52 protein-coding genes, 2 tRNA genes and 1 other RNA gene (1 of these 55 running past the window's edge) are annotated in these 56453 nt (G+C 66.3%); 31 read left to right on the top strand and 24 right to left on the bottom strand.

The features are described 5' to 3' along the window. The 5 genes from VD964_RS06245 to VD964_RS06225 form a co-directional block, all read left to right on the top strand. Window positions 1–1068 carry the 3' portion of a protein phosphatase CheZ gene (locus VD964_RS06245; protein WP_324866668.1) on the top strand. Its footprint begins 96 nt before the window's first position, so 1068 of the gene's 1164 nt are visible here — the last part of the coding sequence; its start codon lies beyond the left edge, outside the window; it ends in the stop codon at window positions 1066–1068. A 211-nt stretch (window positions 1069–1279) separates the two neighbouring features. After that, entirely contained in the window at window positions 1280–2005 is a 726-nt protein-coding gene (locus tag VD964_RS06240; RefSeq protein ID WP_324866666.1) for a protein phosphatase CheZ, read from the top strand. A gap of 153 nt (window positions 2006–2158) precedes the next feature. Then, entirely contained in the window at window positions 2159–2974 is an 816-nt protein-coding gene (locus tag VD964_RS06235) for an outer membrane protein assembly factor BamD (RefSeq protein WP_310112830.1), read from the top strand. A gap of 8 nt (window positions 2975–2982) precedes the next feature. Next, entirely contained in the window at window positions 2983–4674 is a 1692-nt protein-coding gene (recN, locus tag VD964_RS06230; RefSeq protein ID WP_324866663.1) for a DNA repair protein RecN, read from the top strand. A 385-nt stretch (window positions 4675–5059) separates the two neighbouring features. Continuing rightward, window positions 5060–7609 (top strand): HWE histidine kinase domain-containing protein, encoded by a 2550-nt coding sequence (locus VD964_RS06225; protein ID WP_324866661.1) that lies wholly within the window; start codon window positions 5060–5062, stop codon window positions 7607–7609. A gap of 144 nt (window positions 7610–7753) precedes the next feature. On the opposite strand, the gene VD964_RS06220 is transcribed toward VD964_RS06225, so the two are convergent. The 3 genes from VD964_RS06220 to VD964_RS06210 all read right to left on the bottom strand — a co-directional run bounded on the left by VD964_RS06220 (window position 7754) and on the right by VD964_RS06210 (window position 10323). Beyond that, entirely contained in the window at window positions 7754–8518 is a 765-nt protein-coding gene (locus VD964_RS06220; protein ID WP_324866659.1) for an RNA methyltransferase, read from the bottom strand. Between the two features lie 78 nt (window positions 8519–8596). Continuing rightward, window positions 8597–9142, bottom strand: coding sequence for a GNAT family N-acetyltransferase (locus VD964_RS06215; RefSeq protein ID WP_324866657.1), 546 nt, complete (start codon window positions 9140–9142; stop codon window positions 8597–8599). A 14-nt stretch (window positions 9143–9156) separates the two neighbouring features. After that, on the bottom strand, window positions 9157–10323 hold the full coding sequence (locus VD964_RS06210; RefSeq protein WP_324866655.1) for a murein transglycosylase A: 1167 nt from the start codon (window positions 10321–10323) through the stop codon (window positions 9157–9159). A 355-nt stretch (window positions 10324–10678) separates the two neighbouring features. Here VD964_RS06210 and VD964_RS06205 point away from each other — a divergent pair, with 355 nt between their 5' ends. From VD964_RS06205 to VD964_RS06190, 4 genes are all read left to right on the top strand, one after another. Next, window positions 10679–12076 carry an RsmB/NOP family class I SAM-dependent RNA methyltransferase gene (locus tag VD964_RS06205; RefSeq protein WP_324866653.1) on the top strand — a complete coding sequence of 466 codons (1398 nt, stop codon included), beginning with the start codon at window positions 10679–10681 and terminating at the stop codon, window positions 12074–12076. 290 nt (window positions 12077–12366) lie between these two features. Further along, complete coding sequence (locus VD964_RS06200; RefSeq protein WP_324866651.1) at window positions 12367–13875, top strand: leucyl aminopeptidase; 1509 nt, start codon at window positions 12367–12369, stop codon at window positions 13873–13875. A 32-nt stretch (window positions 13876–13907) separates the two neighbouring features. Beyond that, window positions 13908–14357, top strand: a complete 450-nt coding sequence (locus tag VD964_RS06195) for a DNA polymerase III subunit chi (RefSeq protein ID WP_324866649.1) — start codon at window positions 13908–13910, stop codon at window positions 14355–14357. Window positions 14358–14463: 106 nt separating this feature from the next. Continuing rightward, a complete protein-coding gene (locus VD964_RS06190; RefSeq protein ID WP_324866647.1) occupies window positions 14464–15681 on the top strand; it encodes an ATP-binding protein in 1218 nt (405 codons plus the stop codon). A 135-nt stretch (window positions 15682–15816) separates the two neighbouring features. On the opposite strand, the gene VD964_RS06185 is transcribed toward VD964_RS06190, so the two are convergent. Together VD964_RS06185 and VD964_RS06180 are read right to left on the bottom strand one after the other, a co-directional pair. Further along, window positions 15817–16584: a class II glutamine amidotransferase gene (locus tag VD964_RS06185; protein ID WP_324866645.1), complete on the bottom strand. Its 768-nt coding sequence runs from the start codon at window positions 16582–16584 to the stop codon at window positions 15817–15819. A 149-nt stretch (window positions 16585–16733) separates the two neighbouring features. Then, window positions 16734–17789: a DUF2125 domain-containing protein gene (locus VD964_RS06180; protein ID WP_324866643.1), complete on the bottom strand. Its 1056-nt coding sequence runs from the start codon at window positions 17787–17789 to the stop codon at window positions 16734–16736. A gap of 102 nt (window positions 17790–17891) precedes the next feature. Between VD964_RS06180 and VD964_RS06175 the strand changes: the two genes are divergently transcribed. The 3 genes from VD964_RS06175 to VD964_RS06165 all read left to right on the top strand — a co-directional run bounded on the left by VD964_RS06175 (window position 17892) and on the right by VD964_RS06165 (window position 22364). Next, window positions 17892–18497, top strand: coding sequence for a gamma-glutamylcyclotransferase (locus VD964_RS06175; RefSeq protein ID WP_324866641.1), 606 nt, complete (start codon window positions 17892–17894; stop codon window positions 18495–18497). Between the two features lie 181 nt (window positions 18498–18678). Then, entirely contained in the window at window positions 18679–20358 is a 1680-nt protein-coding gene (locus tag VD964_RS06170) for a methyl-accepting chemotaxis protein (protein WP_324866639.1), read from the top strand. Between the two features lie 44 nt (window positions 20359–20402). After that, entirely contained in the window at window positions 20403–22364 is a 1962-nt protein-coding gene (locus tag VD964_RS06165; RefSeq protein ID WP_324866637.1) for a M1 family metallopeptidase, read from the top strand. Window positions 22365–22564: 200 nt separating this feature from the next. On the opposite strand, the gene VD964_RS06160 is transcribed toward VD964_RS06165, so the two are convergent. The 7 genes from VD964_RS06160 to rpsU all read right to left on the bottom strand — a co-directional run bounded on the left by VD964_RS06160 (window position 22565) and on the right by rpsU (window position 30561). Then, window positions 22565–23776: a GTP-binding protein gene (locus VD964_RS06160; protein WP_324866635.1), complete on the bottom strand. Its 1212-nt coding sequence runs from the start codon at window positions 23774–23776 to the stop codon at window positions 22565–22567. Continuing rightward, window positions 23746–24216 (bottom strand): Fur family transcriptional regulator, encoded by a 471-nt coding sequence (locus tag VD964_RS06155; protein WP_324866633.1) that lies wholly within the window; start codon window positions 24214–24216, stop codon window positions 23746–23748. Before VD964_RS06155 ends, VD964_RS06160 begins: the two co-directional genes overlap by 31 nt. A gap of 293 nt (window positions 24217–24509) precedes the next feature. Beyond that, the gene (locus tag VD964_RS06150) at window positions 24510–25982 is read right to left on the bottom strand and encodes a deoxyribodipyrimidine photo-lyase (protein ID WP_324866631.1); all 1473 of its coding nucleotides are present in this window, start codon (window positions 25980–25982) and stop codon (window positions 24510–24512) included. A gap of 67 nt (window positions 25983–26049) precedes the next feature. After that, complete coding sequence (pdeM, locus tag VD964_RS06145; RefSeq protein WP_324866629.1) at window positions 26050–26757, bottom strand: ligase-associated DNA damage response endonuclease PdeM; 708 nt, start codon at window positions 26755–26757, stop codon at window positions 26050–26052. After that, window positions 26757–29258, bottom strand: a complete 2502-nt coding sequence (locus VD964_RS06140; protein ID WP_324866627.1) for a ligase-associated DNA damage response DEXH box helicase — start codon at window positions 29256–29258, stop codon at window positions 26757–26759. The genes pdeM and VD964_RS06140 overlap by 1 nt, the downstream gene beginning before the upstream one ends. A gap of 60 nt (window positions 29259–29318) precedes the next feature. Beyond that, window positions 29319–30152, bottom strand: a complete 834-nt coding sequence (panB, locus tag VD964_RS06135; protein WP_324866625.1) for a 3-methyl-2-oxobutanoate hydroxymethyltransferase — start codon at window positions 30150–30152, stop codon at window positions 29319–29321. Between the two features lie 205 nt (window positions 30153–30357). Further along, on the bottom strand, window positions 30358–30561 hold the full coding sequence (rpsU, locus tag VD964_RS06130) for a 30S ribosomal protein S21 (protein ID WP_012974546.1): 204 nt from the start codon (window positions 30559–30561) through the stop codon (window positions 30358–30360). Window positions 30562–30765: 204 nt separating this feature from the next. Here rpsU and def point away from each other — a divergent pair, with 204 nt between their 5' ends. Next, window positions 30766–31317 (top strand): peptide deformylase, encoded by a 552-nt coding sequence (gene def, locus VD964_RS06125; protein WP_324866617.1) that lies wholly within the window; start codon window positions 30766–30768, stop codon window positions 31315–31317. A 24-nt stretch (window positions 31318–31341) separates the two neighbouring features. Next, window positions 31342–32037: a COQ9 family protein gene (locus VD964_RS06120; protein WP_324866615.1), complete on the top strand. Its 696-nt coding sequence runs from the start codon at window positions 31342–31344 to the stop codon at window positions 32035–32037. Window positions 32038–32167: 130 nt separating this feature from the next. Here the strand turns inward: VD964_RS06120 and VD964_RS06115 are convergent, their stop codons facing one another. From VD964_RS06115 to ssrA, 3 genes are all read right to left on the bottom strand, one after another. After that, entirely contained in the window at window positions 32168–32551 is a 384-nt protein-coding gene (locus VD964_RS06115; protein WP_324866613.1) for a TfoX/Sxy family protein, read from the bottom strand. Window positions 32552–32564: 13 nt separating this feature from the next. Continuing rightward, window positions 32565–33062: an SspB family protein gene (locus VD964_RS06110; protein ID WP_324866611.1), complete on the bottom strand. Its 498-nt coding sequence runs from the start codon at window positions 33060–33062 to the stop codon at window positions 32565–32567. A gap of 78 nt (window positions 33063–33140) precedes the next feature. Next, window positions 33141–33501: a transfer-messenger RNA gene (gene ssrA, locus VD964_RS06105) on the bottom strand. Between the two features lie 114 nt (window positions 33502–33615). Between ssrA and thyX the strand changes: the two genes are divergently transcribed. Beyond that, window positions 33616–34557, top strand: a complete 942-nt coding sequence (gene thyX, locus VD964_RS06100) for an FAD-dependent thymidylate synthase (protein ID WP_324866609.1) — start codon at window positions 33616–33618, stop codon at window positions 34555–34557. Window positions 34558–34573: 16 nt separating this feature from the next. Further along, the gene (locus VD964_RS06095) at window positions 34574–35008 is read left to right on the top strand and encodes a tetratricopeptide repeat protein (RefSeq protein WP_310112897.1); all 435 of its coding nucleotides are present in this window, start codon (window positions 34574–34576) and stop codon (window positions 35006–35008) included. Between the two features lie 19 nt (window positions 35009–35027). Here VD964_RS06095 and ruvX read toward each other — a convergent pair whose 3' ends face one another. Next, window positions 35028–35573, bottom strand: coding sequence for a Holliday junction resolvase RuvX (gene ruvX / locus VD964_RS06090; RefSeq protein WP_414637101.1), 546 nt, complete (start codon window positions 35571–35573; stop codon window positions 35028–35030). Between the two features lie 73 nt (window positions 35574–35646). Here ruvX and VD964_RS06085 point away from each other — a divergent pair, with 73 nt between their 5' ends. The 4 genes from VD964_RS06085 (at window position 35647) to gatA (ending at window position 38446) form a co-directional block, all read left to right on the top strand. Then, complete coding sequence (locus tag VD964_RS06085; protein ID WP_324866606.1) at window positions 35647–36189, top strand: GNAT family N-acetyltransferase; 543 nt, start codon at window positions 35647–35649, stop codon at window positions 36187–36189. An 83-nt stretch (window positions 36190–36272) separates the two neighbouring features. Then, window positions 36273–36590 carry a hypothetical protein gene (locus tag VD964_RS06080; RefSeq protein WP_324866604.1) on the top strand — a complete coding sequence of 106 codons (318 nt, stop codon included), beginning with the start codon at window positions 36273–36275 and terminating at the stop codon, window positions 36588–36590. Window positions 36591–36677: 87 nt separating this feature from the next. Then, entirely contained in the window at window positions 36678–36965 is a 288-nt protein-coding gene (gene gatC, locus VD964_RS06075; RefSeq protein WP_014248134.1) for an Asp-tRNA(Asn)/Glu-tRNA(Gln) amidotransferase subunit GatC, read from the top strand. After that, window positions 36965–38446, top strand: coding sequence for an Asp-tRNA(Asn)/Glu-tRNA(Gln) amidotransferase subunit GatA (gene gatA, locus VD964_RS06070; RefSeq protein WP_324866601.1), 1482 nt, complete (start codon window positions 36965–36967; stop codon window positions 38444–38446). Before gatC ends, gatA begins: the two co-directional genes overlap by 1 nt. A 189-nt stretch (window positions 38447–38635) precedes the next feature. Here gatA and VD964_RS06065 read toward each other — a convergent pair whose 3' ends face one another. Beyond that, a complete protein-coding gene (locus tag VD964_RS06065) occupies window positions 38636–38836 on the bottom strand; it encodes a hypothetical protein (protein ID WP_324866599.1) in 201 nt (66 codons plus the stop codon). 74 nt (window positions 38837–38910) lie between these two features. After that, the gene (locus VD964_RS06060; RefSeq protein WP_324866597.1) at window positions 38911–39105 is read right to left on the bottom strand and encodes a hypothetical protein; all 195 of its coding nucleotides are present in this window, start codon (window positions 39103–39105) and stop codon (window positions 38911–38913) included. A 175-nt stretch (window positions 39106–39280) separates the two neighbouring features. On the opposite strand from VD964_RS06060, the gene VD964_RS06055 reads away from it, so the two are divergent. The 3 genes from VD964_RS06055 (at window position 39281) to VD964_RS29865 (ending at window position 42189) form a co-directional block, all read left to right on the top strand. Then, on the top strand, window positions 39281–39574 hold the full coding sequence (locus tag VD964_RS06055) for a hypothetical protein (RefSeq protein WP_324866595.1): 294 nt from the start codon (window positions 39281–39283) through the stop codon (window positions 39572–39574). A 198-nt stretch (window positions 39575–39772) separates the two neighbouring features. Then, window positions 39773–41380 carry a site-specific integrase gene (locus VD964_RS06050; RefSeq protein WP_324866593.1) on the top strand — a complete coding sequence of 536 codons (1608 nt, stop codon included), beginning with the start codon at window positions 39773–39775 and terminating at the stop codon, window positions 41378–41380. A gap of 206 nt (window positions 41381–41586) precedes the next feature. After that, window positions 41587–42189, top strand: a complete 603-nt coding sequence (locus VD964_RS29865; protein ID WP_414637100.1) for a GIY-YIG nuclease family protein — start codon at window positions 41587–41589, stop codon at window positions 42187–42189. Between the two features lie 56 nt (window positions 42190–42245). Here the strand turns inward: VD964_RS29865 and VD964_RS06045 are convergent, their stop codons facing one another. Further along, window positions 42246–42812: a recombinase family protein gene (locus tag VD964_RS06045; RefSeq protein ID WP_324866591.1), complete on the bottom strand. Its 567-nt coding sequence runs from the start codon at window positions 42810–42812 to the stop codon at window positions 42246–42248. Between the two features lie 249 nt (window positions 42813–43061). Here VD964_RS06045 and VD964_RS06040 point away from each other — a divergent pair, with 249 nt between their 5' ends. Both VD964_RS06040 and VD964_RS06035 read left to right on the top strand, forming a co-directional pair. Then, window positions 43062–44087 carry a hypothetical protein gene (locus VD964_RS06040; RefSeq protein ID WP_324866589.1) on the top strand — a complete coding sequence of 342 codons (1026 nt, stop codon included), beginning with the start codon at window positions 43062–43064 and terminating at the stop codon, window positions 44085–44087. A 7-nt stretch (window positions 44088–44094) separates the two neighbouring features. Further along, window positions 44095–44568 carry a hypothetical protein gene (locus VD964_RS06035; RefSeq protein WP_324866587.1) on the top strand — a complete coding sequence of 158 codons (474 nt, stop codon included), beginning with the start codon at window positions 44095–44097 and terminating at the stop codon, window positions 44566–44568. Window positions 44569–44639: 71 nt separating this feature from the next. Here the strand turns inward: VD964_RS06035 and VD964_RS29860 are convergent, their stop codons facing one another. The 5 genes from VD964_RS29860 to VD964_RS06015 form a co-directional block, all read right to left on the bottom strand. Beyond that, window positions 44640–44846 (bottom strand): helix-turn-helix transcriptional regulator, encoded by a 207-nt coding sequence (locus VD964_RS29860; protein WP_414637099.1) that lies wholly within the window; start codon window positions 44844–44846, stop codon window positions 44640–44642. 25 nt (window positions 44847–44871) lie between these two features. Beyond that, window positions 44872–46692 (bottom strand): hypothetical protein, encoded by a 1821-nt coding sequence (locus tag VD964_RS06030; protein WP_324866585.1) that lies wholly within the window; start codon window positions 46690–46692, stop codon window positions 44872–44874. Between the two features lie 121 nt (window positions 46693–46813). Next, window positions 46814–47482: a DUF3102 domain-containing protein gene (locus VD964_RS06025; protein WP_324866583.1), complete on the bottom strand. Its 669-nt coding sequence runs from the start codon at window positions 47480–47482 to the stop codon at window positions 46814–46816. A gap of 588 nt (window positions 47483–48070) precedes the next feature. After that, the gene (gene glnA / locus VD964_RS06020; RefSeq protein WP_324866581.1) at window positions 48071–49480 is read right to left on the bottom strand and encodes a type I glutamate--ammonia ligase; all 1410 of its coding nucleotides are present in this window, start codon (window positions 49478–49480) and stop codon (window positions 48071–48073) included. Between the two features lie 294 nt (window positions 49481–49774). After that, window positions 49775–50113, bottom strand: a complete 339-nt coding sequence (locus tag VD964_RS06015; protein WP_012974531.1) for a P-II family nitrogen regulator — start codon at window positions 50111–50113, stop codon at window positions 49775–49777. Window positions 50114–50481: 368 nt separating this feature from the next. Between VD964_RS06015 and VD964_RS06010 the strand changes: the two genes are divergently transcribed. The 6 genes from VD964_RS06010 (at window position 50482) to clpP (ending at window position 56220) form a co-directional block, all read left to right on the top strand. After that, window positions 50482–50557, top strand: a tRNA-His gene (locus VD964_RS06010). Between the two features lie 177 nt (window positions 50558–50734). Beyond that, a complete protein-coding gene (locus tag VD964_RS06005) occupies window positions 50735–52198 on the top strand; it encodes an NAD(P)H-hydrate dehydratase (protein ID WP_324866577.1) in 1464 nt (487 codons plus the stop codon). A 102-nt stretch (window positions 52199–52300) separates the two neighbouring features. Further along, window positions 52301–53830 carry a malonyl-CoA decarboxylase gene (locus VD964_RS06000; RefSeq protein WP_324866575.1) on the top strand — a complete coding sequence of 510 codons (1530 nt, stop codon included), beginning with the start codon at window positions 52301–52303 and terminating at the stop codon, window positions 53828–53830. Between the two features lie 137 nt (window positions 53831–53967). Beyond that, window positions 53968–54052: transfer RNA gene (locus tag VD964_RS05995), tRNA-Leu, on the top strand. Window positions 54053–54143: 91 nt separating this feature from the next. Further along, on the top strand, window positions 54144–55475 hold the full coding sequence (gene tig, locus VD964_RS05990) for a trigger factor (RefSeq protein ID WP_324866573.1): 1332 nt from the start codon (window positions 54144–54146) through the stop codon (window positions 55473–55475). 112 nt (window positions 55476–55587) lie between these two features. Then, entirely contained in the window at window positions 55588–56220 is a 633-nt protein-coding gene (gene clpP / locus VD964_RS05985; protein WP_324866571.1) for an ATP-dependent Clp endopeptidase proteolytic subunit ClpP, read from the top strand. The last annotated feature ends 233 nt before the right edge of the window (window positions 56221–56453 follow it).

Raw genomic sequence — 56453 nt, 5'->3', positions numbered from 1 at the left:
CACCGGCGGTCCCTCGGGGCCGCGACGGAGGAAGTGCGCGCCATGCTCCAGGAGTTCCGCGACTCCTGGAACCGGCAGAACGAAGCGGTGGAGGCCGGCAAGCATGTCGGCGTCCTGCGCCGCGAGCTGATGGAAATGGCGGCGTCGATCGAACAGGCGCGGCGGGAGGTTGCGGCACTGCGGCCCCCCGACGGGTCGGGCGACAAGATCCTCTCCGCCACGAACGAACTCGATGCCATCGTCATCTCGACCGAACGCGCGTCCTTCGAAATCCTGAATGCGGCCGAACGGCTGATGGATTTGGCGGGCAAGCTGCGCGCGAGCGGGGCCGATCCGACGATGTGCGGCGAGATCGACACGCAGGTGAACGACATCTTCACCGCCTGTTCGTTCCAGGATCTGACCGGCCAGCGCACCAGCAAGGTGGTCAACGCGCTCCGCTACATCGAGCAGCGCGTCATGGCCATGATCAGCATCTGGGGCGAGGATGGGCTGGCCGGCATCGTCGTCAAGGAAGAGCAGACCGACAGCCGGCCGGACGCGCATCTGCTGAACGGTCCGCAGTTGGACGGCCACGGCGTCAGCCAGGCCGATGTCGACAGCATGTTCGACAGCCCGGTTGCCGCTCCGGCGCCCGCACCCGCGCCACCTCCGCCCCCGCCGCCGGCCCCGGCGAAGGCGAGCCAGGCCGACATCGACAGCATGTTCGACGCCCCGGCGCCTGCCGCCGCACCGGTACAGTCGAGCCAGGCGGACATCGACAGCATGTTCGACGCCCCGGCACCCGCCGCCGCGCCGGTAAAGGCGAGCCAGGCGGACATCGACAGCATGTTCGACGCCCCGGCGCCTGCCGCGGCACCGGTACAGGCGAGTCAGGCCGATATCGACAGCATGTTCGACAGCCCGGCTCCGGCGCCCGCCCCGGCGAAGAAGCCGGTGCCGAAGCCGCCCGGCGCGGCGCCGAAGGCCAAGGCCGCTTCCAAGCCTGCCGCACCGCCCCCGCCGCCCGCGGCGGCGGAGCCACCGGTGCCGCTCGATCAGGCTGCCATCGACGCTCTCTTCGGATAGGGCGGGGAAGCCGCGCCGGCATGTCCGGCCGATCTCTCCCCCCGTAGGTTTCCCCCGATTGACCCGCCCGGCAGGCCGATGGCCCCATGCGGCGCGGTCGACGGCTCAAGAACGCAGACCCGGTACGCAACCAGACATTCCACCACCCCATACATTCACCACCCAGGCCATAGGCGGCCGTTTCCGAGAGGCGGGACCGAGGATGAAGCAGATGACCAAGCCCTTCATGGCCGAGCTTCAGAAAGCCCGCAAGTCCGGGCACCCGTTCCAGGCCCTGATCGAAGACGGTGCCGCCGCAGCGGCGCTTCCGGTGCCGGCCCAGGTGGTCCAGGCCGACAACACCGAGGTGCTGCGCGCCATCGGCGACCTGGGCGCCAAGCTGGACCGCTTCCTGACCATGGACGCGGCGCAGATCGACCAGATCCAGGTCGAGATCGCCGACATCTCCGGCCGCATCAAGGCGACCAAGGTGGAGATGGCGGCCATCCGCCACCCGCTGGCCGGCGACGACAAGTTCCAGCAGGCCAGCCAGGAGCTGAGCGCCGTCGTCGCCGCGACGGAGGCCGCGACCAACACCATCATGGCCTGCGCCGAAGAGTTGGAAGAGGTGGTGTCGGAACTGAAGTCGTCCCTGCCGGAGGGCTATCACAACGACCGCGTCAACGACATGGTCGACGTCATCGTCCGCATCTACGAGGCCTGCAACTTCCAGGATCTGACCGGCCAGCGCATCACCAAGGTCGTCCGCGCCATGTCCTTCATCGAGGAGCGCGTCGACGCCATGATGGGCCTGTGGAACAAGCGCGAGTTCGAAGCGATGCCGCTGCCGCCGTCCGTCACCAAGAAGGACGAGAACCTCGACCTGCACGGCCCGGCCGAAGCCACCCCCGACAGCGGCAACATCAGTCAGGCCGACATCGACGCGCTGTTCGGGTAAGAAAATCAAAGCCCTTCTCCCACAAGGGGAGAGGGGCTTCTCAATATTTCGGCCCTCAAATCCGATTGCCCGGCCCACCCCCGCGTTACCGCTTGCGGCGCCCTCACCCCGGCGTGCTATACAGGGGCAACTTCGAAAGCGCCCAAGACGACGATGCTTCCTCGCCCGTACCGCCTGCCGCTGACGGCCATCCTTCTGTCCGCCGCCCTGACCGCCTGCTCCTCCACCAAGGAGGACGCGTATGTCGAACGTCCGGCCGACCAGCTTCTGTCGGAAGCCGACGCGGCGATGCGCGAGGAGGCCTTCAAGAAGGCCGCAAGGCTCTACGACGAGGTGGAGCGGCAGCATCCCTATTCGGATTCGGCCAGCAAGGCGCAGCTTCTTGCCGCCTATGCCCACTATCAGGATCTGAAGTACGACGACGCCATCCTGGCGCTCGACCGCTTCATCCAGCTTCATCCGGGCAGCCCGGATGTCGACTACGCCTATTACATGCGGGCGCTGTGCTATTACGAGCAGATCACCGACGTGCGCCGCGACCAGCGGATGACCCGGCAGGCGCTCGACGCCCTGTCGGAGGTGGTGCGCCGTTTCCCGGACAGCAAATACGCCCGCGACGCGAAGCTGAAGATCGACCTGACCAACGACCACCTTGCCGGCAAGGAAATGGAGGTCGGTCGCTTCTACCTGCGTCAGCATCAGTACACCGCCGCGATCAACCGCTTCCGCGTCGTCGTTGAAAACTACCAGACCACGTCCCATGTGGCGGAGGCGCTGCACCGGCTGGTGGAGTGCTATCTGGCGCTGGGCGTGACCGACGAGGCGAAGGCCGCCGCGGCCGTGCTTGGCCACAACTTCCCCGGCAGCGAATGGTACACGGACAGCTACGCACTGCTGGTGGACGCCAATCTGCGTCCCGAGCGAAACGAGAAGTCGTGGATCAGCAAAGCCTGGAACTCCCTGTTCTAGGACGCTCCATGCTCGTGTCGCTGACGATCCGGGACGTCGTCCTGATCGAGCGGCTGAGCCTGTCCTTCCGCAAGGGCCTGTGCGCCCTGACCGGCGAGACCGGCGCCGGCAAGTCGATCCTGCTCGACGCGCTGGGGCTTGCCCTCGGCGCTCGCGCGGATTCCGGGTTGGTGCGCCATGGCGCCGATCAGGCCACCGTCACCGCGGAATTCGAGCTGTCGGGCGACCACCCGGCCTTCGCCATCCTGAAGGAACAGGGGCTCGACGCCGATTCCGGTGACTCTGCCTCCGGTTACGGCTCGCTGGTGATCCGCCGCACCGTCAACACCGACGGCCGCAGCCGCGCCTGGGTCAACGACCAGCCGGTTGGCGTCGGACTGCTGAAGTCGCTTGGCGCCGAACTGGTCGAGGTCCATGGCCAGTTCGACACCCACGGCCTGCTGAACCCGCAGACCCACCGCGGCGTGCTGGACGCCTATGCCGGCCTGTCGGCGCAGGCGGCGCAGGTCGCCGCTGCCCACCGCGCCTGGAGGCAGGTCGAGGACGCGCGCCATTCCGCCGCCGCCGACATCGCCCGCGCCCGTTCCGAAGAGGAATATCTCCGCCACGCCGTGGCCGAGCTGGATGCGCTCTCCCCCAAGCCCGGCGAGGAGGAGGAGCTGTCGGAGACCCGCGCGGTGCTGATGCACCGGGAAAAGCTGGTCGACGGCATGAACGCCGCCTATGCGGAGCTTTCGGGCGACCGTGGCGTCGAACGGGCTCTGGCTTCGGCCATCCGCACGCTGAGCCGCATCGCCGACCGGGCCGGCGGCACGCTGGACCCGGTGATCGCCGCGCTCGATCGTGCCGCGACCGAGGCGGGGGAGGCCATCGCCGCCCTGCAGACCGCCTCCAGCAGTGTCGACATGGACCCGCGGGCGCTGGAAAAGCTGGAGGAGCGGCTGTTCGCGCTCCGCGCCGCCGCCCGCAAGCATGGCGTGGATGTCGACGCCCTGGCCGCCTTGCGCGAGGAGATGGCCGGACGCCTGCTGCTGATTGAGGATCAGGGCGACCTGCTGGCCAAGCTGGCGAAGGAGGCCGAGCAGGCCCGCGCCGCCTTCCACAAGGCCGCCGAGGCGCTGAGCGCCGCCCGCCGCGGGGCCGCCAGCCGGCTGGACGTCGCGGTCGCCGGCGAACTGGCGCCGCTGAAGATGGAAAAGGCCAAGTTCCGCACGCTGGTCGAGCCGCTCGACGAGTCGGAATGGAACGCGTCGGGCATCGACCGCATCGCCTTCCAGGTCGCGACCAACCCCGGCTCCCCGCCGGGTGCGCTGAACAAGATCGCGTCGGGCGGCGAACTGGCCCGCTTCATGCTGGCGCTGAAGGTGGTGCTGGCCCAGACCTCCACCGTCGGCACGCTGGTGTTCGACGAGGTGGATACCGGCATCGGCGGCGCCGTCGCCGCGGCGGTGGGCGAGCGGCTGGAAACGCTGGGCCATGGCTTGCAAGTTCTGGTCGTCACCCACAGCCCTCAGGTCGCGGCGCGCGGCGCCGTCCACCTGAAGGTCCAGAAGTCGCAGAAGGGCGAGCAGGTCACCACCGGCGTCGCCGAACTGGATGGCGACGAGCGGCGCGAGGAGATCGCCCGCATGCTGTCCGGCGCCACGGTCACCGCCGAAGCCCGTGCGGCGGCCGACAGCCTGATCGCCGGCCGCGGCTGATCCTCATTTTTCCAGCCGAAGCTTCCGCAAGCCGGGAATCCGCCGTCAGGCCTGGACTCCCGGCGCGCTTGCTTGCGCATCCTCCCCGTCATGCCGGCGAACCGTTGCGCGGCTCACGATCCGGAGTTGTGCGAGCGTGACGAGATATCTGAATCGTTCCTCGAAAAAATGACTATTCACTGGGCAGAAACAGACGCAGAACTCTTCAAAAATTATCCTATGTTAAGTTAATGCGCCTTAATAAGAACATAGGAATAGCCATTTTGGAGCGTTGCGGCGCTCCATTGTCCTGTCTAAATTGTTGTACACATCCCTTGGCAGGGCGTGACAAGCGCCACTGGTCTAGCTTCCGCTTGAGGTTGCGTTTGTCCGAAGTCTTTGCTCGATGAGCAGCCCTGTTCCTTCGGGGTCTGTCGACCTCACCGATTGCGACCGGGAACCCATCCACCAGCTGGGTCTGATCCAGCCGACCGGTTTCCTGATCGCCGTCACGGCCGATTGGATCGTCGTGCACGCGTCGGCCAACACCGCGCGCTGGCTGGGGGTGGTGGCCGAGGATCTGCTCGGCACGCCGCTGTCGCGCGTGATCAACGCGGACGCGCTGCACACCATCCGCGGGAGGTTGCAAGTCGCCCACATCAACGGCAGCGTCGAACGCGCCTTCGGTATCCAGCTTTCGGAAACCGCCCCGGTCTGCGACGTCGCCGTCCATCTCTCCGGTTCTTCCATCGTGATTGAGGCGGAACCCAGCGAGGGCGAGGGACCGCAGGATTCCGGGTCGCTGCTGCGCTCCATGATCGGGCGGGTCCAGAACACCCGCGGCTTCGACGCCTTCTGCCGCGAGGCGGCGCGCCAGATGCGGGCGCTGACCGGTTTCGACCGGGTAATGGTCTACCGTTTCGATGCCGACGGCGCGGGCGAGGTGATCGCGGAGTCGGCGGTGCACGGCATCGGCAGCTTCCTCGGCCAGCGCTATCCGGCCTCCGACATCCCGCAGCAGGCCCGGCGGCTGTACGAGCGCAGTTGGCTGCGCTGCATCGCCGACGTGAACGCGCCGCCGGTGCCGGTGATCCCGGCGCTCGACCCCACCGGCCAGCCGCTGGACCTGTCGCTCAGCCTGCTGCGCAGCGTCTCGCTGATCCATGTCGAATATCTGCGCAACATGGGGGTCGGGGCCTCGCTGTCGGTGTCGATCCTGCGGCACGGCAAGCTGTGGGGCCTGTTCGCCTGCCACCATCGGCAGGCCCGCTCGCTGTCCTTCGAACGGCGCACCACCGCCGAACTGTTCGGGCAGATGGTCTCGCTCCTGCTTGAAGGCCGGGAGCGCGAGCAGGAGGACCAGCGCGAGGCGCAGGTGCGCCGTGCCCATGTCCGCATCATGTCGATGCTGGCCGACAGCGAATCGCCGCTGGATAGCCTTGTCACCTTCGCCACCGAACTGCGCACGCTGATCCACTGCGACGGCTTCGCCTGCTGCATCGACGGCCAGCTGCAGATGGAAGGCGAGACGCCGACGCGGGAGGAGACGCAGGGCGTCATGCGCTTCCTGCACCGGACCCCGCCCAGCAAGGTGTATTTCACCGACCAGCTGGGGACGGTCCATCCGCCGGCCCGCGACTTCACCGAACGCGCCTGCGGTCTGCTCGCCATCCCGGTGTCGCGCACGCCGCGCGACTATCTGGTCTTCTTCCGCAAGGAACTGGTCCGCACCATCACCTGGGGCGGCGACCCGTCCAAGCCGGCGCAGTATGGCCCCAACGGTCCGCGCCTGACCCCACGCAAGAGCTTCGAGGCCTGGAAGGAGACCGTGCGCGGCCGGTCGCAGCCCTGGAGCGACCTGGACCAGCGCAGCGCCGAATCGCTGCGGGTGACTCTGCTGGAAGTGGTTCTGCGGTTGGCCGACGTGGCCGGCCGCACGCGCAAGGAGGCGACCGAGCGGCAGGAACTGCTGATCGCCGAACTGAACCACCGCGTCCGCAACATCCTCAGCCTTGTCCGCGCGCTGGTGCGCCAGAGCGAGAGCGGGGCGGAAACGGTGCAGCAGTTCGCCGCCATCGTCGCCGGTCGCATCGAGGCGCTGGCCCGCGCCCATGACCAGATCACCGCCGACAATTGGGGGCCGGCTGCGCTGCGCTCGCTGATCGCCGCGGAGATCGGTGCCTACCTGTCGACCAAGAGCGAGCGGGTGCGGCTGACCGGTCCCGACGTTCTGCTGGCGCCCCAGGCATTTTCCGTCTTCGCGCTGGTGGTGCATGAACTGACGACCAATTCCGCCAAATACGGCGCGCTCAGCGACGGCGGCGGCTGGGTCGAGGCCGACTGGTCGATCGACCAGGGCGGGCGGCTGCTGATCGACTGGCAGGAGAACGGCGGTCCGCCGGTCCGCGCACCGACCCGCACCGGTTTCGGCACCACGGTGATCGAGCGCTCCGTCCCCCACGACCTGCAGGGCGAGGCCGAGGTGACCTACGTGCTGTCCGGCCTGCGGGCGCGCTTCATGATCCCGGCCCAGTATGTGACCGTCGCCGACAGCCTGCCGGACGGCGGCCGGAACGGCCTGCCGGTGCCGGCGGCGGATTTCTCCATCGACGGTCCGGTGCTGCTGCTGGAAGACAACATGATCATCGCCATGGCGACGGAGGACGTGCTGCTGAGTTTCGGTGCCAGCCGCGTCAACACCGCCGCCGGCGTCCGCCATGCCCTGCGCCTGCTCGACGACGATCCGCCGGTGGTCGGGGTGCTTGACATCAACCTCGGCAACGAGACCTCGGTGGCTGTGGCCGACCGGCTGCGGGAATTGGGCATCCCCTTCGTGTTTGCGACCGGATATGGCGAGTCCGCCGCGGTGCCGGAGCGGTTTGCGGATGTGCCGGTGCTCAAGAAGCCCTATGGGTCGGATCAGGTGGTGCAGGTGCTGGCGTCGGTGATGGGGTAGGGGAGAGGTAGGATAGGCGTCGGCTGACGAATGCCCCCTCCCTAACCCTCCCCCTCTTCGAGGGAGAGGGAACTCCGCCGCCCTTGCACTTAGCTCCCTCTCCCGCGGAACGCGGGGGAGGGTTGGGGAGGGGGCATTCGAAGCCTACCCCTTAACGGCCGCATACCGCGCGAACAGCGCCACGCTGACCGCCACGGTGGCGTTCAGCGACTCCACCGCGCCCGTCGTCGGCACCGACAGCCGCGTCGCCGGGCAGTCCGCCGGCACGCCCTGGCCTTCCTCGCCCAGGATCAGCCTCATGTCCGCCGGCCAGTCGAAGCGGGTCAAATCCTCGCCGCCGCCGTCCAGCGCATAGAGCGGCCCCGCCGCCTCGTTGACCGCGCTCCAGCGCGGGCCGCGCAGCAGGGTCAGCGCGAACTGCGCGTTGGACGCCGCGCGCAGGCATTTGGGGTGGAAGGGATGGGCCGCGCCCTCCAGCAGCACGATCCGGGACACGCCGAAGGAGACTGCGCTGCGCAGCAGCGCGCCCAGGTTGCTTGGATCGCCCAGCGCGCACAGAAGCTCCAAGCCCTGCGGCGGCTGCGACAGGTCGATGGCCGGCATCTTCGGCACCGCGCCGACCAGCAGCGGGAATCCGGTGCCCGACACGTCCAGCGTCCGGAACAGGGATGGTGCGAGTTGCACAGGCTCCACCCCCGGCGGCAGGCGCCAGGACGATATCTGCGCCGGGTCGGTGAACAGGATGCGCTCGAACCGCTCGGGATGCTGGCGCAGCGCCTCCGGCACCGTCTTCAGCCCGGCCAGCAGGAACTTGCTGTTCTTCTTCAGCCCGCGGCTTTCCAGCGCCGATTCCCACAGCTTGAACTGCGGGTTCTGCGGGCTTTCGATCAGCAGGGGCGGGCGGGTCATGGCAACGGACTTTCCGGCAGGGATATGCCCCTGCCTAGCACAGCCGTGCCCCCAAAGTCAGGAGCCGAAGTCAGGTCTTCAGGTTCCGGCCCATGACCGGCCCAGGAACAGCAGCGGCCCGCGCTGGCAGGCGTCGGTGAAGCCGGCGCGCCGGTAGAACCCCACATTGCGGGCGAAGACGGCGGTGACCAGATGCACGCCGGGCAGGCCGTCGGCCCGGCAATCCTCGGCGAAGCGGTCGACCAGCCGGCGCCCCAGCCCGTGCTCCCGCCATCCCGGTCGGACATTCACATGGAAATGGGCGGGGTAGGCGGCGAAATGGTCGGAAAAGACCTCGTATTTCGGAATGCGGCGGGCAAGTTCGGGCGTGCCCGCACTGTCCTTGCAGCCGGTGAGGTAGCCCACCACCAGCCCGTCCGCCGTCACGGCCATCCAGATGTCCCGCGGCGCATTATCCACGTACCAGCCGGTCCAGGTGGCGAGGAAGGCGGCGCGCTCGGCATCCGACGCGAACTCCGTCCGGGTGGTGGAGGCGAAGAAGATCTCCTCCAGCGCCGCCAGCGCCCCATCCCGGTCGGGCAGGGCGGTCAGCCGTTCCAGCCGGATGTCGCCACCCACCGTCATCGCTTCCGCCGTCCTCACTTCCGCTGGGCGGTCTCGACCGACAGGTTGCGCGGCGCCAGCATGGTGTAGCGGCCGCGCGCCTTCATCACGCCGGCCCCTTCCTCCGCCTGGGCCCCGTGGCCCCAGAACAGGTCGCCGCGCACCGGACCCTTGATGGCGCCGCCGGTGTCCTGCGCCATCACCAGCCGGTTGATGGCACCGCCCGGCACCGGGGCATCGCGCACCTCAAGCCAAAGCGGCACGCCCAGCGGGATATGCTCGGCATCCACCGCAAGGCTGCGGCCGGGCGTCAGCTCCATGTTGCGGGCGCCGCGGGCGCCGACCTCGGACTTCACCTTGAAGAAGACGTAGGAGGGGTTGAGGTTCATCACCCGCTGTGCCTCGGCCGGATGGTCCTTCAGCCAACGGCGGATCGTCTGCAAGGACATCTGTTCCGGCGTGGCGTCGCCGCGGTCGATGATATGGCGGCCGATCGGGTAATAGCTGTGACCGTTCTGGCCGCCATAATGGATGCCGACCACCGACCCGTCGGCCATGATCGCCCGGCCGGAGCCCTGGATTTCCAGGAAGAAGGCGTCGACCGGGTCGTCCACCCACATCAGCTCCAGCCCCTTCCCCTTCAGCGCCCCGGCTTCGATCCGGGCACGGGTGGGCAGGCCCTTCTTGCCGCGCGGCGGCATGCGATAGAGCGGGACGTTGTAGCGCTCGGTGCGCGTCCAACTGCCGCGAAGCTCGATCTCGTAATAGCCGGTGAACAGGCCGTCCTCGCCGTTGGCGACATCGCGCGGGGCGAAGAAGGCCTCGAAGAAGCGGCGGGCTGCCTCGCTGTCGCCGGGGGGCAAATCGCGGGCGGCGGCGCAGATGGCGCGCCAGTCGTCGGTGGTGCCGGCGGCGCGCAACTGCCCCAGCGGCTTGCCCGGCGGCTGGTTCTTCACCCAGCCGCAGGTGCGCTGGACCGCGGGAACCGCCTGAGCATGGTCGTCGTCGATCCAGCCGGCGAGATGGCGGAAATCGGGCGCCACCTGATCCAGCGTCGGGCGCTGTGCCGTCGGGCGCTGGCCCTCGACCATCGGAGTGGTGCCGGCGCAGGCCGCCAGCGTCGCCAGAAGGCCCGCGACCAGCGACAGCCTTCCGGCCCGCTTCAAGACACGCGCACACGCCACCCCAGCCGCAGCCGCCATCGCGCAACTCCGCCGTAAAAATCCGTCATGTCGGTCGAAGACCTCGCCGCCTGCCGGCCAAGGGCCGGTCCGGTCACGCGAAGGTCACATCACCCGATCGTTTGTGCCGGTGGTTACCCCGAGTCGTCAATCCCCAACCTGCACTTTCGGATAGGTCGCGGCCGGTTGTCACGGGGAGCGGCATCCCCGAGTCGCGGTCTGGGCAGCCGCGCGGCGGCGAAGCGTGACAGCGCGCGGCAAACGCGGTATCGACAGCCCATACGCGAAGGACCGCCCGAAATCCGGATCATCGACCCGGAACATGCCGGCCCCGGTCCTGTTCGCCGCCATGAGACACCCCAAGGGACCAGACGCCATGACACCCGCCGCCCGCCTCCAGGCGGTCATCGATCTGCTGACCGAGATCGACGAGACCCCTCGCCCCGCCGACGCGGTGATGAGCGCCTATTTCCGCAACCGCCGTTACATCGGGTCGAAGGACCGCACCGCCGTCGCCCAGATGGCCTACGCGATCCTGCGTCGCCATGCGCGGCTCGGCTGGTGGATCGAGCGCGGCGGCTACGAGCGTCCTACCCCGCGCGCCCGCGTGCTGGCCTATCTGCTGCTGGAAGAGAACCGCAACGCCGGCGTGGTGCTGGAGATGTTCAGCGGCGGCAAGTTCGCCCCCGCCCGCCTGACCGACGACGAACTGGCGATGGTCGGCAAGCTGGAAAGCCACACGATGGACCACCCCGACATGCCGGAAACGGTGCGGGTGGAGTGTCCGGAGTGGGCGGAAGCGGCGATGCGCGCCTCGCTCGGCGACCGGTTCGGGGTGGAGATGGAGAAGCTGCTGGAGGCGGCGCCGCTCGACCTCCGCATCAACCCGCTGAAGGCGAACCAGCAGAGCGCGATCAAGGCGCTGGCCAAGGCGCAGATCACGGCGGAGACCACCCACTGGTCCCCGTTGGGCCTGCGGGTGAAGGGCAGGCCGCCGCTGGGCAGCGTCGATGCCTTCAAGGACGGTCTGGTCGAGATCCAGGACGAAGGCTCGCAGCTGGTGGCGCTGGCCGTTGCGCCGAAGCCCGGCCATCAGGTGGTCGATTTCTGCGCCGGGGCCGGCGGCAAGACGCTGGCCATCGCCGCGCTGATGAAGAACAAGGGCCGCGTCGTCGCCTGCGACGTGCTGGACAAGCGCCTGAAGCGCGCCGCCGAGCGGTTCCGCCGCGCCGGCCTGCACAACATCGAAGCGCATCCGCTGACCAGCGAGCGCGACCCCTGGGTGAAGCGCCACAAGCGCAAGTTCGACCGCGTGCTGGTCGACGCTCCCTGCTCCGGCACCGGCACCTGGCGCCGCAACCCGGATGCCCGCTGGCGCCAGTTGGGGCCGGGGCTGGAGCAGCTGCTGCCGCTGCAGGCCAACATCCTGGACAGCGCCGCGCGTCTGGTGAAGCCGGGCGGGCGGCTGATCTATGCCACCTGCTCCATGCTGCATGACGAGAACGAGGCGCAGGTCGAAGCCTTCCTGCAGACCCACCACGACTTCATCGTCAAGCCGGTCGCCGAGGTGTGGGCGGAGGAAGAGGCCGGCGCCCCGCCGGTCGAGGGTCCGTACCTGCGTCTGACGCCCGCCCGCCACGACACCGACGGCTTCTTCGCCGCCGTGCTGGAACGCCGCGCGGAAGAGAGCGTGTCGGAGGAGAGCGTGTCCGACGTCGGTCTGGAGCAGGGCGAGGTCGATCCGGTCGAACTGGGCAAGGCGATCGATGCGTGAGTGATTGGGGGGAGCAGTCGGCTTCGATTGCCCCCTCCCTAACCCTCCCCCGCCCTCGGTCGGCCGAAGGCCGATCCGATCGCGGGAGAGGGGACTGCCGCAGCATCGCGAATCCACCCTCTCCCGCGAAGCGGGGGAGGGAGGGACCCGCGAAGCGGGAGGGAGGGGGCATCTCGTCGCCAACTCCCCCCGCCCTTGACAGCCGGGGTGGCGCGCTCCTTATCGGTGGGGTAGGCTTTCCGCCGCTGAATTCGTCCGGGCATATCCGCCCCACCTCCCAAGAGGACCAGATGAAGTTCTCCTTCGCCAAGCCGTCCCTGCCTGCTGCCGGCGTGCTCGCCGTGACCGTCGCCGCCGATCGCGGCCTCGGCCCGATCGGGCGCGAGCTCGATCAGAAGACCGGCGGGGCGCTGGCCCGCGCCATGGCCGCCGCCCGCTTCAACGGCAAGAAGGACGAGACGCTGACGCTCCTCGCCCCGGCCGGGACCGAGTTGGATCGCATCCTGCTGGTCGGCCTCGGCAAGGGTGCCGATCTGAGCGACCTGATCCTGCAGTCCGCCGGCGGCGCCATCGCCGTGGCGCTGGACAAGGCCACCGAGGAGGCGGCGCTGCTGGTCGAGCTGCCGGACGGCGCCACGCAATCGCCCGCCGCCGCGGCGGCCGAGATCGCCTTCGGTGCGCAGCTGCGTTCTTACAAGTTCGACAAGTACCGGACCAACGACCGGAAGGCCGACAAGAAGGAGCCGAAGCCCAGCCTGCGCAAGCTGACGCTGCTGGTCGAGGACGAGGGTGCGGCCAAGGCCGCCTTCAAGAAGCTGGACACGCTGGCCGACGCCATCCGCTTCACCCGCGATCTGGTGTCGGAGCCGGCCAACGTCATCTATCCGGAAAGCCTCGCCGAGAAGACCCGCGAACTGGAGCAGTTCGGCGTCGAGGTCGAGATCCTCGACCAGAAGCGGCTGCGCAAGATCGGCATGGGCGCGCTGCTGGGCGTGGCGCAAGGCAGCGCCTTCGAGCCGCGCGTGGTCGTCATGCGCTGGAACGGCAATCCGGAGGCCGACGACAAGCGTCCGGTCGCCTTCATCGGCAAGGGCGTGACCTTCGACAGCGGCGGCATCTCGATCAAGGGTGCGGCCGGCATGGAAGACATGAAGTGGGACATGGGCGGCTCCGCCACCGTGATCGGCACCATGTACGCGCTGGCCGCCCGCAAGGCGAAGGTCAATGCCATCGGCATCGTCGGTCTTGTTGAGAACATGCCGTCGGGCACGGCGCAGCGTCCGGGCGACATCGTCACCTCGCTGTCGGGCCAGACCATCGAGGTCATCAACACCGACGCCGAAGGCCGTCTGGTGCTGGCCGACTGTCTGTGGTACGCGCAGGACGTCTACAAGCCCAAGCTGATGATCGATCTCGCCACCCTGACCGGCGCCGTCATCGTGGCGCTGGGCCACGAGCATGCCGGCCTGTTCGCCAACGACGACGACCTCGCCATGAACCTGACGGCCGCCGGCCTGAAGGTAGGCCAGCCGGTGTGGCGCATGCCGCTGGGCGATGGCTACGACAAGGAGATCGAATCGCCGGCCGCCGACATGAAGAACACCGGGTCGGGCGGCGGCGCCGGCAGCATCGTCGGGGCGCAGTTCCTGAAGCGCTTCGTCAACGACGTGCCGTGGGCACACATCGACATCGCCGGTGTCGCTTGGGCGAAGAAGGACAGCGCCACGGTGCCGAAGGGCGCCTCCGCCTTCGGCGTGCGCCTGCTCGACCGCTTCGTGGCGGACTTCCACGAGGCTTGATGGCAGAGGCTTGATGTGTGCGTGAAGGAGCCATGACCGAAGTCCGCTTCTACCACCTGCAACGGCGCACGATGGAACAGGCGCTGCCCAAGATCCTGGAAAAGGTTCTTGAGCGGAACTGGCGCGCCGTCGTGCTCGCCGGTTCGCCGGAGCGGGTGGACATGCTGAACCAGCATCTGTGGACCTACGATCCCGGCTCCTTCCTGCCGCACGGGGCGGCGCGCGACGGCTTCGCCGAAAAGCAGCCGGTGTGGCTGACCGATGCCGACGAGAACCCGAACGGCGCCACCGTGCTGGTCACGGTGGACGGCTGTGTCAGCGACCGGATGGACAGCTTCGAGCTTGTCTGCGACCTGTTCGACGGCAACGACGACGAGGCGGTGCTTGCCGCCCGCCAGCGCTGGAAGGCCTGCAAGGCGGCCGGCCACGCCCTGACCTATTGGCAGCAGAACGAGCGCGGCGGCTGGGAAAAGCGCGCCTGAGCAGGCCGATCCCGCAGGCCGCCTTTCCTGATCATTTCGATTGCATTTGATCCGTTCAGAGGCAAATCTAACTGCCCGTGTGGATGGTCAAAGGTACAAGCTCCCAATGAACAGGAGCCAGTTCGACCCGGCGCTCGCCCAGCAGGTCAGGGACGCCAGCATCCTGATCGTGGACGACAACCAGTCCAACGTCGACCTGCTGCGCGAAATCCTGAGCCATGACGGCTACACCCGCGTTCTCGGCGAGACCGATCCGCGCAAGGTGCCGGACCTCTGCACGGTCGAGCCGTTCGACCTGCTGCTGATCGACATCCGCATGCCGCACATGAGCGGCTTCGAACTGATGGAGCGGCTGAAGCCGGTCTTCGGCGACGATTACGTGCCGGTGCTGGTGCTGACCGCCCAGACCGACCAGGAAACCCGGCGCAAGTCGCTGGAATTGGGTGCCAACGATTTCCTGACCAAGCCCTTCATCGCCTGGGAACTGCTGCACCGCGTCCGCAACATGGTGGAGATCCGCAAGCTCTACCGGCGCGCCGCGGAGCAGAACCGCGAACTCGAACGCCGGGTGTCGGAGCGCACGGCCGAACTGTCGGACGCGCTGGAGGCGGCGCGCAAGGCGGATCGCGCCAAGCTGGATTTCCTGGCGGTGGTGAGCCACGAGCTGCGCACGCCGCTGAACTCCATCATCGGCTTCGCCGACGTGCTGGCGGGGGAGGGGATGGGCAAGCTGGGCCACCCCGACTATCTGGAATATGTGAAGCTGATCGAGGACAGCGGCCGGTCGCTGCTGACCATGGTCAACAACATCCTGGACTACACGCGGGGCTCGACCGGCTCGATCGAAATCCAGGAGAGCGACGTCGACATCCCCCAACTGCTGTCAGGTTGCGCCGACCTGCTGTCGCCGAAGGCTTCGGCCAAGCGGCTGGCGGTGACGGTGCAGCCCTGCCCGGCCTTCCGCATGCGGATCGACCGCCGCCGGCTGCGCGAGATGGTGCTGAACCTGCTGGACAATGCGGTGAAGTTCACCCAGTCCGGCGGCCATGTGGCGCTGGCGGTGGAGGACCGCGACAATTTCGTCGGGCTGACCGTGCGCGACGACGGTCCGGGCATTCCGGCCGAGTTGATGGGCCGCATCTTCAACCCCTTCACCCAGGCCGAACGCTCGCTGGTCCGCCAGCATGAGGGGGTGGGGCTGGGCCTGCCCATCGTCCGCCGCTTCGCCGAACTGCATGGCGGCGGCGTGGAGGTGGACAGCGCACCGGGCCGGGGGACGGCGGTGACGATCCTGCTGCCGAAGGAGCGCTTGCTGGGGGGATGAGGGGTGTAGGAGCCTGCCCCCTCCCTAACCCTCCCCCGCTCTCGCGGGAGAGGGGACTGCTGCTGAACTCCCGCAAAGCTCCTGCCCCCTCTCCCACCGAAGGTGGGGGAGGGATGGGGAGGGGGCATCACCCCCTCAATGAAAGGTGAACATCTCCGGCGCCGCGCCGATGCGCGCGACCAGCCCGCCGCCGGGCGGCACCGGGCGCCACTGGTCGCGCTGGGAATCAACCGGCTCCGACACCACGATCAGGCCGTTGTCGCCGCGCCGCCAGTAGAGGCTGGGCGGCTTGTCGTCCGACGCCCAGCGCACGGCCCACACCCGGTCGCCGTCGGTCCATGTCGCGGTGAATCGCAGGGGAGACGTGATGCCCAGCGCCAGCATCTCGTCGCGGATGGCGTGCAGGACGCGCTGGAAGGCGCCGACCGAATCCCGCTCCAATCCCTGGCCGAGCGCGGCGAGGAAGATCGCCTCGCTGTCGGTGGTGCCGGTGCGGGCGCCGTACAGCTCGTCCGGGATCATCGCCTCCACCTTGCGGCGCAGGCGGGGCCAGTCGCCGACCTGCCCATTGTGCATGAACAGGAAACGCCCGGCCTTGAAAGGATGGCAGTTGGCCCGGCTGACCGCGGTGCCGGTGGCCGCACGGACATGGGCGAAGAACAGGTGGGAGCGGACATGGCTGCAGATCGACTGCAGGTTCTCGTCCGACCAGGCCGGGCGGATCTCGCAGTAACGGCCGGGCTCGGTCCGCTCGCTGTACCAGCCGACACCGAAGCCGTCACCGTTGGTCTCGGTCTTCGCCTCCGCGGCGTGCATCGACTGTTCGATCAGGGAATGGCAGGGCGTGCAGACCAGCGTTTCCAGGAACACAGGTTCGCCGCAATAGGCAAGGAACCGACACATCGACCGACGCACCATGGCAGCCGCGACAGGAGCTGCGTCAATTTGACCCGATGCGGGGTGTGAAACAAGGGGGCGGAGTCACGGAACCGTCATGCCGCCCGCCGGGTGTTGCATTTCCGCCGGTTCGGCGCGGGCGTGCCCCGCTTTTGTCACCACACGACCCTGGGCAGGGCCGCGACGCGCAACGGGCCGACGAACAGGGCGCGGTCCTGCACGGTGACGGGAGCGGTGACCACCGGCTCGCCGTTCGGGCCGGTCGGGCGGGCCAGCATGGTCAGGACGGTGCGGGCGATGGCGGCCTCGTTCGGGCGCATCATCGGCTTCACCGCGTCGAGGATGGCGGGGGCGCCGCGGATCTCGGCGGTCAGCGCCGCCTGCGGCTGCAACTGCGCGTCCAGCGCCAGCGTGCCCGACAGCACCGCACCCAGCGGTCCCCAGTCCAGCGCCAGCCGGTCCACCTCCACCGTGCCACCGTCGCGGCTCCAGGCCGACAGGCTCGCTGGTTCGGGGCGGGGCGGGGTGCCCATGACGCGCAGGGTCAACTCCGTCCGCTTCACCTCGCGGCCCAGCGTCGGCACCATGCCGTCGGGCAGGGTGAGGCCGTCGGCGGACAGGGTCAGGGTCAGGCCGGCGGTCGTGCGTTCAGCCGGCGGCTGGTCCGGCTGGGCGGCGCCGACGTCCAATGCCGCGACCGGCACGGCCTGTCCGGCGACCTGCGCGGTCAGGCCGGTGAAGCGCAGGGCCAGACGCTCCAGCGTGCCCGACATCCGCATGGTCAGGTCGCCGCTGCCGCCCTGCGGGGCCAGGATGTCGATCGGCGGCTGGCCGGGCTGCACCACCGACAGGCGCTGTTCGCCGGAGAAGGTCAGGGCGATCCGGGTGGGGTTCCAGGGAGCCGCCTCCGCCACCAGGCGCGCGCCCTGCCATTCGGCGCCGCGGGTGGCCAGATGCGGCTTGTCCAACTCCGCCCGCAGGGCGAAGGGGAAGCCGGCGACGGTCAGGCCGCCATGCTCCACCACCGCCCCGCTGTCGCGCTGTGCGGCGACCCAATCCTCCAGGCCGCCGCGCACGGCACGAGCCGCCTGCCACCACCACAGGGTATAGACGACGGCCGGCAGCAGCAGGACCATCAGCACGAGGATCGAAGCGATCCTGCGCCCGGTCAGCAGGCGGCGCGGCGCGGAAGTGGTGGGGGTGGGTCGCATCGGTGGCATGTCCGTTCCATCTCCGTACCCTTATAGCGACCCCGGAAGGCGCATGCTAGGTTTGGGCATCGCCGATTCGCTTCCGGACACGCTTCATTCTCCATGGCTCCCGATCAGCAGCTTCCGCGTCCCGCCTGGTCCGCCGACATCGCGGTCGAATCCGGCAGCGACCTCTGGGTGTTCGGCTATGGCTCCCTGATGTGGAATCCCGGCTTTCCCTTTGCCGAGCGGCATGCGGCGACGCTGCCGGGCTATCACCGCAGCTTCTGCGTCGCCTCCCACCGCTACCGGGGCACGCCGGAGCGGCCGGGTCTGGTGCTGGGGCTCGACCGTGGCGGCTCCTGCCGCGGCATCGTCTTCCGGGTGGCGGCGGCGGACGTGCCCGCGGCGCTCGACTATCTGTGGGAGCGGGAGATGGACAACCGCGTCTATCTGCCGAAGATGCTGCAGGTGCGCCTGCGCGGTGGCCGCTCGGCCGAGGGGCTGGAGACTGTGCGCGCCTGCTGCTTCGTCGTCGACCGCAGCCATCCCCAATATTGCCGGGGCATGGACGAGGCTGCGGTTGTTTGTCGCATCGCGGACTGCTGCGGCCAGCGCGGACCGAACATCGATTACCTCGCGAACACAGTCCGACATCTGGACGAACTGGGGATCCGCGATGAAAGGTTGTCAAAGTTGTATGATTTGGTGAGGCACTATCCGGGTTGACCTATGCCTGGGCGCAAGCGCATCGAGTCTTTGCGGCAAATGTGATCATTTTCGCCAGTCTTGATGTCGACTTGTAACGCAGCACTGAACTTTGTCCGCCGATTGTGTCCAAATTGTACGGTTTTGACTCTGACCGACCGGATCCATAGACTTCGAATTGTCTATCCGGGAGGTCGTTTGAATGCAAAACATCACCATAAGAAAAAAGTTCCTCATCATATCCGCAGTCATGCTCTGCGCGATCATTGGTGTCGCAACGATCCTTCTGTCGTCTCTTCGCGATACCCAAGAGGAATCAAGCCGGGAAAGGGTTCAATCCATCGTCGAGGTGGCGATCGGTACAATCAAAGACTTCGAGACGCGCGCGGCCAAGGGGGAGATGACGCTGGATGCCGCCCGCCTGGCGGCGAGGAATGCGATCCGCGCGATGCGGTATGATGGAGACGAATATCTGTTCGTCACAGACTTGGACTCGCGGATCGAAGTCCACGGCGGGAAGCCGCAGATCGAAGGGCAGAATCTTGGAGGATTCAAGGACCCGAACGGCGTTCCCTTTGCGCAGCTTCTGGTGGAGGCGGCCCGCAAGGGCGGCGGCTATGTCTCCTATTCCTGGCCGAAGGCCGGCCAGACGGTGCCCAGCCCGAAGATCGCCTATGCGCAGATGACGCCGGGCTGGAAGTGGGTGGTCGGGACCGGCGTCTATATCGACGACATCGAGGCCGATTTCCGCCGCCACGCCATCGAGGCCGCTCTGCTCGGCGGCGTGCTGGGTGTCGGTGCGCTGCTGCTGTCGCTGTGGATCGCCCGGTCGATCACGCAGCCGCTGTCGCGGCTGACCGCGGCGATGCGCCGGCTCGCCAACGACGATCTGGATGTGGAGGTCACCGACGGCGGCCGGCGCGACGAGATCGGGCAGATCGCGGTGACGGTCGGCATCTTCAAGGAGCGCGGGCTGGAGAACCGCCGGCTGCGCGCCGAGCAGGAGGAAATGCGCGTGAAGGCGGAGGCGGAACGGGTCGCCCTGCTGTCCAGGCTGGCCGACGGTTTCGAACGGTCGATCGGCGAGGTGGTGCGGCAGGTGACGGCGTCGGCCGGGACCATGCGCCAGACCGCCCAGGCGCTGACGTCCAGCACCGCCACCGCGGCGACTCGCAGCACAGCCGCCGCCCAGGCCGCGGAAGAGGCGGCGGTCAGCGTCAACACCGTCGCCGGTGCGACCGAGGAACTGTCCAGTTCGATCGGCGAGATCGGCCGGCAGGTCAGCGCCTCCAACGACGTGGCGAACCAAGCGGTGTCGGAGGCGACCAAGACCAACGAGGTGATGAACGGCCTCGTCCGTGCCGCCAACGAGGTGGGAGAGGTGGTGAACCTCATCAACTCCATCGCCGGGCAGACCAACCTGCTGGCGCTGAACGCCACCATCGAGGCGGCGCGGGCCGGCGAGCATGGCAAGGGCTTCGCCGTCGTGGCGAGCGAGGTGAAGGGGCTGGCCAACCAGACCGCCCGCGCCACCGAGGACATCCAGCGGAAGATCGCGGAAATCCAGCAGGCCACCAACGTGGCGGTGGTGGCGATCCGCGACATCGGTCATGTGATCGGCGAGATGACCAGCATCTCCAGCGCCATCGCCGCGGCGGTGGAACAGCAGGGGGCGGCGACGCGCGACATCTCCGCCAACGTCCATCAGGCGGCCCAGGGTGCGCAGGCGGTTTCCGTCAACGTCGCCGGCGCCAGCGAGGCGACCACCGATGCCGGCGCCAAGGCCAACGAGATGCTGGGCGAATCCGGCCGCCTGACCGGCGTCGCCGACCGTCTGCGCGGAGAGGTCGACGGCTTCCTGGCCAGCATCCGCGCCGCGTAAGGCAGCGCTGGCGCAGCGGTCGTCCACGGCCCATCTTGAGGGGCATGACGACCCTGCGTATCCGGGCCCCAGTTCTTGGGACCCTGGCGGGCGCGGCGCTGGCCCTGGGCGTGGTCGCCCCGGCCGGCGCCGCACCGCTTCACCACGACATCGACCTGACGCTCGACCCCGCCGCCGGCCGGCTGGAGGTGGTGGACCGGCTGAGCCTGCCGGCCGGGGCGCAGTCGCTGCAGCTCGACCCCGCCCTGACCCTGCATGAGGTGCGGGTTGGTGATCGCGCAGTTCCGGCCGACCGGCGCGGCGACCGGCTGCGGCTGGTCGTGCCGGAGGGAGGAGGGCCGGTGACCATCCGCTTTGGCGGGCGGCTGCCGGGCTTCACCGCGGGGACCGGGGTGGCGCTGGACGGGGAGGGCGCCTTCCTGCCCGGGCAGGGCGGTTGGCTGCCGGACCCGGCCGCCGATGGCGACGAGCCGCCCAGCTGGCGGCTGTCGGTGCGGGTGCCGGCGCCCTATGTCGCCGTCGCCACCGGACGGCTGGTGGAGGAGGGGCGCGACGCCGCCGGCTACCGCGCCGTGTTCGAGGAAACCCGCAGCGTCGAGGAGCCGTCCGTCTTCGCGGGTCCCTGGACGGTGGAGGAGCGGATGGCCGGGGCGCTGCGCCTGCGGCTCTACCGCCATCCGGAGCAGACCGGGCTTGCCGACGGCTATCTCGCCCTGTCGGAGCAGGCGATCGCCGCCGGCGCCGCCCGCATCGGCGCCTATCCCTTCGACGGATTCAGCATCGTGTCCGTTCCGCCGCCGGTGGGATTGGGCTTTCCGGGGCTGACCGCCATCGGCCGGTCCGTCCTGCCGCTGCCCTTCATCCGCAGCCAGTCGCTGACCCACGAGATCATGCACAACTGGTGGGGCAACGGCGTGCGCGTCGGCGCCGGCGGCAATTGGGCGGAGGGGCTGACCACCTATATGGCCGACTACGCCGCCGCGCGCGACCGCGGCGCCGACGCAGCCCGGGCGATGCGGCTGGACTGGCTGCGCGACTACGCCGCCCTGCCGGCCGAACGCGACCGTCCGCTGACGGAGTTCCTTTCGAAGACGCATGACGCGTCACAGATCGTCGGTTACGGCAAGGCGGCGATGCTGTTCCACATGCTGGAGGCGGAGATCGGCCGCGATGCCTTCGACGCCGGCATACGGCGCTTCTGGAGCGACCATGTCTTCCGCGATGCCGGCTGGCCCGACCTGCGCCGCGCCTTCGAGGCGGCATCCGGCCGCGACCTCGGCGGGCCGTTCGCCCAATGGCTGGAGCGTCGCGGCGCGCCGCTGCTGGTTCTGGCGGATGCCCGTGCCGATGGCGACGGGGTGCTGCTGACCCTGCGGCAGGAGGCCGACAGGCCCTATGCCCTGACCGTGCCGGTGCGGGTGGAGACGGCGGCGGGGGTGGAGGACCGCAAGGTCCGCTTCGATGCGAAGGAGGCGACGCTGCGCGTGCCGGCCGGCGCCGCGGTGCGGGCGGTGTCCGTCGATCCCGATTTCGATCTGTTCCGCCGGCTGGCTCCAGGCGAGGCGCCGCCGATCCTGCGCGACGTCACCCTGCGCCCCGGCGCCGAGCGGGTGATCGCCGCCGACGGCGACGCGGCGGAGGCTGCGCGGGCGTTGGCTGGCCGGCTGATGGACGGCGCGGGAAGGCAGGGCGGGAGTGGGGACACGCCGATGCTGCTGATCGGGACCGACGCGGCGGTTGCGCGGGAACTGGAGCGGCGCGGATTGGGGCCGGTGCCGGCGGAACTGGCCGGGCGGGGCAGCGCGCGGGCGTGGGTGTCGCGCGCGGCGGACGGGCGGACTGCGCTGGTGGTGTCGGGCGCCGATGCCGCGGCGCTGCAGGCGCTGGTCCGGCCGCTGCCGCATTACGGACGGCAGAGCTGGCTGGTGTTCGACGGGGCGAAGGCGACGGACCGCGGGGTTTGGTCGGTCGGCGACAGTCCGTTGCGGCGGGTGGTGGGGCGGTGAGGTGTCGGCTTTGAATGCCCCCACCCTAACCCTCCCCCTCTTCGAGGGAGAGGGGACTGCCGCCGAAATCCCGCAAAGCTCCTGCCCCCTCTCCCGCGAAGCTCTCGCACAAAGCTTCGCTTTGTGCTGACGCGGCAGGCGGACCATAGGTCCGCTGAGAGCGGGAGAGGGATGGGGAGGGGGCTCCCAGTGGCCGCCCCTTACTCCGCCTCTTTCCCCTCGCCCCAGACCAGCCCGTTGAACAGCGGCTCGATCACCGACTGGCCGACGTCGCGGGTGATGAAGACCAGCTTGGTGCGGTGGTCGTCGCTGGGCCAGTCCTCCAGGCGGACGGGCGGGTGGAACATGTGCTGGACGCCGTGGACAACCACGGGCAGCTCGCTCTCCTGAACGTTCAGCAGACCTTTCACCCGCAGCAGGTTCTCGCCGGCCTGGGCGATCAGCGCCTCCATGAAGTCGACGAAGCCGTTCCACGGGATCGGCCGGTCGATCACCATGCAGAAGGCGCGGATGTGATCGTCATGGCGGTTGGCGTCGTGGTGATGGTGTTCATGGCCGCAGTCGGGACCGCAATGGTCGCCATGGTCGTGCCCATGGTCGTGGCCATGGTCGTGATGGTGATGGTGATGGTCGTGGTCATGATGCCCATGATCGTGGTCATGGTGCTCATGCCCGTGCCCCTTGGCCTGCTCGTCGCGATAGGCCTCCTCGCGCAGCCAGCGGGCGACGTCGGGGCTCTTGGTTTCCGGGTTGTAGAGCCCGGCGTCGAACAGCCGCTTCGGGTCGATCTCGCCATGGGCGGCGGGAAGGACCGGGGCGGCCGGGTTGATGGCGGCGAGGCGCTGCATCAGGGCGGCGGTCGCCGCCGGGGTAGCGACGTCGGTCTTGGTCAGGACGATGCGGTCGGCGACGGCGGCCTGCTTCACGCTTTCCGGCTGGCGGTCGAGCTGGAGCGAGCCGTGCGCCGCGTCCACCGTGGCGATCACCCCGTCCAGGCGGAAGCGGGCTGCCAGCAGCGGATCCGACATCAGGGTGTGGATGATGGGTGCGGGATCGGCCAGCCCGGTCGTCTCCACCACCACCCGGTCGAAATCGGGGATCTCGCCCTTCACCCGCTTCAGGAACAGGTCGCGCAGCGTGTCGACCAGATCGCCGCGGATGGTGCAGCACAGGCAGCCGCTGTCCATCAGCACCATGTTCTCCGACGCCTTGGCGACCAGCAGATGGTCGAGCCCGACCTCGCCGAACTCGTTGATGACGATGGCGGTGCGGGCCATGGCCGGGTTGCGCAGCAGCGCCTGCAGCAGCGTGGTCTTGCCGCTGCCGAGGAAGCCGGTCAGCACCGAGACGGGAAGGCGGGCGGGACTTGCGGCGGGAGCGCTCAACGGGGATTCTCCTGACAGGATTTGCACAGGCCGCGCACCTCGACGGTGGGGCGCTGGACGCGGAAGCCGCGCTCGGCCGCCGCGGCGTCGATGGCGGCGCCGACGCCCGGATCGTCGATCTCGGCGGCGTCGCCACAGGCCTCGCACACCAGGAACTGCCCGGAATGGACGGCCCCCGGTGCTGCGCAGCCGACATAGGCGTTCAGCGATTCGATGCGGTGGACCAACCCCTGCTCGACCAGGAATTCCAGCGCGCGATAGACGGTCAGCGGCGCCGCCGCCTTGCCGTCCTGCTGGCTGAGGTCTTCGAGGATCGCGTAGGCGCCGCGCGGCCGGTGGCTGGACCACACCAGCTCCAGCACGCGGCGGCGCAGCGCGGTCAGTCGCGCGCCCCGTTCGGCGCACAGCGCCTCGGCACGGCTCAAGGCGTCGGCGATGCAGTGGGTATGGTCGTGAAGTGCGGACATGGGTGTTACTTTATAACACTCTTGTCTGCGACGCAACGCGGCATGGAAAAGGCGGCCCCGGGGCTGGGGCCGCCTTGCCGAGTGGCGATTGTTCTTTTTGGGGTCGGGCTCTTTGCAAGCCTGGACATGCATCGGCCGCGGCGGAGCGGTCGGCGTCCTTCAACGCTCTGACCCGGGAGGCTGGGCGGGACAGGGCGGCCGCACCGGGCCGCTGAGGGGAGAATAGCGACCGGGCGTGACCGTTTGCGGGCAAGCCGGTGACGCTTCGGTGAAGATGGCAACGAAATAAGCCGTCAGGACACCGGCGCGACCCGTCCTTTGCGCTCGTTGTAGAGGGCCAGCGCACGGTCGCGGGCGGCGCCATGGTCGATGATCGGCCGCGGGTAGTCGTCGCCCAACCGGACGCCGGCCTGCCGCAGCACCTCGGTCGGGGCGGCCCAGGGCTGGTGGATCCAGCGCGGCGGCAGCCGGTCCAGTTCGGGCACGTAGCGGCGGACGTAATCGCCTTGCGGATCGAACTTCTCGCCCTGCAGCACCGGGTTGAAGACGCGGAAGAAGGGGGCGGCATCGGCGCCGCATCCCGCCACCCATTGCCAGTTGCCGGCATTCTGGGCGAGGTCGGCATCGACAAGCGTATCCCAGAACCAGCGCTCCCCCTCCTGCCAGGGCAGCAGCAGGTCCTTGATCAGGAAGGACGCCACGATCATCCGCACCCGGTTGTGCATCCAGCCGGTTTCCCACAGCTGGCGCATGCCGGCATCGACGATGGGATAGCCGGTGCGCCCGCGCTGCCACGCCCGCAGGCCCGCGGCATCCTCGCGCCAGGGGAAATCGGCGAAGCGGGGATCGAGCGGGCTGTCGGGCAGCTCCGGCGCGTGGTGCAGCAGATGGTACTGGAACTCGCGCCAGCCGACCTCGCGCAGGAAGGAGTCGATGCCGGCCGCCAGTTCCGGCCGGGCGTCGGCGGCATGGCGGGCGGCATGCCAGACCTGCCGCGGTCCGATCTCCCCGAAGGCCAGATAGGGCGACAGGGCGGAGGTGCCGTCGCGGTCGGGCCGGTCGCGGTCCGTCGCATAGACGCCGACCGGCCCGTCGAGGAAATCGGCCAGATGGGACAGCGCCGCCGCCTCGCCTGGAATCCAGCGCTTGCGCAATCCGGGCGCCCAATCGGGCTTCGTCGGCAGCAGGCCCCAGGCGTCGAGCGAATCGCCGGCCGGCGCCTTGTCCGGTGCCTTCAGGGCGGAGGGCGCCCGGGTGGGCAGCGGCGGGTTCAGCGTTGCGGACAGGTGGCGCCAGAAAGGGGTGAAGACCTTGAATGGACCGCCGCTCTTGTTGCGCACGGTCCAGGGTTCGGCCAGCAGGCCGGCGTTGAAGCTGCGCGCATCGACGCCGCGCGCCTTCAGCCGCTCCTTGATCGCCGCATCGCGGGCGGTCTGGGCGGGGGTGTAGCGGCGGTTCCACAGCACGCATTCCGCCCCGGTCTCCTTGGTCAGTGCGTCGAGCACCGCCCCCGGCTCGCCCCGGCGCAGAACCAGCGGCGAGCCGTGGCGGGCGCAGCAGGTGGCGAGCCGTTCCAGACTGCCGTGCAGCCACCAGCGCTGCGCCCCGCCGAGCGTCCAGGGATCGCCGGTGTCCTCCTCCAGGATATAGAGCGGGATCACCGGCGCGCCGCGTTCGGCGGAGGCCTGGGCGGCGGCGGTCAGCGCCGGATTGTCGGCAAGCCGCAGGTCGTTGCGGAACCAGACGATGATGGGGGAGGCGGACATGCACGGCGCTCGGTTGGTCTACTCCGGACCAACCGATATAGGCCGCGCTCACGCTTCGGCCAGAGCGTCAGCGCGCGCGGTCCGGCGACAAACGGGCGCAGGGGAAGCGATAGACCCGGCCGCGCACCGTCATCAGCACCTCGAACCGCCGCGCCAGCAGCCCGTCGAAGGCGGCGTCCAGCACGTTCAGCCCGCCGGTGAAGCTGCCGAAGGCCGGCAGGATCAGCTTGGCGCCGTCATGGGCGAAGCAACGCTCGCGCACCCGCCGTCCGGCCAGCGCCAGCGCAGCCGCCGGGTGCAGGTGGCCCGACAGTTCGCCCACCGCGCCCGGCTGCGCCTCGTGGCGGAAGGTGAGGGGGCCGATGGACAGCTCCGCCGCCACCCGGCCGCCGAGCCCCTGCGGCGGTTCGGGATCGTGGTTGCCGGTGATCCACACCCAGTCGGCGACGGCGGCGGTCAGGCGGCGCAGACGCTCCACATCGGCCGGGTCCATCCGCTCCGCCGCGCGGCGGTCGTGGAAACTGTCGCCCAGGCACAGCACGCGCGCCGGCCGCGTCAGAGCGATCAACTCCGCCAGCCGGTCGAGCGTCGCCCGCGTGTCGTAGGGCGGCAGCATCCGCCCGCGCGCGGCGAAGGCGGAGCCCTTTTCCAGATGCAGGTCGGCGACGGCGAGAATGCCCTCCGCCGGCCACAGCAGCGCGCCCGACGCGTCAGCCAGCAGATCGGCGCCGCACAGCGTCAGCGCCGCGTGGCCGGTGCTCTCAGTGAGGCTCATCACAGGATCAACCGGCCCTGTTCCGGTTTGGCACGTTTGGCAGCGGTCGATTTGGGCGGGGCCAGTTCCGGCATCGCCTCCGCCAGCAATTCGGCCTCGGCGGCGGCGAGCAGCTCGTCGGTGGCGCTGCCGTCCACCCGCTCGCGCCCGATCTCCAGGATCACCGGCACCGCCAGCGGGGAGATGCGGTCGAGATCCTTGTGGGTGATCCGCCCGCGCACCCGCGCCAGGAAATCGGACAGGCGGCGGATGTCGGTCAGCCCGCCCGCCGCATCGGCCCGCGTCGCCCGCAGCAGCACATGGCCGGGATCGTGCTTGCGCAGCACGTCATAGATCAGGTCGGAGGAGAAGGTGACCTGCCGCCCGGTCTTCTCCTGCCCCGGATGGCGGCGGTCGATCACCCCGGCGATCAGCGCCACGTTGCGGAAGGTCCGCCGAAGCATCGACGACTCATCCATCCAGGCTTCCAGATCGTCCCCCAGCATGTCCTGGTCGAACAGCGCGTCCATATCCGTGGGCGACCGCAGCGACCACACCGCCAGGACATAGTCGGTGGCGACGAAGCCCAGCGGCCCCAATCCGAAGCGCTCCATCCGCCGGGTCAGCAGCATGCCCAACGTCTGGTGGGCGTTCCGTCCCTCGAAGGCATAGGCGACGAGGAAGCGCTTGCCGGCCTTGGGGAAGGTTTCCACCAGCAGCCCGTCGCGGTTCGGCAGGACGGAGCGGTAGCGCTGCAGCCGCAGCCATTCCTGCACATCCTCCGGCAGCCCGTCCCACTGGCGCGGATCGGCCAGCATGGCGCGCACCCGCTCGGCCAGATGGGTGGTCAGCGGCAGCCGCCCGCCGGCATAGGCGGGGACCTTCGGATCGCCGGTGCCGCCCTTGGCGACCTGCGCCTCCATCTCGCGCACGCCGAGGAACTTCAAAAGCTGGCCGGCGAACAGGAAGGTGTCGCCGGGGGTCAGGCCCTGGATGAAATACTCCTCCACCTCGCCCAGCACCGGGCCGCGGTTCAGGCGGACGCGCAGCAGCGCCTCCTGCGTGATGGTGCCGACATTCATGCGGTACTGGCGCGCCACCGCCGGCCCAGCCACAGCCATCCGGCCGTCTTCGCGCAGCTTCAAGCGCTGGAAGCGTTCATAGGCGCCGAGCGCGTAGCCGCCGGTTGCGACGAAATCCAGCACGTCGTCGAATTCGTCGCGGGTCATCGCGGCATAAGGGGCGGCGGAGACCACCTCCTCGTAGAGTTCATCAGGCAGGAAGGGGGCGGCGCAGGCCATGCCGAGCAGATGCTGCGCCAGCACGTCCAGCCCGCCTGGCCGCGGCGCCTCGCCGTCCAGCGTGTGGTCGTGCACCGCCTCCAGCGCGGCGCGGCATTCCAGCACCTCGAACCGGTTGGCGGGGACCAGCAGGGCGCGGCTCGGTTCGTCCAGCCGGTGATTGGCGCGGCCGATGCGCTGGACCAGCCGGCTCGACCCCTTGGGCGCGCCGATCTGCACCACGAGGTCCACCGCCGCCCAATCGATACCCAGATCCAGCGAAGAGGTGGCGACCACCGCCCGCAACTCCCCGCGCGCCATGGCGCCCTCGACCTTGCGGCGCTGCTCCACCGCCAGCGAACCGTGGTGGAGCGCGATGGGAAGGTTGTCGTCATTGACCCGCCACAGCGCCTGGAAGACCAGCTCGGCCTGGGCGCGGGTGTTGACGAACAGCAGGGTGGTGCGCTGGCGGCGGACGCGTTCGTAGATTTCCTTCATGGCGTGCATCGCCATGTGGCCGGCCCAGGGCACCCGCTCCTGCGAGGTCAGGATCTCCACCTCCGCCTGCGCGCCGGAGCGGCCGAGGACGAGGCGGACGTCGTCGGAGTCGCTTCCGTCATGCCGGCCGCGCCGTGACAGCCAGGCCAGCAGCCGCTCCGGCTCCGCCACCGTGGCCGACAGCCCGACCCGCCGGGCGGCAGGGGCAAGCCGCGACAGCCGCGCCAGACCCAGCGCCAGCAAATCGCCGCGCTTGGTGCCGGCCAGCGCATGTAACTCGTCGATGATGACGCAGCGGAGGTTGCGGAACAGCCGGTCGGCGTCGGTGTAGGACAGCAGCAGCGCCAGACTTTCCGGCGTCGTCATCAGCATGTGCGGTGGATGGGTGCGCTGGCGTTTGCGCTTGGCTTCCGGCGTGTCGCCGGTGCGGGTTTCCGCCCGGATCGGCAGCCGCATTTCGGCGATGGGCTGTTCCAGATTGCGTTGGATATCGACGGCCAGCGCCTTCAGCGGCGAGATGTAGAGGGTGTGCAGGCCCTCGCGCGGCCGTTCCGCCAGTTCGATCAGCGAGGGCAGGAAGCCGGCCAGCGTCTTGCCGCCGCCGGTCGGCGCGATCAGCAGCGCGCTCTCGCCCCGCTCGGCAGCCTCCACCATGGCGACCTGATGCGGGTGCGGCGCCCAGCCGCGCGACCGGAACCACGCGGCGACGTTGGGCGGGATCAGGGCAGGGGAGGGGGCATCCATGGCGGCCGGACTGTAACGGATCGCCTGGAACGGAGGAAGAACGAAGTGCGGGAGAGGGATTTAAACCGCCGCCGCCTTCTTCACCCCGAAGCAGTGCTCCGGACCCGGGAAGGCGCGGGTCCGCACCTCGGCGGCATAGGTCGCGGCGGCTTCGCTCACCGACTCGCCGAGATTGGCGTAACGCTTGACGAATTTCGGCTGGAAAGCGCCGAACAGGCCCAGCATGTCGTCGGTGACCAGAACCTGACCGTCGCAGGCCGGCGAGCCGCCGATGCCGATGGTGGGGATCGCCACCTCTTCGGTGATGCGGCGGGCGAGTTGCTCCATCGTGCCTTCGATCACCAGGGTGAAGGCGCCGGCCTCGGCGATGGCGCGGGCATCGGCGGCGATCCGCTCCGCCGCTTCGGCATCGCGACCGACCGCCTTGTAGCCGCCCAACGTGTTCACGGATTGCGGCGTCAGCCCGACATGTCCCATCACCGGGATGCCGCGGGCGGTCAGGAAGGCCACCGTCTCCGCCATCTCCAGCCCGCCTTCAAGCTTGACCGCCTGGGCGCCGGTCTCCGCCATCACGCGGGCCGAGGCACGGAAGGCCGCCTCCTTGCTTTCCTGGTAGCTGCCGAAGGGCAGGTCGACCACGACGCAGGCGCGCTCGGACGCGCGGACCACGGCGGCCCCATGGGCGATCATCATGTCCAGCGTCACCGGCAGCGTGCTGTCCAGCCCATAGACCACCATGCCCAGCGAGTCGCCGACCAGCAGGAGATCGACATGCGGATCGAGCAGCCGGGCCACCGGAGCGGTGTAGGCGGTCAGGCAGACGATGGGCTCGCCTCCCTTGCGGGCACGCAGCGCCGGGACCGACTGGCGGGCGGTGAGGTTGGACGCACTCATGATCGGGCCTCTCCGGTACTGGCTGCGGCGCAATGGCTCGCGGAGCATTCAATACGCTTGCCCGGCGCACAATCGGGCCACGCAGAATGGCGCAGATACACCAAAACCGCCCACGCGAAGATCGCGGGACGGTCGGGTGCAAGACACAAGGGGTCTTGGGCGCGCATCACACGCGCCCATCGCAGTCGCTAAAAGCGACCGACGATTAGTAGCCCTCGCGTTCCATCCGCTTGCGGAGCAGCTTACGGGTGCGACGCACCGCTTCAGCCTTCTCACGCGCACGCTTCTCCGAGGGCTTCTCGTAGTTACGGCGGAGCTTCATTTCACGGAAAATGCCCTCGCGCTGCATCTTCTTCTTGAGCGCGCGGAGGGCCTGATCGACGTTGTTATCTCGGACCAGAACTTGCACGTTAACCGTCACCCTTCCAAGTGAAGCATGTTGCGCAAAGGCAACAAATAGGCATGCGCGGCGGGCGCACCCCTTGTGTGGGCGCAGTGTGTAGCACGCCCCATCGCCTTTGTGAAGGGGAGTCTTCGGTCCGCAAGCATGGGCCGGGCAGGAACCCACAGGAAACGGTTGCTCCAGCCCCATCCACACTCCAGATATAGCGGCATGCCAGTGCTTCCAATAGCCCGGATGGGCAATCCCGTGCTCCGCAAGATCGCGGAGCCCATCGCCGACCCCACCGATCCCGCCGTCGCCCGGCTGGCGGCCGACATGATCGCCACCATGCTGGATGCTCCCGGAGTGGGATTGGCTGCGCCGCAGATCTCGGAGTCGCGCCGGATCATCGTCTTCCGCGTTCCCGCCGACCGCGGCGAAGGGGAGGAGGTGGCGAACACCGTCCTGGTCAATCCGGTGATCGAGCCGTTGACCGACGACAAGGTTCTGGGCTGGGAGGGCTGCCTGTCGATCCCGGGCCTGCGCGGTCTGGTGCCGCGCTATGGGCGCATCCGCTATCGCGGTTACGGCCTGGACGGCGCCCGGATCGAACGCGAGGCAACCGGTTTCCATGCCCGTGTGGTCCAGCACGAGGTCGACCACCTGGATGGCGTGCTCTATCTTGATCGCATGGACGATCTGCGGCTCCTCGTCTGCACCGAGGAGATGCATCATATCAACGCCGCGCTCGCCGCGGCCACGGACGCGCCGTCCCGGACCTGAGGGCGGGCGCAGGGAGAGTTGGCCATGAGCATCGACAAGCTTCGCGACGATATCCTGGTGGCGAGCCTGCCCAATGTGGTGTTCGACGGCTGGAGCCTGCAGGCCCTGCGCGACGGCACCCAGATGGCCGGCCACGAGCCCTCCGCGATGTTGCGGGCCTTCCCCGGCGGCGTGACCGACGCGGTCGAGCATTTCGCCGATTGGACCGACCGCCAGATGCTCGACCGGCTGGAGGCCCAGCCTCTGGCCGAGATGAAGGTGCGCGAGCGCATCTCTCTCGCCGTCCGCACCTATTTCGAGGTGCTGGAGCCTTACCGCGAGGCCAAGCGCCGGCAGCTCTCCTATCTGGCCATGCCCCAGAATGTGGCGCTCGGCCTGCGGCTGCTCTACCGCACGGTGGACGCCATGTGGTTCGCCGCCGGCGACACCTCCACCGACTACAACCACTATACCAAGCGGGCGCTGCTGTCGGCGGTGGTCAGCTCCTCCACTTTCTACTGGCTGGACGACAAGTCGGAAGGGCATGTGGAGACCCGCGCCTTCATCGACCGCCGGCTGGCCGATGTGATGGCGGTGGGCAAGGCGACCTCGTCGGTCGGCAAGCTCGGCTCGATGCTGAACTTCCTCCCCAACCCCCTGCGCTTCGCCCGCCAGATGCGTCAGCGCACCACCAGCGCCCAGGCCAGCAACGCGACCGTCCACATGGCGGAGAATATCTGAGGGGATGCGTGACTCTCCCTCTCCCCCCGGGGAGAGGGTCGGGGTGAGGGGGATGCACTGCGTGCTTTTCCCGAGAATCCTCGCCGCGCTTCCCCCTCACCCTAACCCTCTCCCCGGGGGGGAGAGGGGACTATAGGGGAGAGGGCTTTCTTCTTCCGCCCCGCCTTCGCCGCCTTCTTCGCGGCGGCCCGCAAAGCCGCCCCGAACCCGGACCGTGCCCAGGGCAGCAGTTCGTCGCGGTCGTCCAGGGCCGAGTCGGGCGGCGGGTAGTAGGACAGGGTGGGGTCGGCTTGTCCGGCATCGGCCGGAAGGGCTCCAGGCCCAACTCCGCAAACGCAGAGCGGTTCACGTCGTCCGCCTTGAAATACAGCGTCTCGTCCGCGACCAGCGCAAAGGTCAGCCCGTCGATCGACAGGCCATAGCCGCCGAACATGCGGCGCGCCCGCACGTCACCCAGCGACGCCATCATCTCGCAGAGCGTGGCGACATATTCGCTGGGCGGTTGGGCGGGCATTTGTGGAAGACGGTTACTTCTTGCGGAAGGCGTCCAGCGCAACGACCTCGCCGCGCTTGGGCTCTTCGGCCGGAGCGGCTTCCTCCACCTTTTCCTCGGCGCGCTCGGCAGCGGGGCGGGGCGGGATGGAGGAGACCTCCGCCGATTCGGCGGCGGCCAGCGGCTGGAACTGCAGCGCGAAATTCACCGACGGGTCGGCGAAGGTGGTGATGGCGGCAAAGGGGATCACCAGCCGCTCATGCACGTTGTTGAAGCTCAGCGTCACTTCGAAATGATCGTCCGTGACGTCCAGACCGTAGTACTGGAACTGCAGGACGATGGTCATCTCGTTGGGATACTGGGATGCCAGATAGTCCGGAATATCGACGCCGGGAAAACCGGTGCGGAAGGTCAGGTAGAAATGGTGATTGCCCGGCAAGCCGCGCTCGGCAACCTCGGTCAGCGCGTCGCGGACAACGCCGCGCAACGCGGTCTCGACCATGCGGTCATAGCGGAGCTGCTCTTTCGGCATGCTTGGGCGGATCCCTGATAACGCATCGGTCTGGCGTCCCGCCGGCGGAAAGGCCGGTTGCGGACGCTGGGAAGAAGAGGTGTGGGCCTTCTGTTGCTAGGCGGCCCACGGCCCCACCCTTAGGCGCTAACCCTCGGGGATTAGGTTTAGGCTACCAGCCGCCGTTAGGCAGCGAGGCGAGCCTGAGCAACGTTGTCGTTGGCAACTATTGCAACGGCCCGATAACGGCGGAACCATGCCGAGCGAAAACCATGCCTTTACCACGCGTGTCGATCCTATTTCGCCCCCAACGACCCCGGTCAACGAGTCCGGTGTATGGTTGGTGGAGGCGCCGGGTACCGCCCCCGGGTCCACAACGCTTATTCCACAAGGCGTTTATCGCCATAGTCGGCGAACCGACGACGCGAATATAGGCACTCCGGTCCGGCAAGGGAAGGGGGTGTGTGCATGATCGCCGAATGCGTTGCGTTGACGCGGGCCGAACCGTTCGTTCACCGTTCCCGATAGCCACGCGGTCTGGTAAGACAGCCGGCACCGTAACCCCGGAGTCACCATGCCGATCACGCCCGAGCAGCGCGACGAAATCGATCGCCTGCGCGCCGTCACCGCCACCACTCGCCGCGCCACCGTCCCGGCCCTGGAGGAAATCCTCTATCAGCCGTTGGACGTGCTGGACCACGGCTTCGTCCGCGTCATCGACTATATGGGTGACGATGCGGCGGTCGTGCAGGCGGCGCGCGTGTCCTATGGCAAGGGCACCAAGAAGGTCAGCGAGGATTCCGGCCTTATCAAGTATCTGATGCGCCATCGCCACTCGACCCCGTTCGAGATGTGCGAGATCAAGTTCCATGTGAAGCTGCCGATCTTCGTCGCCCGCCAGTGGATTCGCCACCGCACCGCGAACGTGAACGAATATTCGGCACGCTACTCCATCCTCGACCGCGAGTTCTACGTGCCGGCGCCGGAACAGCTGGGCGCCCAGGCCGTGGTGAACCGCCAGGGCCGCGGCGACGTGCTGGAGGGCGAGGAGGCGGCCGACGTCATGCGGCTGCTGCGCGAGGATTCCAAGCGCGCCTACAACCACTATGAAGAGATGCTGAACCACCGCGAGGACGGCACCGTCATCGACCCGTCCCGCCAGGGGCTGGCGCGCGAGCTGGCGCGGATGAACCTGTCACTGAACTACTACACGCAGTGGTACTGGAAGGTCGATCTCCACAACCTCCTGCATTTCCTGTCGCTGCGCGCCGATGCCCACGCCCAGTACGAGATCCGCGTCTATGCCGACGCCATGCTGGACGTGGTGAAGCGCTGGGTCCCGGCGGTCTTCGAGTCGTTCACGGAATACCGCATGGGCGGCGCCCACCTGTCGCGCACCGGGCTGGACGTGGTGAAGCGCCTGCTGGCCGGCGAGCCGGTAACGCAGGAAGCCAGCGGCCTGTCCAAGCGCGAATGGCGCGAGCTGATGGACCAGCTCGGCCGCAGCGACTCGTAAGAACGGACGTAAGACGATGACGCCGGATCAGGCCGAAAGCATCTACCGCCAAGGCCTGATCGCTGCGCAGGCCGGCCGCTGGGCCGAGGCGCAGGAACTGATTGCCCAGGCCATCACAGCCCGCCCCGGCGTCGCCGTCTGGTGGGCCACCTACGGGCTGGTGCTGGAAAGCCAAGGCGATTTGCCGGCTGCGGTGCAGGCGTTCGCCGGGGCGCTGAACCTCGACGGCGATCTCGCCATGGCAATGGATGGCCTGCTGGCGGCGGCGGAAAAGCTGGCCGTCGCCGGCCATGTCGCTCTGGCGGAGGGGTGCTACTGCCGGGCGCTGGCGCTCACCCCTGCTACGCCAGCCGCTCTGGTCAAAGCCGGCGCCCTGCTGTGGTCACAGGGAGTTGACCCGGCGGGGCTGCTTCGCCGCGCCGCGTTGCTTCGGCCGGCTGTCTCTGATTGAACTGTCGCCGAAACCCGTTTCAGCCCAGGTCGTCGTAATCGTCGTCCCGGTCGTCGTCTTCCTCCGCTTCCGCGGCGAGGCGGCGCTGGTTGGCCAGCATGTCGAGCGCGCCTTGCAGGATGTAGGCGGCGGCCATCTTGTCCACCACCTCGTCGCGGCGCTTGCGGGTCATGTCGGCCTCGCCGATCATGAAGCGCTCCACCGCCGAGGTCGACAGCCGCTCGTCCCAGAAGGCGATCTCGGCCTCCCAGCCCAGCAGGTCGGGGCGCTCCAGCAGGTTCTTGGCGAAGGCGCGCACCGATTCGGCCCGCGGCCCCTCCGTCCCGTCCATGTTCAGCGGCAGCCCGACCACCAGACCGCCGATGCCGTAGTCGCGGATGGTCTTGCCAAGCTCGCGCGCGTCCTGGGTGAATTTGGTCCGCTTCAGCGTGCCGATCGGGGATGCGACGATCAGTCCCGGATCGGCAACCGCCAGCCCGACGGTCTTGGTGCCGACGTCAAGGCCAAGCAAACGTTGGTTTTTGCCCAGGCGGGCAGCGAGTTCGGAGAGGGTGTGGATCATCACCCGACCATAGGGCCGCAGCCTTGTCACCGCAAGATCGCTTGAGTTGTTGTTCAAGATACTTATTCTTCTAATCATGAGCTGCGCATCGACCCCGCCCATCCTGTCGCACCGGCCGCTTGCCGACGGCGACATCCCGACCATCTGCGGATTCCCCCGTAGCGCGGAAGAACTGTATTTCCTGTTCCCGCGCGCGGTCTGGCCGCTGACCCCGGATCAGGTCCGGGCCACGCTCGGCACCCGCCGCGACCCGACCGTCGTGACCCTGTCCGAAAACGGGCGGGAACGGGTCGTCGGCTATGCCAACTATGCCACTTTCGAGGACGGCCGGACCGCCAGCATCGGCAATGTCAGCGTCGACCCGACCCTGCGCCGCCGCGGCATCGCCGAATATCTGGTGCGGACGATGATCGGCCGCGCCTTCGACCACCACCACCTGCCCGAACTGACCCTCTACTGCTTCAACACCAACACGCCGGCCCTGCTGCTCTATGCCAAGCTCGGCCTGACGCCGATCGCGCTGGAGACGCGGGTGACGCCCTGGGGCGACCCGATCGCGCTGTTCAAGCTGCGCATGGACCATGCCAGCTGGCAGTCTGCATCGCGCATCGCCGCCTGAGCGTCCACTTGCTTGATCATTCGGCCGCTGGCGCCCCGGCCCGTGCGGAGTATAGTCGGTCATCCCATCGACGGAGCGGACGGATGAGCAGGACAGGGGTGGGTGCGAACCGGCGTGCGGTGCTGACCGGGCTGGCTGCCGGCGGTGCCGGCCTTTTCGCGGCCGGTGGGGCGAGGGCGATCACGGCCCAGCCGCGGTCCGACTATGGCGCCATGCTGGATGTGGCCTGCGGCGCCAGCGCCGACCACAAGCGCCAGATCGCCGCGGTGGAACGCGCGCTTGGGCTGGCGTTGCCCGATGTCCGGGTGCTGCAGGTGCTCCGGCAGACCTCCTGCCGGTCCTGCGGATGCCCCCTGGCGCTGGTTGCCGGCCCTGCTTCGGGAAATCCGGACGCCTTCTGAGGGGTCGCGGGCCGCAAACGTTGCGGTGCGCGTGCGCGGGTGATAGCTTCGCGGCCGATTTCCAATGTTTTGGAAGAGAGTAGAGGCATGTCGCTCGACAAGGCCACGGTGGCCAAGATCGCGCATCTGGCCCGCATCAAGGTGCCGGACGAGGAACTGGAATCCCTGGCTGGGGAACTGAGCCAGATTCTGACCTTCGTGGAACAGCTCAACGAGGTCGACACGAAGGACGTGCCGCCGATGACCAGCGTGGCCGCGCAAAAGCTGCGCCGCCGCAAGGACGAGGTCACCGACGGCGGTTACGCCGCGCAGGTCCTGTCGAACGGTCCGGAAACGGCCGAAGGCTTCTACGTCGTGCCCAAGGTGGTCGAGTGATGACGGCGCTCACGCATCTGACGATGGCGGAGGCCCTCGACGGCCTCGCCAAGAAGGAGTTCACCGCGGTCGAACTGACCGAGGCGCATGTGCGCGCGGTCGAGGCCGTGCGGCCCTTCAACATCTTCATCACAGAGACCCCCGACGCCGCCCTGTCGATGGCCAAGGCCAGCGACGAGCGCCGCGCGAAGGGCGCGGCCGGGCCGATGGACGGCCTGCCCATCGCGGTGAAGGACCTGTTCTGCACCAAGGGCGTTTCGACCACCGCCGGCAGCCACATCCTGGACGGCTTCAAGCCGGAGTATGAATCCACGGTCACTTCCCAGCTGTGGCGCGACGGCGCCGTCATGCTGGGCAAGGTGAACCTGGATGAGTTCGCCATGGGCTCCGCCACCATCACCGCCCATCAGGGCGAGACGGTCAGCCCGTGGAGCCCCGGTGCGCCCGGCGCCTGGGACAAGAAGATCGTCGCCGGCGGCTCGTCGGGCGGTTCCGCCGCGGTGATCGCCGCGCGCGCCGCGCTGGGCGCCACCGGCACCGACACCGGCGGCTCGATCCGCCAGCCGGCCGGCTACACCGGCACCGTCGGCATCAAGCCGACCTACGGCCGCTGCTCGCGCTGGGGCATCGTCGCCTATGCCTCCTCGCTGGACCAGGCCGGGCCGATGACCCGCACGGTCGAGGATGCGGCGATCATGCTGCGCTCCATGTGCGGCTTCGACCCGAAGGACTCCACCTCCGTCGACATGCCGGTGCCGGATTTCCGCGCCGCGCTGACCGGCGACATCCGCGGCCTGCGCGTCGGCATCCCGAAGGAATACCGGGTGGAGGGCCTGTCGCCGGAGATCGCCGCGCTGTGGGACCAGGGCATCGCCTGGCTGAAGGAGGCCGGTGCCGAGCCGGTCGAGGTCAGCCTGCCGCACACCAAATACGCGCTGGCCGCCTACTACATCATCGCGCCGGCCGAGGCGTCGTCCAACCTCGCACGCTATGACGGCGTCCGCTACGGCCTGCGGGTCGAGGGCGGCAACCTCAAGGAAATGTACGAGAACACCCGTGGCGCCGGCTTCGGCAAGGAAGTGCAGCGCCGCATCCTGATCGGCACCTATGTGCTGTCGGCCGGCTATTACGACGCCTACTACAACAAGGCCCGTCAGGTGCGCACGCGCATCAAGTGGGACTTCGACGAGGCGTTCAAGAGCTGCGACGTCATCCTGACGCCGACCGCCCCCAGCACGCCCTTCGCCATCGGCGAGAAGATGGACGATCCGGTGCAGATGTACCTGAACGACGTCTTCACCGTTCCGATCAACCTCGCCGGCCTGCCGGCCATGTCGGTCCCCGCCGGCCTGGGCGCCGACGGCCTGCCGCTCGGCCTGCAGTTGATCGGCCGCCCCTTCGACGAGGAGACGCTGCTGCGCGTCGGCCATGTCGTCGAGAAGGCCGCCAACTTCACCGCGGTTCCGCCCTTCATGGCGTGACGCGGGTGCGTTGAATGCGAAAGGGCCGGCTCGCAGGAGCCGGCCCTTTTCATTTGTGATTGAGCTTTGGCAGGAACAAATGAGTTCGCAATGGGACGATGATCCCCTCTCCCGTGATCGGACCGGCCTTCGGCCGGCCGAGAGCGGGGGAGGGTTAGGGAGGGAGCTTCGTAAGCCGACGCCTACCCATCAAGCCCCGCCGATCCCCTGCACATAGCTCTCGCCGGTCTTCGGATCGATGTTCTCGCCCGTGCCCGGCGTGCCCGGCGGTGCTTCGTCCTTGTCGCTCATCGGCTCGACCGCCGGCTTCACCGGGATCGGCTTGGTGGCGGGACGGTCACCGCCGGCCCGATCATTCTGCGGCATATCGGACGTCTTTTCCTCGGCCATGGCGGCATTCTCCCTCTGGTGGACGCTTCACCCTCACCAACAGACCGCCCGCCGCTTCGTCACCCCCGCCGCGCTTATTCCGCCGCTTCCAGTGCGACCCGTGCCAGTTCCAGCAGCTTCTTGTCCACCTCCTCCTTGTCGTAGCCGGGATTGTCGGCCAGGGAGTCGCGCAGCCGCATGGTGATGAATTCACCGGTATGGTGCTTCTCGTAGAGGCGGACGTCGCCCAGGGCCTTGGCGACGCGGTGCAGCCGATCGCGATCCATCATGCTCTCCCATCCTGGTCACTCATGTCGTTCACTGGCGTGCCAACAGCCGGGCCGCCGCATCATTCCTGTGCGTTGAGTTCCCCTTGCGCCGTACTGCGCTTGGATGCCGGAACAGGATGCGCCTTTCGGGCGTCCCTGTTCATGGCTGCAATCACCGGCGACTGGGGGCGACTGTATGGACCCGGGACACGATCAACGGCGAGAACTGCTCACCCGCGTGCGCCATGTCGTGGAGCATTACGAACGCCACAGCACCGCCGGCCCCGCGATCATGCGCGGCGTCCGCTACGACCTCGCGGTGCGGGCAACCGACCTGAACGGCGACGGCTGCCTGTTCCCCGCCTGCACATGCGTCAAGGCGGACTGCGCCGAACGCAAGGGCTGCGCGCCGCCCGATGTCGGCGTCTGGATCGAACAGGCAAAAAAAGAAAACCGCCCCCGGCGCGAACCGGGAGCGGCTTTCGAATGATGCGTGACCAACCGCGGCGCCCGTTGCCGGACGCCGCGAGGCAACATCAAACCGAGTAGTACATCTTGTACTCGATCGGGTGCGGCATGGTCCTGAAATCATTGGATTTTTCCCACTTCACGGCTTAAGCCGCGCCCACAGGTACACCGGGGAGGTACACCGGAACGGCCTGTCGGCGCCCGTGGGTGAGGGCATCCGGTGCTTCATGTCCAACGTCGGGGCGATGGGTTCAGGTGGCGGCGCAAGGTGCCTGAGGGTCTGCGTTCGCGGTTTGTTAAGCGGGAACTGGTGGTGTCCTTGCGGACCAAGGATCGCGCTACGGCCATCGTCAGGGGACGGCGGCTGACCGCGGTTGCCGACAGGTTGTTCGTCAGCGCCATGACCGATACCGCCCTCACCACCGACAGGATCAACGCCATTGCCCGCGATTGGCTGGCGAAGGAACTCGACGCGGCGGAACGCGACTTGGAGAAGGTCAGGGCAGGGGAAACCCTCTATGCCGCCCCCGATCCCGAGATTGAGCCGATCCAGGCCGACTTGACACTCCTGTCCGACTTGATCGGGGACAGCCGGGAGGCACTGGCCGTCAACGACTACAGGCAGATTGAGGTTGTGGCCGATGAACTCTTGGCCGCAGGCGGGCTGTCCGTGGATCGGGCAAGCGATGCCTATGGGCGGTTTTGCCGCACTCTCCTTCGGGCACAGGTGGAGTTGCTGAACCAGACCAAGGCCCGGCGGGTTGGCGACTATGGGCACCCCGGCCGTGATCCGCTGTTCGCCCTGCCGCCCGCGGCGATTGCCGCAGCCCCGCCGGTTGATCGCACACCCCAATCCATGTCGCTGGCGGAGTTGGTGGAAGTCTACGCCGAAGCGAAGGTCAGGGATGGGGAATGGAAGGGCCGCACCCTCACCAACACGAAGCCGAAGCTGACCCGGTTTGCCGAAATCCTGAACAACAAGGCGGTTGATGACCTCACTCGGGATGATGTCCGTGACTGGCGCGATGCGCTGGCCGATATGGAGTTGTCGAACAACACCATCATCCAGAACTTCAAGTACGTGAACGCTATGCTCAATTGGGCGAAGATCGAGGGGAAATGCACCATCGACAGCCCGTTGAAGGGACTGGCGCCCAAGGCGGATGACGCTGACCGTGACGCCTACACCCCCGCAGACCTGAAGGTGCTGTTTCACTGTCCGCTCTACACCGGCCATTGGCGGGCGGATCGGCGGGAGAGGCCCGGCAGCGTTCTGGTGAAGGACCATAAGTTCTGGCTGCCCCTGATTGCCCTGCATTCGGGCTTGCGGGCTGAAGAGGCGGCGAAGCTGAAGGTGACGGACCTGCGGCAGATCGAGGGCATCTGGTGCTTCTCAGTGGAAGACACCAAGACGGCGGCAGGAACGCGCATCGTCCCGGTGCATCCACGGCTGATCCGGCTTGGCCTGCTGTCCCACCATGAACAGGTGTCCAAGAAGGGCGTCGGTCCCCTGTGGCCCGAGATAAAGCCGAGTGCCGATGGGCGCTATAGCGAGAAGTTCTGTGCGTGGTGGTCGCACTTCAGGCACTTGGTTGGGCTTGGCCGCTCCGGTCTGAAGTTCCACAGCTTCCGTCACACCTTCATATCCAGTTTGCAGGTCGCCGGGGTGCCGGAAACACTCAGCGGGCAGCTTGCCGGCCATGTGGTCAATGTCGGCATCACCTACGGCGTCTATGGCGGAAAGCTACTCTCGGCACCCGAACGCTTGGCGCTGATCGAGAAGTTGGATTTCGGCGTTGACCTCTCGCATCTGGAACCCGCCGGGTGATAAGGGCAGAGAGAAATCTACAGAGGCCCTGCGTGAAAGAAGGTCGGAACAACAACTGGGAGAATGACCTTTAGCCCTATTCTACAAAAGTGAACTTTGGGAAGCGGGGCGGAGCACGGGGAGTCACTACTCTTGAAATTGGACCCTTTAAACCTTTGGTCGAAAGGAGTAGTTTGTCGCTTTCGGATTAGCCACACGAGGCTGTTATGGCGCAAATAACTGTTGAGCAGCGACGCTTCCTCGCAGAGCAGAAGATCCCGCTGAGTATCGTATTTGATGCAACAGGAATGAAAACTGCTGACTACAGAATAGTTATGAAGCAGCTAGGAAAGCATTTTGCTTACGGAGTTACTCCGTGTCAAAAGGGCGGACATTCATTAAAGTCTCGCTCTGGGCAATGTATCCAGTGCAATACTGCCAACATCGCATTTCAACTAAGAAACTACAAAAATGGGTTTGTTTACTTGGCTGGATCTCCATCTATAAAGATACTTAAGGTGGGAGTGACATCGGATCTTGAGGCACGCATAAGAATGCTCAACCATTACCGATATGGTGAAGCTGGAGATTGGGAATACCTGATATCAACTAAAACGGAAAACGCCGGAGCCGCAGAGAGTAAGGTTCATTCACTGCTAGGCGCTTATTCGATCGATGGATACTATTACAGAGAAGGGCGCAGAACTCAGTGCTATGAGCTATTTCGCTGTAGTTACGTTACAGCTAGGTCTGCATTGACTGATACAGTACCTGAGAGAAATTATAAAATACACTCGTTAGAAACTCGCTCTCAGAAGATATATTGGTAAAGTATGGCTGTTTTTTTATTCTATGCTGCTGTCCATCCGCTGTAGATAGGCTTGGGCTAACAAAGCATGGGGTCGGCACCAAGGATGCGGTAGACGCTCGCACGGCCGATCCCGAGTCGCTTGGCTATCTCACTGGCACCCACACCTTGCGCCTTCAGGGCCATCACGTCTTCCGCCTTGGCCTGTGCCGTGGGCTTCCTGCCCTTATACTTCCCCTCAGCCTTGGCCTTGGCGATGCCCTCGCGCTGGCGTTCAAGCATGATATCCCGCTCAAATTCCGCCACGCCACCAAGCATGGTCAGCATCAGCTTGCCCGTGGGGGTGCTGGTGTCGATGCCCATGTTCAGGATGCGCAGGGATGCGCCCTTGGCCTTCAGGGCGTCGAGGATCGTCATCAGGTGGGCGACAGAGCGGGCCAAGCGGTCGAGCTTCGTCACCACCAGGGCATCCCCTTCCCGGATGAAGTCGAGGGCAATGGCAAGCTGTTCCCGGTTCGCCACGTCCACAGAGGATACCTGTTCCTGAAACAGCCTCTCGCATCCTGCCGCCTGAAGGTCACGGACCTGTGCCTCAATGCCGGCCTTCTGGTCGAGGGTGCTGGTGCGAGCGTAGCCGATCAACATGGCCTGTTCCGTCCCAAGTGTCTCAATGAACCCTTAGATGTTATTGCCTCATTGTCTCAAAAATGCAAGAGGGTACTTTATTGGGGCAGCTTAGGCGTGGGCGTGAGACGGTTCGCTAGGGCACGGCCTATTGGGACTGGAATACCCTCAGAGGTTGGATGGGAATGCAGCGCCGTTACGCTTTTGCCGCGTCGCTCAAAATGATATGCTTATGCAATTTTGAGGTATGGCCATTCATTGGGGGGAACTTTGAAGCCAACGAAGAAAGGTATAACCACTCGCTCTATCTACTATCGCCGCCTGACAGACCCACTTGGGGTGCTTAATGGCGCTACGCTTGAGAGCAAACTGCGGGAGGCTTTGGACGAGACACATGCCTCCGGTGCTGGGAAAAGCGTTCTAAATCGCTCCCTTGATGGAGAGCGCACTTACGCGCTGAACTTTTATGAACCCAAAACCACTGCTAATGGCTCAACGTTCTTCTTCGGGGAAATCATTGCTTACGAACGTGGGGCACACCAATCCTACATAGAGCACAATTCAAACGCGAGATGGTTTTCAATATCTCAGATGCCGCCAGGAGAAAACAAGAGCTGGCTTGACTCTGTTATGTACTTCATTGTTAAAGGTAACAATGTGGTTGCTACGCAGTCAACTCATGTTAGATTTCAAGAGCTTCAGAGTTATATTCGATGGCTTCTGTGTTTTCATACAAAAGTACTTCCAAATGATTTCAAAGTCACTCTTAGTGAAAAAGCGGACTCCAGCGTTACTGGCGAGGATTATGAAAAAGTAACGAGCATACATATAAAAGATCCAAATTCTTCAATAAAATCTACTTCTGAGATGTTTACGGCGGAGCAGAAGAGATTGCGCCTTGACCCTCAGTCTATTAACGACTTTTTCTGGGCATTGCTTAGGGGTGCTAAAGAGGTATTTTCTTCATCCGAAAACTCAGCCGATATTGACTACAAGATGCTGAGTAAAAACTTCGGACTGCGACCGGATCTTACCTTCCGTATTGACCGAGCATTTGATAAGAAAAATCAAGCCAGCGCCTCTACATTGGCTAATTTTCTAATGCAACTTCCCGATGATTTTGTAGAATTTGGCATTCCAGGCGGGACGATATCGAACGGAAAATTAAAGCTCGTTTCTGATGAGAAGATACAAACCATTGTAGGCGCTAATCGTCTCGATCCTGAAAGCGCAGCTAGGGTTCTCTATGGAGTTTATACCTCTTGGGTGAATAATAAGCGGATACCAGCGCTGTAGGGAAGCGATGAAAACTGTATTATTTAGGGCAATGATATCGTTATCCGCCGCGTCGTTTGCCTATTATTTTCTCTCTGCGGAGGTGTTTGATTCAGCAACCAGCGGCATACTTTCAGTGTTCTCAATCCTTGCTGGCTTGGTGGCGCAAAGCATGGTCTTTACTGCCATGCTCGTTTCTCCAGAAAAACTACCTATTACTAAAGCAAAAGCGCTGAGATTGGCTCTAGAACGTCAGCAAAAATTTTGGCTGAAGCAATTTCGGATATATATGTGCGTATGCGTCGCGATGTTGCTATGGATACTAGCAATCAAGCAATGGGAGGATTATATAAAACATGGTGAAACCGGAAAATATTTCATGGCTATAAACATATTTATTGTGACTTATGGTGTCGTTAGCGCATTTTCATTTCCAAAAAGAGTCATAGGTCTTCAGAGGCTTCGATTTGATGTGATGGAGGATGAGATTAAGTCTGTCTAATAGAGAAATTAGCGCAAACACGTTGGTGAGTGCAAAAAGAAAGGGGAGGAACCCGAAGGCCCTCCCCTATGTCACCCTCTGCCCGCCTGCTGTTCAAGGTACAGACACGCTAGGACCGTTTCCCGGCTGATCCGGGCCTCAGGCTTCTCACGGTCGATGTACGAGCGGCGGCTAATGCCTAAAGCATCGGCTGCGGCTGCCTGGGTCATGCCCATGCGCCCACGCCATACCTTCAGGTCTTCGGGTGTCCACTCGGGAACCTCTGGGGTGCCTGCCATTAACTCCATCCTCTCAAATGCATTACTAGAATTGGAAAGAGGTCTTCCGCGATTTGCCTCCGACCTCGACAATGCCGAGTTCGCCCAGCGCCTCACTGAAAGCCGGATGCTCGCGAACATCCTTGTTAAAGTTCTCGGGCTTCATACCAATTGCCTGTGCGACTTGCTTGAACCGCACCTTGGCACCTGCTTGAACGACCTTCGCCATTTCCGACAAGTAGGTAATCGCTTTTGCGACATACCCAGTCAACCTTAGCCCTTCGGGTCGCCATGGCGTCACTCTCGCACCTGGGAACGCTTCTACAAGCGCCCCTTGGAAGTCATGGCGGCTGCTGCCGATGACATAGGCGTTGGTGGGCGGGCAACCATCACCCTCACAGCGACGCACAGAAGCCCGGCAGAGGGCCTGTAGGAGATGGTGCATCGTTTCCCCCATCTTCACCCGCGCCAGCGCCTCAGCGCTCACACTGGCGTCGGATGCCCTCTGATCGGCAACGGATCGCTTCAGGGCCTCATACTGGGCGTCGCTGTAGAACAGCGTACCGGCAAGGATCACGTTCGGCCGATCCACGTAGGCGTTGGTTGCCATGTGATTGCCCCACGTCAGGAAGGCTACATCCACGTCGGCCCCCTGTAGCTGCTGGCGAATCAGTCGTTCGTAATCTCCGCCGGTTGGGTGGGGCTTGTGGACGATGACCAACCAAGGTTCCTGCGGCTTGGTCAGTACCATGCGGGCGACCTCCTTACACAGTTCATCTCCGTGGTTAGAGAAGGAGGATTTCCCGCCGCCCTTGTCCCACAGATGGACGGTGAGGTTGTCGTACCGCTTCACAGCCGGGCGGAGTTTCACCAGTAGGCCGCGGGCTTCCATGTCGTCATAGGTGGCCCGGACACGCCCCGACGCATCAAGGATGAGCATGGGGGCCATATCAGGGGGAAGGCTGTCGCGATAATCGACCAAGGCCCATCCGTCCCTGTTACCGCATCGGACGCTGACTGTTCGCCCCGACAGGTGCCAAAGGTCGGCCGCGGCATCCTTCAGCCTTGTGGGTGCCCTCCGCCCCATTGCCCGGATCACCTTCGGAAGACCTATGCCGAACTCCGCCTCGAAGTCAGGAATGGTGTAGGTGCTGTTGTCAGGTAGCCCCTCGACCTCATTCACCGTCGCCATGATCCGGGCGCGCAGGTCCGGGTTGATGGTGGACAGGGTTTCCAGCAGGCCAGCAATGGTGTTGGTGTTCAGCACCACGGCACGGGCGGGGAGGAACGACTCATCCCACACCCGGACGGCCCTTGGCTTGCCCTGGTAGAAGAAGGCGGAAGCATCGGACAGCCGACGGCCCCTCATCCGCTCCAAACGCTGGTGGGTCGTTACCAACACCTGCGCCTCTTGGGGCACCGGATGCCCAAGGGCGTTCACCTCCTTCTTGCCGGTCATGACGGCAACAGCGTTAGACGGCAGCGCTCCGAAGGCGTTCATGCCCTGTACGAAGCTGCGGACCTCTTCCAGCCGACCAAGGCAGATCAGCACCCCAACACCGGCATGGGCGGGGGAGCGGACAAGGTTGCGGACAAAGGCGTAGAGGGTCTGTGTCTTGCCTACCCCTGGGTCCAGGGACGAGAGGTGGAGGGACGGACGGGCTGTACCGTTTGCCATCGCCTCCATAGCCTTGGCCTGATCGGACAGCGCTTCCCACATCAAGGGATTGGGGCTATGGCTGACCGAAGTGAAACACTCCTTCAAACAATCAATCGTGATAGTGGAGAGCGAAACACATTCATGGTCTGTAGGGCACGGCATTGCATTGTCCGCAGCCGAATTGGCTGGGAGAGCGATAGGTTCCATGGTTTTCCTGTTTGGGATTGTGATTGAAATTAGAGGGGAAGCTTCTCTTCTTCTTTAATAGAGGCGTCCCCCTTGTTTTAGCTTTAGCGCTTCAAGTAAAATTTCCTGCCACTTCCAGCGCTTACCAAACACCTTTGATCCGAAGATCAGTCAGGATGCGAAGAAGGTCCTCTTTCGGTGTGTTGGAAAACTGTTCTTCCAATTCCCGGAAAATGGCTTCTCGTTCCTGAAAAGCCGAAGCCTGTGCCTTCAGACATTCTTCAAACGTTCTGGCTTCTTTTTCGGCGTCGGTAAGGTCGTTGTTCGGGCGCAGCTTGTGTGCCTGCTTGACCATGGCTTCAGCCGCCATTCCGAACCGCTCGGCTGTCTGGGTCAGCTTGTCCGCAGCCACATCCCGTTCATGCTCCGCTCCCCGCTCGGCAAGAGCATGGATGCGCAGGACGTGATCCGCATCACGATGGGTGAACTCGGGGGCAGGATCCTTGGTACGCTTGGTTGCGAACGTCTGAAGGAAGGCGTCAATGCCACCGTCAAAAGTGCGGAGGTCCGCATCTTTGGACAGCTTGGCAACACGCATATAGGCGGTGGCTTGGCGGTAGCTGAGGCGGCAGTGTGCCTGCACCCAATCCTTGAACGTCCCGTGCGGGCACAGGCCCTTGGCCTTCACCAATGCCTCACCGGCCCGCTTCGCCTCCAAGAGCATCCCCTTGGCGTGGTTGTGGGTCTGGGCGTGAGCATCGTTCACTTCGCGGGCCAGGAAAGGCAGGTCTACGGTGATGGTCGGCAGCATGTTTTGATCCCTCAGAGTCGGAGTTTCTCCCTAAGGGTGGGTGAATTAAACGCCGCCAATGTTGCGACGGCGAAAATTTATCAATTAGAAGTGTGCAGGGAGCTTGTTGGCTACTAGATACGGTATTCTGGTCGTAAAATCGGACCTAACTAAGCCGACTTTGGGAAGCGGTGCCGGAGAGCGGCGCTTGGGCATCGGTCGGAGGGTAAGACGGTTGAGTAGGAAGCCGCCAACATCAACCGCATCGACCTTTACCCCTCATTTGTGAAGCGGGATTTCCAGAGGGGCCGGGGTCTGCTGGTTCCATCTGGAGTCCCACACCTCCCTCCCGCTGATCCATGGCCCACAGGGAGCCGCAGTAACGCCAGCTGATTCGTTTGGGCTGGTGTCGGCTGCATCGGTAGCGGTCGGGGCAACCCGCACCAGGGCGCCCATCCGAAGGCTTTCCAGGGGCACAGAGAGAGGCGCCAGTAACCGCAAAGAAAAAAGGCCCCCTGATTTCCCAGGGAGCCTCTTGACTGGGTACACCGGGCCGGTACACCCTCCGTTTCCGAAGTGATGAAAGGCCCAGTGTTTCCAAGGACCAAATCAAACCGAGTAGTACATCTTGTACTCGATCGGGTGCGGCATGGTCTCGAAGGCCATCATCTCTTCCGTGCGGAGGTCGATGTAGCCGTCGATCATGTCCTGCGAGAAGACGTCGCCCTTGCGCAGGAACTCGTTGTCCTCGCGCAGGGAGTTCAGGGCTTCGCGCAGCGAGCCGCAGACGGTCGGGACCTTGGCCAGCTCTTCCGGCGGCAGGTCGTACAGGTTCTTGTCCATCGCGTCGCCAGGATGGATCTTGTTCTGGATGCCGTCCAGGCCGGCCATCAGCATGGCGGCGAAGGCCAGGTACGGGTTGGCCGACGGATCCGGGAAGCGGACCTCGACGCGCTTGCCCTTCGGCGAGGCAACGTACGGGATGCGGCAGGACGCCGAACGGTTGCGGGCCGAGTAGGCCAGCAGAACCGGGGCCTCATAGCCCGGGACCAGACGCTTGTAGCTGTTGGTCGACGGATTGGTGAAGGCGTTCAGCGCCTTGGCGTGCTTGATGATGCCGCCGATGTAGTACAGCGCCAGCTCCGACAGGTCGGCGTACTGGTTGCCGGCGAACAGCGGCTGGCCGTCCTTCCAGATCGACTGGTGGCAGTGCATGCCCGAGCCGTTGTCGCCGAACACCGGCTTCGGCATGAAGGTGGCCGACTTGCCGTAGGCGTGGGCGACGTTGTGCACCACGTACTTGTAGTACTGCATGTTGTCGCCGGTGCGGACCAGCGTGTCGAACTTGATGCCCAGCTCATGCTGGGCGGCGGCCACCTCGTGGTGGTGCTTCTCGACCGGAACGCCCATCTCGGCCAGGACGCTCAGCATCTCGGCGCGCAGGTCGTTGCAGCTGTCGATCGGGGCGACCGGGAAGTAACCGCCCTTGGTGCCCGGGCGGTGGCCCAGGTTGCCGTCCTCATAATCCTTGTCGGACGAATAGGTGCCTTCGTCCGAATCGAACTGGTAGGACACCTTGTTCATCTCGACCGTGTACTTCACGTTGTCGAAGACGAAGAATTCGGCTTCCGGACCGAAGAAGACGGTGTCGCCGATGCCGGCCGAGGCGGTGTAGCGCTCGGCGGCCTTGGCGATGCCGCGCGGGCAGCGGGCGTAGGAGCCGCCGGTGCCCGGATCATACACGTCGCAGAGGATGTTCAGCGTCGGCTGGGCGGCGAACGGATCCATGACGGCCGTCGTCGGGTCCAGCTTCAGGATCATGTCCGACTCTTCGATGCCCTTCCAGCCGGCGATCGAGGAACCGTCGAACATGATGCCGTCCTCGAACACATCCTCGTCGATGGTCGAGACGTGCTGGGCCGTGTGATGCAGCTTGCCGCGCGGGTCGGTGAAGCGCAGGTCCACGTACTTGACGTCGTGTTCCTTGATCAGGTCGAAGACCTTGCTGATGTCGGACATGTCTCTTTTTCCACGCTTTAAGAGGGTTGGATCCCGCTGCGTCAAGCCGCTGCCCCAGCCCCTTCGGGGCTTCGGCGGCGGAGGGCGGCGCTCGCGGCGGACGTTATCTCACGCCTTTCTTCCCCGTACAACGCGCCAACCCAAAAAGTCGCACGTTCGCCATAGGCGGCCATCGGCCGTTCGGCGAAGGGTGCGGCAGGGGCCGGCGCGAGGGGATGGGGAAAGCGGCGCATGTTGGCGGGTGCTGGTCGGAAGGGAGCCGGTTGGAAGTGCGGGAACGGGTGCGGTGCGCGATCAGATCGCGTCGGCACCCTTTTCGCCGGTGCGGATGCGGACCACTTCCTCCACGGGCGTGACGAAGATCTTGCCGTCGCCGATGCGGCCGGTATGGGCGGCCTGCTGGATCGCCTCGATCGCCCGTTCCACCAGGGAGTCTTCCATCACCACCTCGATCTTCACCTTCGGCAGGAAGTCCACGACGTATTCCGCGCCGCGGTAAAGCTCGGTGTGGCCCTTCTGGCGGCCGAAGCCCTTGGCTTCGGTGACGGTGATCCCCTTGATCCCGACCTCGTGAAGGGCTTCCTTCACCTCGTCGAGTTTGAACGGCTTGATGATGGCTTCGATCTTCTTCATGGGTCTCTCGGGTACGAGGTGCCAACGCCGGCAGGCACCGTCCACGGCACTGCCGACAGCGACGACGGTAAGCATGGAGCGTGCCACATTCGGCCGATCCGGTCCGGCGGCATCGACGCTGGTCATAAGACGGTCGGGTGCCGTCCGATGGGGCAGGGTGCTGCCGAAGGATTCAGCGGATTGAACAATATTTGTGCAATTGGCGCAAGCACTGCGCTGCCTGCGCGTCATCGAAGGCGGCAATCGGCGGCGAAAGGGGTGTGCTCCAACCCCGAAAGAAGTTTTTTCACTTTTCGCGAAAAAGGCGCTTGACCGGAAAGCCGAGGTGGAGGATAACGCGGCTCCCGACGGCGGAAACGCTGACGGTGGCGGTGGTAGCTCAGTTGGTAGAGCCCTCGGTTGTGGTCCGAGTGGTCGTGGGTTCGAGTCCCATCCATCGCCCCATCTTCCCTTTCCTTTCCCCTTAAAATCCGTTCTTCTTATCGTCCGCACGGCTTACTGGCCGTCTTGCGGGCGTTTATGCTTGTCTGCATCGTCCGTTGCGGGCAAAGACGCAGCCCAGGGGTAGAGTGGGGGCGTGCAAGTTCGCCCGCAACGGAACGCAGCGCCGGGGAGTGGGGGATGGATGAGCTTCTGTCCGTCGCAGAGATGTATCGGGCCGATCAACTGGCCATTGCCGCCGGGGTGCCCGGCCCGGCCCTGATGGAGGCCGCCGGCGCCGCCGTGGTCCGCGCGGTGTGCGAACGCTGGGCGCCGCACCCGACCGCGGTGCTCTGCGGTCCCGGCAACAATGGCGGCGACGGCTTCGTGATCGCCCGCCTTCTGCTGGAGGCCGGCTGGCCGGTGCGGCTGGCGCTGCTCGGCACACGCTCGGCACTCACAGGCGACGCCGCGGTGGCTGCAGACCGCTGGCCCGGTCCGATCGAGGCGGCCGATCCCTACATCCTCAAGGGCAATCCCCTGGTCATCGACGCGCTGTTCGGCGCCGGCCTGTCCCGGCCGCTCGACGGCCACGCCCGCGCCATCGTCGAAGCGATGGACGGGCGCACGGTGGTGGCGGTGGACGTGCCGAGCGGCCTGCACGGCGACAGCGGCCGGGTGCTGGGCGCCGCGCCCCAGGCGGCGCTGACCGTCACCTTCTTCCGCCGCAAGCCCGGCCATGTGCTGTTGCCCGGCCGAACCCTGTGCGGCGAGGTGGTGGTCGCCGACATCGGCATTCCGGAGCGGGTGCTGGACGGCATCGCCCCGCAGACCGCCGTCAACGAGCCGTCGCTGTGGCGCCACCGCTTTCCCTGGCCGGCGCTGGACGGCCACAAATATGCGCGCGGCCATGCCGTGGTTCTCGGCGGCGCCCGGATGACCGGGGCGGCGCGGCTTGCCTCGGTCGCGGCCCTGCGGGCCGGGGCCGGGCTGGTCACCATCGCCTGCCCGCAGGAGGCCTTCCCGATCTATGCCGCCGGATGCGCCAGCGTGATCATCGACCCGCTGGAGGATGACGGCGCCTTCGCCCGCCTGCTGGAGGACCAGCGGAAGAACGCGGTGCTGATCGGGCCGGGGGCGGGCAGGGGCGCGCAGACCCGCGCCGCGGTGATGGCCGCACTGGACGCCCGCAAGGCCTGCGTGCTGGACGCCGATGCGCTGACCAGCTTCGCCGAATCGGCCGACGAACTGCTCGACCGGCTCGACAAGCGCTGCATCCTGACCCCGCATGAGGGGGAGTTCGCCCGGCTGTTCGGCGACTCCGTCGGCATGGACGGCGACAAGCTGTCGCGGGTCCGCGCCGCCGCTGCCCGGTCCGGTGCCGTGGTGGTGCTGAAGGGGGCGGACACAGTGGTCGCCGCGCCCGACGGCCGCGCCGTGGTCAACGTCAACGCGCCGCCCGATCTGGCGACCGCCGGGACCGGCGATGTGCTGGCCGGCATCGTTCTGGGCCTGCTGGCGCAGGGAATGGACGGGTTCGAGGCCGCCTGCACCGCCGTCTGGCTGCATGGCGAGGCCGGGCGCGCGCTGGGCCCCGGCCTGATCTCCGACGATCTGGCGGGTGCGCTTCCCGGTGTGCTGAAGGCACTGAAGGCGCAGGCCTGAAATCCGCGAAGGGTCACCCAAGGGTGACGTTGGCGGTACTCCCGACGGCAGCGTCCACGCGCCCCCTTGCGGCGTCGGTCGGGGCGGGCCAGACTCCGGGGCATGAGCGACGCACCCGACACGACCACGCTGGATCCTGTGCCGCCGTCCCAGGTCGCGCAGCCCAATTTCTTCGACCGCGCGCTGGACAACCTGCGCACCCGCTGGCGCGAGATCGCAGCCTCGGCCCGCGGTGCCGTCGGCGCACCGCCGCGCACCCATCTGCCGCGGGAAGACGCCGAACGGCTGAAGGAGCAGATCGAGGCCTGCCTGGAATCGCGCGGCGGCGAGGTTTCGGCCCGCGCCCGCGCTGCCCAGCTCGGCCGCACCTATCTGGCGCTCGATCCCCAGGGTCGCCGGAACTTCCTTCTGATGCTCGCACGTGACTTCGACGTCGATCGCGACGCGGTGATGGACGCGATGGTGACCTTCCAGGCGGCTGCCGACCCGGTCGCCCGCGGCCATGCCGAGCGGGCTCTGCGCCGTGCGCTGGAACCGCCGCGCCTGCGCCTGCTGACCCAGTTCAACGCCCTGCCTGAAGGCGTCAAGTTCCTGGTCGACCTGCGCGCCGAACTGATGGAGATGGCGCGCGGCGAACCGCTGCTGCAGGCGTTGGAAGACGATCTGAAGAACCTGCTGCGTGCCTGGTTCGACGTCGGCTTCCTGGAAATGCACCGCATTACATGGGACAGCCCGGCCTCGCTGCTGGAAAAACTGATCAAGTATGAGGCGGTGCACGAGATCAGCGGCTGGCAGGATCTGAAGGACCGGCTCGATTCCGACCGGCGTTGCTTCGCATTCTTCCATCCGCGCATGCCGCACGAGCCGCTGATCTTCGTCGAGGTCGCGCTGGTCCAGGGCATGTCGGACAATGTGCAGGCGCTGCTCGATCCCACCGCCCCGGTCTGCGATCCGAAGAGCGCCGACAGCGCCATTTTCTATTCGATCTCCAACGCCCAGGTCGGGCTGGCCGGCATCAGCTTCGGCAATTTCCTGATCAAGCGGGTGGTCGACGGGCTGGCGACCGAATTCCCCAACATCAAGTGTTACGCCACCCTGTCGCCGATTCCCGGATTCCGCCGCTGGTTCGATCGCACGCTCGACCGCGACGGCGACGCCGTGCTGACCAACACGGAAGCCGAGCGCATTGCCGAGCGGCTGACCGAACTGGAGCAGTCCGACGATAGCGAAGCGGTGACCGAAGGCGGCGTCGGCATCGACGAATCGCCGCTGCTCGCCCGCGCCCTGTCCCGCCCCGGCTGGGCGGGGGATGAAGAACTCCAGAAACGCCTGCGCGGTCCCTTGATGAGGATGTGCACCCATTACCTGACGACGGTGCAGGAGGCGAAGGGCCATGGACGCGCCCGCGCGCAGGATCCGGTGGCGCATTTCCATCTGACCAACGGCGCGCGCATGGAGCGGCTGAACTGGCTGGCCGACCGCTCGGCCAAGGGGCTGAAACAGTCGCTGGGGATGATGATCAACTACCGCTACCGGCTGGGCGAGATCGACGCCAACCACGAGGCCTATACCGGCGAGGGGCGCATCATCACCTCGTCCACGGTAAGGTCGCTGGGCAAGGCTGGCGGCTGACGCGAACAGACCGGGCCTCACTCTATTGAGCGGGGCCATTTTGCCTGTTTGCTTCCGGCGCGCTGTGCTATAGACCGGACTTCGCCGGCGGTCCGGCGGGTGTTTGCGCACCCGTCGCGGCTGCCTTTGCCATGAACGCGGGCGTGGCGGAATTGGTAGACGCGCTGGATTTAGGTTCCAGTGACTTCGGTCGTATGGGTTCAAGTCCCTTCGCCCGCACCATGGCAACACCTTGGACCGCATGGACAACACGGATTCGGGCCGCCCGGACGGGCGCCGCCGGGCCGGAACAACGAGATAGGCTTTCGTTCCGATGAACATCACCGAGACCAGCACCGACGGCCTCAAGCGCGAATTTCAGGTCGTCATTTCCGCCAAGGACATCGAAGAGAAGGTGAACGGCAAGCTGGAAGAGCTGCGCCGCACGGTCCAGCTGCCGGGCTTCCGTCCGGGCAAGGTGCCGGTCACCGTGATCAAGCAGCGCTATTTCGGTGGCGTGCTGTCCGAGGTGCTGGAGGACGCCATCTCCGACAGCTCGCGCCAGGCGCTGAGCGAGCGCGGCCTGCGCGTCGCCCTGCAGCCGAAGATCGAAGTCGAGAAGTACGAGGACGGCGGCGACCTCACCTACAAGATGGCGGTCGAGCTGCTGCCGGACGTGGAGCCGGGCGAGTTCACCGGCATCGAGCTGGAGAAGCCGGTCGCCGAGGTCACCGACGAGTCGGTGGAAGAGGCGCTGGCCCGTCTGGCCTCGGCCCACTCGACCCAGGCCCCGGTCACCGAGGACCGCGCTGCCGAGACCGGCGACATCGCCGTGATCGACTTCGCCGGTTCCGTCGATGGCGAGGCCCTGCCGGGCATGGACGGCAAGGACTACCCGCTGGAACTCGGTGCCGGCCGTTTCGTGCCGGGCTTCGAGGAGCAGCTGGTCGGCGCCAAGGCCGGCGAGCACCGCACCGTCAACGTCACCTTCCCGGAAGACTACCCGCACGAGCGCCTGAAGGGTGCCGCGACCGTCTTCGAGGTCGACGTGAAGGAGCTGCGCAAGAACGTCCCGGCCGAGGTCAATGACGAACTCGCCAAGGAGTTCGGCATGGAGAGCCTGGAAAAGATGCGCGAAGCCATCCGCGACCGCATCAAGGGCGAGTATGACGGCCTGTCGCGCCTGCGCGTGAAGCGCCAGCTGCTCGACAAGCTGGCCGAGGCCCATTCGTTCGAGGTGCCGGCCGGCATGGTCGACATCGAGTTCGAGGGCATCTGGGCCCGCCTGCAGGAAGAGCTGAAGAACGGCACGGCCGGCGAGGACGCCAACAAGTCCGAGGACGAACTGAAGGCCGAGTACCGCTCGATCGCCGAGCGCCGCGTCCGCCTGGGTCTGCTGCTGTCGGAAGTCGGCCGCCGCAACAACATCCAGGTCACCCAGGACGAGGTGAACCGCGCTCTGATCAACGAGGCCCGCCGCTTCCCCGGCCAGGAGCGTCAGGTGTTCGAGTTCTTCAAGCAGAACCAGCAGGCGCTTGAGAATCTCCGCGCCCCGATCTTCGAGGACAAGGTGGTCGATCACATCCTGGATCAGGCCAAGGTGACCGAGAAGACCGTCAGCGTCGAAGAGCTGACGAAGGACGAGGACGAGGCTGAGGCCGCCTAACTCCCCAAAAGGAGTGGGGGCGGACTACCATCCGCCCCCAAAGGTTCCTATATGTGGTTCCGTGCCGGCAACGATCACCGGTTCAGCCAACTGCGGGGGCAGGGAAGAACACATGTACGACTTCGAGCCGAAGATGAATGCTCTGGTCCCGATGGTCATCGAACAGACCAACCGGGGCGAGCGCGCGTACGACATCTATTCCCGCCTGCTGAAGGAGCGGATCATCTTCCTGATCGGTGGCGTCAACGACGCCGTCGCCAGCCTGATCTGCGCGCAGCTGCTGTTCCTTGAGTCGGAAAACCCGAACAAGGACATCGCGTTCTACATCAACTCGCCGGGCGGCTACGTCTCGTCGGGTCTCGCGATCTACGACACAATCCAGTACATCCGCCCGCAGGTGTCGACGGTGTGCATCGGGCAGGCCGCCTCCATGGGCTCCCTGCTGCTTGCCGCCGGTGCGCCGGGCAAGCGCTTCTCGCTGCCCAACAGCCGGATCATGATCCACCAGCCTTCGGGCGGTGCGCAGGGTCAGGCCGCGGACATCGAGATCCAGGCGCAGGAGATTCTGAAGCTGCGCGCGCGCCTGAACGACATCTACGCCCGCCACACCGGGCAGTCGATCGACGTGATCGAGCAGAACATGGAGCGCGACAAGTTCATGTCGCCCGAGGAAGCCAAGGCGTTCGGCCTCATCGACGAGGTGGTCGAGCGGCGCCCCATTCCGGGCGAGAACGCCGCGGCCTGATAGCCGCGTGAACAAAATGTTGATTGCGCCGGTCCCCCTGTTGTTGAATGGCAGGGATCCGGCGCGCGACGTTGGACTTGTCGCGGCATGCTGCCGCGACAACGTAGCATTCAGGATCGGCGTCGGGGGACGTCGCTGGGATTGCCTCTTTCGATTGGGTCCCCCGGGAGCATGACGGAGTACAGATGACCAAGTCCAGCAGCGGCGATTCGAAGAATACGCTCTACTGCTCG

Origin of the sequence: Azospirillum sp. (assembly GCF_035628975.1) — a bacterium.
Classification (GTDB): Bacteria; Pseudomonadota; Alphaproteobacteria; order Azospirillales; family Azospirillaceae; genus Azospirillum.
This window is presented reverse-complemented; position numbering and strand designations above follow the sequence as displayed.

Bases quoted from the DNA above. Each gene is read 5' to 3' on its own strand.
- VD964_RS06015 (WP_012974531.1), bottom strand. From the start codon at position 50,113: ATGAAGAAGATCGAAGCCATCATCAAGCCGTTCAAACTCGACGAGGTG.
- VD964_RS06065 (WP_324866599.1), bottom strand. From the start codon at position 38,836: ATGGCCGAGGAAAAGACGTCCGATATGCCGCAGAATGATCGGGCCGGC.
- VD964_RS06155 (WP_324866633.1), bottom strand. From the start codon at position 24,216: ATGTCCGCACTTCACGACCATACCCACTGCATCGCCGACGCCTTGAGC.
- VD964_RS06175 (WP_324866641.1), top strand. From the start codon at position 17,892: ATGGCTCCCGATCAGCAGCTTCCGCGTCCCGCCTGGTCCGCCGACATC.
- VD964_RS06035 (WP_324866587.1), top strand. From the start codon at position 44,095: ATGAAAACTGTATTATTTAGGGCAATGATATCGTTATCCGCCGCGTCG.
- tig (WP_324866573.1), top strand. From the start codon at position 54,144: ATGAACATCACCGAGACCAGCACCGACGGCCTCAAGCGCGAATTTCAG.
- VD964_RS06000 (WP_324866575.1), top strand. From the start codon at position 52,301: ATGAGCGACGCACCCGACACGACCACGCTGGATCCTGTGCCGCCGTCC.
- VD964_RS06240 (WP_324866666.1), top strand. From the start codon at position 1,280: ATGACCAAGCCCTTCATGGCCGAGCTTCAGAAAGCCCGCAAGTCCGGG.
- VD964_RS06140 (WP_324866627.1), bottom strand. From the start codon at position 29,258: ATGGATGCCCCCTCCCCTGCCCTGATCCCGCCCAACGTCGCCGCGTGG.
- pdeM (WP_324866629.1), bottom strand. From the start codon at position 26,757: ATGAGCCTCACTGAGAGCACCGGCCACGCGGCGCTGACGCTGTGCGGC.
- VD964_RS06180 (WP_324866643.1), bottom strand. From the start codon at position 17,789: ATGCGACCCACCCCCACCACTTCCGCGCCGCGCCGCCTGCTGACCGGG.
- thyX (WP_324866609.1), top strand. From the start codon at position 33,616: ATGCCGATCACGCCCGAGCAGCGCGACGAAATCGATCGCCTGCGCGCC.
- glnA (WP_324866581.1), bottom strand. From the start codon at position 49,480: ATGTCCGACATCAGCAAGGTCTTCGACCTGATCAAGGAACACGACGTC.
- VD964_RS06225 (WP_324866661.1), top strand. From the start codon at position 5,060: ATGAGCAGCCCTGTTCCTTCGGGGTCTGTCGACCTCACCGATTGCGAC.
- VD964_RS06005 (WP_324866577.1), top strand. From the start codon at position 50,735: ATGGATGAGCTTCTGTCCGTCGCAGAGATGTATCGGGCCGATCAACTG.
- VD964_RS06200 (WP_324866651.1), top strand. From the start codon at position 12,367: ATGAAGTTCTCCTTCGCCAAGCCGTCCCTGCCTGCTGCCGGCGTGCTC.
- VD964_RS06150 (WP_324866631.1), bottom strand. From the start codon at position 25,982: ATGTCCGCCTCCCCCATCATCGTCTGGTTCCGCAACGACCTGCGGCTT.
- VD964_RS06170 (WP_324866639.1), top strand. From the start codon at position 18,679: ATGCAAAACATCACCATAAGAAAAAAGTTCCTCATCATATCCGCAGTC.
- def (WP_324866617.1), top strand. From the start codon at position 30,766: ATGCCAGTGCTTCCAATAGCCCGGATGGGCAATCCCGTGCTCCGCAAG.
- VD964_RS06080 (WP_324866604.1), top strand. From the start codon at position 36,273: ATGAGCAGGACAGGGGTGGGTGCGAACCGGCGTGCGGTGCTGACCGGG.
- VD964_RS06085 (WP_324866606.1), top strand. From the start codon at position 35,647: ATGAGCTGCGCATCGACCCCGCCCATCCTGTCGCACCGGCCGCTTGCC.
- VD964_RS29865 (WP_414637100.1), top strand. From the start codon at position 41,587: ATGGCGCAAATAACTGTTGAGCAGCGACGCTTCCTCGCAGAGCAGAAG.
- VD964_RS06205 (WP_324866653.1), top strand. From the start codon at position 10,679: ATGACACCCGCCGCCCGCCTCCAGGCGGTCATCGATCTGCTGACCGAG.
- VD964_RS06095 (WP_310112897.1), top strand. From the start codon at position 34,574: ATGACGCCGGATCAGGCCGAAAGCATCTACCGCCAAGGCCTGATCGCT.
- VD964_RS06120 (WP_324866615.1), top strand. From the start codon at position 31,342: ATGAGCATCGACAAGCTTCGCGACGATATCCTGGTGGCGAGCCTGCCC.
- VD964_RS06045 (WP_324866591.1), bottom strand. From the start codon at position 42,812: ATGTTGATCGGCTACGCTCGCACCAGCACCCTCGACCAGAAGGCCGGC.
- VD964_RS29860 (WP_414637099.1), bottom strand. From the start codon at position 44,846: ATGGCAGGCACCCCAGAGGTTCCCGAGTGGACACCCGAAGACCTGAAG.
- VD964_RS06210 (WP_324866655.1), bottom strand. From the start codon at position 10,323: ATGGCGGCTGCGGCTGGGGTGGCGTGTGCGCGTGTCTTGAAGCGGGCC.
- VD964_RS06030 (WP_324866585.1), bottom strand. From the start codon at position 46,692: ATGGAACCTATCGCTCTCCCAGCCAATTCGGCTGCGGACAATGCAATG.
- VD964_RS06165 (WP_324866637.1), top strand. From the start codon at position 20,403: ATGACGACCCTGCGTATCCGGGCCCCAGTTCTTGGGACCCTGGCGGGC.
- VD964_RS06055 (WP_324866595.1), top strand. From the start codon at position 39,281: ATGGACCCGGGACACGATCAACGGCGAGAACTGCTCACCCGCGTGCGC.
- gatC (WP_014248134.1), top strand. From the start codon at position 36,678: ATGTCGCTCGACAAGGCCACGGTGGCCAAGATCGCGCATCTGGCCCGC.
- VD964_RS06110 (WP_324866611.1), bottom strand. From the start codon at position 33,062: ATGCCGAAAGAGCAGCTCCGCTATGACCGCATGGTCGAGACCGCGTTG.
- panB (WP_324866625.1), bottom strand. From the start codon at position 30,152: ATGAGTGCGTCCAACCTCACCGCCCGCCAGTCGGTCCCGGCGCTGCGT.
- VD964_RS06220 (WP_324866659.1), bottom strand. From the start codon at position 8,518: ATGACCCGCCCGCCCCTGCTGATCGAAAGCCCGCAGAACCCGCAGTTC.
- gatA (WP_324866601.1), top strand. From the start codon at position 36,965: ATGACGGCGCTCACGCATCTGACGATGGCGGAGGCCCTCGACGGCCTC.
- VD964_RS06215 (WP_324866657.1), bottom strand. From the start codon at position 9,142: ATGACGGTGGGTGGCGACATCCGGCTGGAACGGCTGACCGCCCTGCCC.
- VD964_RS06235 (WP_310112830.1), top strand. From the start codon at position 2,159: ATGCTTCCTCGCCCGTACCGCCTGCCGCTGACGGCCATCCTTCTGTCC.
- VD964_RS06115 (WP_324866613.1), bottom strand. From the start codon at position 32,551: ATGCCCGCCCAACCGCCCAGCGAATATGTCGCCACGCTCTGCGAGATG.
- VD964_RS06185 (WP_324866645.1), bottom strand. From the start codon at position 16,584: ATGTGTCGGTTCCTTGCCTATTGCGGCGAACCTGTGTTCCTGGAAACG.
- VD964_RS06025 (WP_324866583.1), bottom strand. From the start codon at position 47,482: ATGCTGCCGACCATCACCGTAGACCTGCCTTTCCTGGCCCGCGAAGTG.
- VD964_RS06060 (WP_324866597.1), bottom strand. From the start codon at position 39,105: ATGATGGATCGCGATCGGCTGCACCGCGTCGCCAAGGCCCTGGGCGAC.
- clpP (WP_324866571.1), top strand. From the start codon at position 55,588: ATGTACGACTTCGAGCCGAAGATGAATGCTCTGGTCCCGATGGTCATC.
- VD964_RS06195 (WP_324866649.1), top strand. From the start codon at position 13,908: ATGACCGAAGTCCGCTTCTACCACCTGCAACGGCGCACGATGGAACAG.
- recN (WP_324866663.1), top strand. From the start codon at position 2,983: ATGCTCGTGTCGCTGACGATCCGGGACGTCGTCCTGATCGAGCGGCTG.
- VD964_RS06190 (WP_324866647.1), top strand. From the start codon at position 14,464: ATGAACAGGAGCCAGTTCGACCCGGCGCTCGCCCAGCAGGTCAGGGAC.